At 63.9% G+C, this 54946-nt stretch carries 57 protein-coding genes, 1 tRNA gene and 2 pseudogenes (2 of these 60 running past the window's edge); 21 read left to right on the top strand and 39 right to left on the bottom strand.

What is annotated here, in order from left to right; translation table 11 throughout:
* Positions 1-484, bottom strand: the start of a protein-coding gene (locus AC57B5_RS04295) for a penicillin acylase family protein (protein WP_496398818.1). 1967 nt of this gene lie to the left of the window's left edge; only the first 484 of its 2451 coding nucleotides appear in the window; its start codon is at positions 482-484; its stop codon lies beyond the left edge, outside the window.
* 157 nt (positions 485-641) lie between these two features.
* Positions 642-1121 carry an Lrp/AsnC family transcriptional regulator gene (locus AC57B5_RS04290; RefSeq protein WP_012205315.1) on the bottom strand — a complete coding sequence of 160 codons (480 nt, stop codon included), beginning with the start codon at positions 1119-1121 and terminating at the stop codon, positions 642-644.
* Positions 1122-1782: 661 nt separating this feature from the next.
* On the opposite strand from AC57B5_RS04290, the gene AC57B5_RS04285 reads away from it, so the two are divergent.
* On the top strand, positions 1783-3273 hold the full coding sequence (locus tag AC57B5_RS04285; protein ID WP_496398817.1) for a GGDEF domain-containing protein: 1491 nt from the start codon (positions 1783-1785) through the stop codon (positions 3271-3273).
* Between the two features lie 32 nt (positions 3274-3305).
* Here the strand turns inward: AC57B5_RS04285 and AC57B5_RS04280 are convergent, their stop codons facing one another.
* Entirely contained in the window at positions 3306-5126 is a 1821-nt protein-coding gene (locus AC57B5_RS04280; protein ID WP_013802673.1) for a methyl-accepting chemotaxis protein, read from the bottom strand.
* 799 nt (positions 5127-5925) lie between these two features.
* Here AC57B5_RS04280 and AC57B5_RS04275 point away from each other — a divergent pair.
* Complete coding sequence (locus AC57B5_RS04275) at positions 5926-6219, top strand: H-NS histone family protein (RefSeq protein WP_012205312.1); 294 nt, start codon at positions 5926-5928, stop codon at positions 6217-6219.
* Between the two features lie 486 nt (positions 6220-6705).
* Here AC57B5_RS04275 and AC57B5_RS04270 read toward each other — a convergent pair whose 3' ends face one another.
* Positions 6706-8268: a methyl-accepting chemotaxis protein gene (locus tag AC57B5_RS04270; protein WP_065345697.1), complete on the bottom strand. Its 1563-nt coding sequence runs from the start codon at positions 8266-8268 to the stop codon at positions 6706-6708.
* A 346-nt stretch (positions 8269-8614) separates the two neighbouring features.
* Between AC57B5_RS04270 and AC57B5_RS04265 the strand changes: the two genes are divergently transcribed.
* Positions 8615-9790, top strand: a complete 1176-nt coding sequence (locus tag AC57B5_RS04265; protein WP_232240334.1) for a GGDEF domain-containing protein — start codon at positions 8615-8617, stop codon at positions 9788-9790.
* A gap of 109 nt (positions 9791-9899) precedes the next feature.
* Here the strand turns inward: AC57B5_RS04265 and AC57B5_RS04260 are convergent, their stop codons facing one another.
* Complete coding sequence (locus tag AC57B5_RS04260) at positions 9900-10079, bottom strand: CsbD family protein (protein WP_012205309.1); 180 nt, start codon at positions 10077-10079, stop codon at positions 9900-9902.
* A 131-nt stretch (positions 10080-10210) separates the two neighbouring features.
* A complete protein-coding gene (locus tag AC57B5_RS04255) occupies positions 10211-10612 on the bottom strand; it encodes an Arc family DNA-binding protein (protein ID WP_496398816.1) in 402 nt (133 codons plus the stop codon).
* 311 nt (positions 10613-10923) lie between these two features.
* Here AC57B5_RS04255 and AC57B5_RS04250 point away from each other — a divergent pair, with 311 nt between their 5' ends.
* A complete protein-coding gene (locus tag AC57B5_RS04250) occupies positions 10924-11187 on the top strand; it encodes a hypothetical protein (RefSeq protein ID WP_496398815.1) in 264 nt (87 codons plus the stop codon).
* A gap of 24 nt (positions 11188-11211) precedes the next feature.
* On the opposite strand, the gene AC57B5_RS04245 is transcribed toward AC57B5_RS04250, so the two are convergent.
* Together AC57B5_RS04245 and AC57B5_RS04240 are read right to left on the bottom strand one after the other, a co-directional pair.
* Complete coding sequence (locus AC57B5_RS04245) at positions 11212-12513, bottom strand: UDP-N-acetylglucosamine 1-carboxyvinyltransferase (protein ID WP_013802678.1); 1302 nt, start codon at positions 12511-12513, stop codon at positions 11212-11214.
* Positions 12514-12654: 141 nt separating this feature from the next.
* Positions 12655-13131, bottom strand: a complete 477-nt coding sequence (locus AC57B5_RS04240) for a GNAT family N-acetyltransferase (protein ID WP_012205305.1) — start codon at positions 13129-13131, stop codon at positions 12655-12657.
* 271 nt (positions 13132-13402) lie between these two features.
* Between AC57B5_RS04240 and AC57B5_RS04235 the strand changes: the two genes are divergently transcribed.
* The 4 genes from AC57B5_RS04235 (at position 13403) to AC57B5_RS04220 (ending at position 17437) form a co-directional block, all read left to right on the top strand.
* Positions 13403-13606, top strand: a complete 204-nt coding sequence (locus AC57B5_RS04235; RefSeq protein WP_492803226.1) for a hypothetical protein — start codon at positions 13403-13405, stop codon at positions 13604-13606.
* Positions 13607-13857: 251 nt separating this feature from the next.
* A complete protein-coding gene (locus AC57B5_RS04230; RefSeq protein WP_496398814.1) occupies positions 13858-14931 on the top strand; it encodes a linear amide C-N hydrolase in 1074 nt (357 codons plus the stop codon).
* 541 nt (positions 14932-15472) lie between these two features.
* On the top strand, positions 15473-16372 hold the full coding sequence (locus AC57B5_RS04225; protein ID WP_496398813.1) for an IPTL-CTERM sorting domain-containing protein: 900 nt from the start codon (positions 15473-15475) through the stop codon (positions 16370-16372).
* A gap of 501 nt (positions 16373-16873) precedes the next feature.
* The gene (locus AC57B5_RS04220; protein ID WP_496398812.1) at positions 16874-17437 is read left to right on the top strand and encodes a hypothetical protein; all 564 of its coding nucleotides are present in this window, start codon (positions 16874-16876) and stop codon (positions 17435-17437) included.
* Positions 17438-17643: 206 nt separating this feature from the next.
* Here the strand turns inward: AC57B5_RS04220 and AC57B5_RS04215 are convergent.
* Positions 17644-17786, bottom strand: a pseudogene (locus AC57B5_RS04215) (IS5/IS1182 family transposase); the annotation flags it as partial.
* Positions 17787-18448: 662 nt separating this feature from the next.
* Here AC57B5_RS04215 and AC57B5_RS04210 point away from each other — a divergent pair.
* Together AC57B5_RS04210 and AC57B5_RS04205 are read left to right on the top strand one after the other, a co-directional pair.
* Positions 18449-18859: pseudogene (locus tag AC57B5_RS04210) on the top strand (hypothetical protein); the annotation flags it as partial.
* Between the two features lie 60 nt (positions 18860-18919).
* The gene (locus AC57B5_RS04205) at positions 18920-20386 is read left to right on the top strand and encodes an IPTL-CTERM sorting domain-containing protein (protein WP_496399430.1); all 1467 of its coding nucleotides are present in this window, start codon (positions 18920-18922) and stop codon (positions 20384-20386) included.
* 59 nt (positions 20387-20445) lie between these two features.
* Here AC57B5_RS04205 and AC57B5_RS04200 read toward each other — a convergent pair whose 3' ends face one another.
* The gene (locus AC57B5_RS04200) at positions 20446-20724 is read right to left on the bottom strand and encodes a hypothetical protein (RefSeq protein WP_063326313.1); all 279 of its coding nucleotides are present in this window, start codon (positions 20722-20724) and stop codon (positions 20446-20448) included.
* A gap of 311 nt (positions 20725-21035) precedes the next feature.
* On the opposite strand from AC57B5_RS04200, the gene AC57B5_RS04195 reads away from it, so the two are divergent.
* From AC57B5_RS04195 to AC57B5_RS04185, 3 genes are all read left to right on the top strand, one after another.
* Positions 21036-21455, top strand: coding sequence for a hypothetical protein (locus tag AC57B5_RS04195; RefSeq protein WP_496398811.1), 420 nt, complete (start codon positions 21036-21038; stop codon positions 21453-21455).
* A 46-nt stretch (positions 21456-21501) separates the two neighbouring features.
* Positions 21502-22026, top strand: a complete 525-nt coding sequence (locus AC57B5_RS04190) for a phospholipase D family nuclease (protein ID WP_496398810.1) — start codon at positions 21502-21504, stop codon at positions 22024-22026.
* 262 nt (positions 22027-22288) lie between these two features.
* Positions 22289-22459 carry a hypothetical protein gene (locus AC57B5_RS04185; RefSeq protein ID WP_496399429.1) on the top strand — a complete coding sequence of 57 codons (171 nt, stop codon included), beginning with the start codon at positions 22289-22291 and terminating at the stop codon, positions 22457-22459.
* Between the two features lie 564 nt (positions 22460-23023).
* Here the strand turns inward: AC57B5_RS04185 and AC57B5_RS04180 are convergent.
* Complete coding sequence (locus AC57B5_RS04180; protein ID WP_496398809.1) at positions 23024-23200, bottom strand: hypothetical protein; 177 nt, start codon at positions 23198-23200, stop codon at positions 23024-23026.
* A 321-nt stretch (positions 23201-23521) separates the two neighbouring features.
* Here AC57B5_RS04180 and AC57B5_RS04175 point away from each other — a divergent pair, with 321 nt between their 5' ends.
* Both AC57B5_RS04175 and AC57B5_RS04170 read left to right on the top strand, forming a co-directional pair.
* Entirely contained in the window at positions 23522-23962 is a 441-nt protein-coding gene (locus tag AC57B5_RS04175) for a hypothetical protein (RefSeq protein WP_496398808.1), read from the top strand.
* 1052 nt (positions 23963-25014) lie between these two features.
* Positions 25015-25335, top strand: a complete 321-nt coding sequence (locus AC57B5_RS04170; RefSeq protein WP_496398807.1) for a hypothetical protein — start codon at positions 25015-25017, stop codon at positions 25333-25335.
* Here AC57B5_RS04170 and AC57B5_RS04165 read toward each other — a convergent pair.
* From AC57B5_RS04165 to AC57B5_RS04125, 9 genes are all read right to left on the bottom strand, one after another.
* The gene (locus AC57B5_RS04165) at positions 25332-25838 is read right to left on the bottom strand and encodes a hypothetical protein (protein ID WP_496398806.1); all 507 of its coding nucleotides are present in this window, start codon (positions 25836-25838) and stop codon (positions 25332-25334) included. The genes AC57B5_RS04170 and AC57B5_RS04165 overlap by 4 nt on opposite strands.
* On the bottom strand, positions 25835-26305 hold the full coding sequence (locus tag AC57B5_RS04160; RefSeq protein ID WP_496398805.1) for a lysozyme: 471 nt from the start codon (positions 26303-26305) through the stop codon (positions 25835-25837). The genes AC57B5_RS04165 and AC57B5_RS04160 overlap by 4 nt, the downstream gene beginning before the upstream one ends.
* On the bottom strand, positions 26302-26598 hold the full coding sequence (locus AC57B5_RS04155) for a hypothetical protein (protein WP_496398804.1): 297 nt from the start codon (positions 26596-26598) through the stop codon (positions 26302-26304). Before AC57B5_RS04155 ends, AC57B5_RS04160 begins: the two co-directional genes overlap by 4 nt.
* Before the next feature lie 69 nt (positions 26599-26667).
* On the bottom strand, positions 26668-27180 hold the full coding sequence (locus tag AC57B5_RS04150; RefSeq protein WP_496398803.1) for a hypothetical protein: 513 nt from the start codon (positions 27178-27180) through the stop codon (positions 26668-26670).
* A gap of 8 nt (positions 27181-27188) precedes the next feature.
* Complete coding sequence (locus AC57B5_RS04145) at positions 27189-27875, bottom strand: hypothetical protein (RefSeq protein ID WP_496398802.1); 687 nt, start codon at positions 27873-27875, stop codon at positions 27189-27191.
* A 20-nt stretch (positions 27876-27895) separates the two neighbouring features.
* Entirely contained in the window at positions 27896-29146 is a 1251-nt protein-coding gene (locus tag AC57B5_RS04140; RefSeq protein ID WP_496398801.1) for a hypothetical protein, read from the bottom strand.
* Complete coding sequence (locus AC57B5_RS04135; protein WP_496398800.1) at positions 29143-30054, bottom strand: carbohydrate-binding protein; 912 nt, start codon at positions 30052-30054, stop codon at positions 29143-29145. The genes AC57B5_RS04140 and AC57B5_RS04135 overlap by 4 nt, the downstream gene beginning before the upstream one ends.
* Before the next feature lie 4 nt (positions 30055-30058).
* Positions 30059-30457 carry a hypothetical protein gene (locus AC57B5_RS04130; protein WP_496398799.1) on the bottom strand — a complete coding sequence of 133 codons (399 nt, stop codon included), beginning with the start codon at positions 30455-30457 and terminating at the stop codon, positions 30059-30061.
* Between the two features lie 10 nt (positions 30458-30467).
* A complete protein-coding gene (locus tag AC57B5_RS04125) occupies positions 30468-30764 on the bottom strand; it encodes a hypothetical protein (RefSeq protein WP_047327690.1) in 297 nt (98 codons plus the stop codon).
* A gap of 36 nt (positions 30765-30800) precedes the next feature.
* Between AC57B5_RS04125 and AC57B5_RS04120 the strand changes: the two genes are divergently transcribed.
* Positions 30801-31151, top strand: coding sequence for a hypothetical protein (locus AC57B5_RS04120; protein WP_496398798.1), 351 nt, complete (start codon positions 30801-30803; stop codon positions 31149-31151).
* A 780-nt stretch (positions 31152-31931) separates the two neighbouring features.
* Here AC57B5_RS04120 and AC57B5_RS04115 read toward each other — a convergent pair.
* The 3 genes from AC57B5_RS04115 to AC57B5_RS04105 all read right to left on the bottom strand — a co-directional run bounded on the left by AC57B5_RS04115 (position 31932) and on the right by AC57B5_RS04105 (position 33264).
* Positions 31932-32111, bottom strand: coding sequence for a hypothetical protein (locus AC57B5_RS04115; RefSeq protein WP_496398797.1), 180 nt, complete (start codon positions 32109-32111; stop codon positions 31932-31934).
* A gap of 366 nt (positions 32112-32477) precedes the next feature.
* A complete protein-coding gene (locus tag AC57B5_RS04110) occupies positions 32478-32681 on the bottom strand; it encodes a hypothetical protein (protein WP_496398796.1) in 204 nt (67 codons plus the stop codon).
* A 208-nt stretch (positions 32682-32889) separates the two neighbouring features.
* On the bottom strand, positions 32890-33264 hold the full coding sequence (locus AC57B5_RS04105) for a hypothetical protein (RefSeq protein WP_496398795.1): 375 nt from the start codon (positions 33262-33264) through the stop codon (positions 32890-32892).
* A gap of 1149 nt (positions 33265-34413) precedes the next feature.
* Here AC57B5_RS04105 and AC57B5_RS04100 point away from each other — a divergent pair.
* A complete protein-coding gene (locus AC57B5_RS04100) occupies positions 34414-34821 on the top strand; it encodes a hypothetical protein (protein ID WP_496398794.1) in 408 nt (135 codons plus the stop codon).
* 254 nt (positions 34822-35075) lie between these two features.
* Here AC57B5_RS04100 and AC57B5_RS04095 read toward each other — a convergent pair whose 3' ends face one another.
* A complete protein-coding gene (locus AC57B5_RS04095; protein ID WP_496398793.1) occupies positions 35076-35750 on the bottom strand; it encodes a hypothetical protein in 675 nt (224 codons plus the stop codon).
* Between the two features lie 13 nt (positions 35751-35763).
* Positions 35764-36804: a hypothetical protein gene (locus tag AC57B5_RS04090; RefSeq protein WP_496398792.1), complete on the bottom strand. Its 1041-nt coding sequence runs from the start codon at positions 36802-36804 to the stop codon at positions 35764-35766.
* A gap of 177 nt (positions 36805-36981) precedes the next feature.
* Here AC57B5_RS04090 and AC57B5_RS04085 point away from each other — a divergent pair, with 177 nt between their 5' ends.
* Entirely contained in the window at positions 36982-37476 is a 495-nt protein-coding gene (locus AC57B5_RS04085) for a tyrosine-type recombinase/integrase (protein WP_496398791.1), read from the top strand.
* A gap of 48 nt (positions 37477-37524) precedes the next feature.
* Here AC57B5_RS04085 and AC57B5_RS04080 read toward each other — a convergent pair.
* The 5 genes from AC57B5_RS04080 to tolB all read right to left on the bottom strand — a co-directional run bounded on the left by AC57B5_RS04080 (position 37525) and on the right by tolB (position 41217).
* A tRNA-Lys gene (locus AC57B5_RS04080) sits at positions 37525-37600 on the bottom strand.
* A gap of 68 nt (positions 37601-37668) precedes the next feature.
* Positions 37669-38496: a tRNA threonylcarbamoyladenosine dehydratase gene (locus AC57B5_RS04075; RefSeq protein ID WP_063326315.1), complete on the bottom strand. Its 828-nt coding sequence runs from the start codon at positions 38494-38496 to the stop codon at positions 37669-37671.
* The gene (gene ybgF / locus AC57B5_RS04070; RefSeq protein WP_496398790.1) at positions 38496-39278 is read right to left on the bottom strand and encodes a tol-pal system protein YbgF; all 783 of its coding nucleotides are present in this window, start codon (positions 39276-39278) and stop codon (positions 38496-38498) included. Before ybgF ends, AC57B5_RS04075 begins: the two co-directional genes overlap by 1 nt.
* Complete coding sequence (gene pal, locus AC57B5_RS04065) at positions 39278-39820, bottom strand: peptidoglycan-associated lipoprotein Pal (protein ID WP_013802696.1); 543 nt, start codon at positions 39818-39820, stop codon at positions 39278-39280. The genes ybgF and pal overlap by 1 nt, the downstream gene beginning before the upstream one ends.
* 77 nt (positions 39821-39897) lie before the next feature.
* Complete coding sequence (gene tolB / locus AC57B5_RS04060) at positions 39898-41217, bottom strand: Tol-Pal system beta propeller repeat protein TolB (protein WP_013802697.1); 1320 nt, start codon at positions 41215-41217, stop codon at positions 39898-39900.
* Between the two features lie 189 nt (positions 41218-41406).
* On the opposite strand from tolB, the gene msbA reads away from it, so the two are divergent.
* On the top strand, positions 41407-43224 hold the full coding sequence (msbA, locus tag AC57B5_RS04055) for a lipid A export permease/ATP-binding protein MsbA (RefSeq protein ID WP_034392846.1): 1818 nt from the start codon (positions 41407-41409) through the stop codon (positions 43222-43224).
* Between the two features lie 45 nt (positions 43225-43269).
* On the opposite strand, the gene AC57B5_RS04050 is transcribed toward msbA, so the two are convergent.
* From AC57B5_RS04050 to mltG, 6 genes are all read right to left on the bottom strand, one after another.
* Entirely contained in the window at positions 43270-44013 is a 744-nt protein-coding gene (locus AC57B5_RS04050) for an ankyrin repeat domain-containing protein (RefSeq protein WP_097202529.1), read from the bottom strand.
* Positions 44004-44816: a TatD family hydrolase gene (locus tag AC57B5_RS04045; protein ID WP_496398789.1), complete on the bottom strand. Its 813-nt coding sequence runs from the start codon at positions 44814-44816 to the stop codon at positions 44004-44006. Before AC57B5_RS04045 ends, AC57B5_RS04050 begins: the two co-directional genes overlap by 10 nt.
* Positions 44817-44899: 83 nt before the next feature.
* Complete coding sequence (locus AC57B5_RS04040) at positions 44900-45259, bottom strand: PilZ domain-containing protein (RefSeq protein ID WP_012205228.1); 360 nt, start codon at positions 45257-45259, stop codon at positions 44900-44902.
* A gap of 136 nt (positions 45260-45395) precedes the next feature.
* Entirely contained in the window at positions 45396-46445 is a 1050-nt protein-coding gene (locus tag AC57B5_RS04035; RefSeq protein ID WP_123691283.1) for a DNA polymerase III delta subunit-related protein, read from the bottom strand.
* Positions 46442-47128 (bottom strand): dTMP kinase, encoded by a 687-nt coding sequence (gene tmk / locus AC57B5_RS04030; RefSeq protein WP_012205226.1) that lies wholly within the window; start codon positions 47126-47128, stop codon positions 46442-46444. The genes AC57B5_RS04035 and tmk overlap by 4 nt, the downstream gene beginning before the upstream one ends.
* Before the next feature lie 57 nt (positions 47129-47185).
* Positions 47186-48199, bottom strand: a complete 1014-nt coding sequence (mltG, locus tag AC57B5_RS04025; protein ID WP_080736847.1) for an endolytic transglycosylase MltG — start codon at positions 48197-48199, stop codon at positions 47186-47188.
* A gap of 46 nt (positions 48200-48245) precedes the next feature.
* Between mltG and ygfZ the strand changes: the two genes are divergently transcribed.
* Positions 48246-49193, top strand: a complete 948-nt coding sequence (gene ygfZ, locus AC57B5_RS04020; RefSeq protein ID WP_496398788.1) for a CAF17-like 4Fe-4S cluster assembly/insertion protein YgfZ — start codon at positions 48246-48248, stop codon at positions 49191-49193.
* Between the two features lie 35 nt (positions 49194-49228).
* Here ygfZ and AC57B5_RS04015 read toward each other — a convergent pair whose 3' ends face one another.
* A complete protein-coding gene (locus AC57B5_RS04015; protein ID WP_034392830.1) occupies positions 49229-50092 on the bottom strand; it encodes a YbgC/FadM family acyl-CoA thioesterase in 864 nt (287 codons plus the stop codon).
* A gap of 60 nt (positions 50093-50152) precedes the next feature.
* Complete coding sequence (locus tag AC57B5_RS04010) at positions 50153-51157, bottom strand: alpha/beta hydrolase (protein WP_496399428.1); 1005 nt, start codon at positions 51155-51157, stop codon at positions 50153-50155.
* Positions 51158-51459: 302 nt separating this feature from the next.
* Between AC57B5_RS04010 and gbd the strand changes: the two genes are divergently transcribed.
* On the top strand, positions 51460-52596 hold the full coding sequence (gbd, locus tag AC57B5_RS04005) for a 4-hydroxybutyrate dehydrogenase (protein WP_486639879.1): 1137 nt from the start codon (positions 51460-51462) through the stop codon (positions 52594-52596).
* A gap of 7 nt (positions 52597-52603) precedes the next feature.
* On the opposite strand, the gene AC57B5_RS04000 is transcribed toward gbd, so the two are convergent.
* On the bottom strand, positions 52604-54946 hold the 3' portion of the coding sequence (locus AC57B5_RS04000; RefSeq protein ID WP_496398787.1) for an AI-2E family transporter. Its footprint extends 273 nt past the window's final position; the window shows 2343 of its 2616 coding nt (coding positions 274-2616); its start codon lies beyond the right edge, outside the window; the stop codon is at positions 52604-52606.

The following is a 54946-nucleotide window of genomic DNA, read 5'->3' as shown; positions in this document are numbered from 1 at the left end:
GGCCCGCGCAGGCCGCATTGGTCTTGGCCCCGGCCGGGGTCTCGCGCACCACGCGGTTGTAGCCGGCCACGAAGCCATCGACCAGTTGCTTGAGCTTGTCCGGCTGGGCCTGGATCATGGCGGCCACGGCGTCATCGGAGACGACATGGCGGAAGAAGAAGTCCGAGTCGAGATTGCGCGGCCGGTCGATGGTGCTGTCGTAGACGGCCTGGGCATCGCCGCCCAGGTAGCGCGAGCGCTCCCCGCGGTACGTCAGGAAGGAGTCGGCCATGGTGCACAGGTTGTCCTGCGCCTGGGCATAGCCGGCGCCATAGCCCAGGCCCGTCCAGTCCTTGGCCTTGATGTGCGGAATGCCCATTTCCGTGCGGCGGATCTCCGCGCTGTACTTGCTGCTGGAGCCGTCGCCCGAACCGCCGCAGGCCGCCAAGGCGGCCAGGCAAATCAATGACAGGGGCTTCCATCCACTGCGAACCGCTGGGTACATGCTTTGTCTCCTGGTGTTATGCGTACACAAAGAAAGGCCCCCTTTTTGTACGGGGGCCCACAACAGCATAGGAGGGCCGCAAGGGACTGCCTACCCGGCAGTTTCACTAGCAGATGTCAGAGACCCGACAGTGGTTGCAAGGGCTGCAGCGCGCCCCTCAGGCAGCGGATTCGCCCGGCTGGCTCAGGGCCGCCGTCGTGCGCCGGTCGATCTTGCGGCTGAGCACCACCGAGGTATAGGTCTGCTGAATGCCGTCGATCAGGCCGATGCGGTCCAGCAGCGCATCGAGCTTTTCATTGCTCTCGCAGCGCACGAACACCATGTAGTCGTACTGGCCGCTGACGGCAGAGACCTCCTCGACCTCGGTGAAGCGGTTGAGCGCCTGCATGACCAACGTGGCCGTCTTGGGCTGCACGCGGATGCCGCAATACGCCCGCACGGCAGACTGCTCCACGCGTGCGCCCAGGCGCACGCCGTAGCCGGCGATCACGCCCTCTTGCTCCAGCCTGGCAATGCGCGCCACCACCGTGGTGCGCGCCAGATTCATCTGCCGAGCCAGATGAGCGGTGGAAGCCCGTGCATTGGTCTGCAGCAGACGCAGCAGCTGGCGGTCGGTTTCATCAAGACGGTATTCCATGCGGTTCCCTGGATTTCAACGGCAAGCACCCATGGAGGCTGCCCGGATGTGGTTCAGCATTTCGGCAGAGATCTCTCCCAATCCGGCGATTTTATGCGTTGCGCATCGTCGTTCTATCGACAGGAGCTGCAATTTTCCTGGTACCGCGGCGGCAGGAACGCCTCTCCAGCCTTCGCCGACCAGCAGCCGCCCCGACTGGCACCACCAGCTCTTGGGATATTCATCAGAAACAAAAGTAACTAATTACAAACTCTTGGTGCGGCAGGAAGCAGGGACCACGCAGGGACCTGACTACGGAATCGTATAAATCATTAGCATGCACCCCATCTTTCCTTCACAAAAGCTGCTCCAGGCGCACCGCTGCCACTTGAGGCAGCGCTGATCGGGCGTACCGGCGCCTGCGAAACGCTTTCATAGCGTGCGTATGCAAGATGGATCAGTACTTGCAAATACATGCATTTCCGCTAGATTGATCCCGTAGGCGTAAATTTTGTGTACTCAAGTTACCCCGCACCTCTTGTCTGATCTGCCCCGAGGAGGATTTCCTGTTCCCGCTGCCCGCCGGGCCGCTCGTTCACCCCCATGACAAGGGCATGGCCGCCATGCCCGACGAACGCGCGCACAGTCCGGTGCCTCCATTCGGTCTCCACAGGGGAGACATATGTCACATCGCGCCGCATCCGGAGATCCGTGGAGCCTTCCACAAGCTGCAACGCCCTGGCGGGACAGCTTTGTGCTGGGCGGGGTGCTGTTCCTGTGCTCGGCCGTGGCGCTGGGCCTGCGCTCTCCGGGGCATCTGTCGTCCCTGTGGCTGTCCAACGCCCTGCTCCTGGGCTGGATGCTTCGCAGCCCGGCCTACAGCCATAGACACGGCTGGACGGCTGCCGCCATTGCCATGGCGCTTGCCGAATGGCTTTCTGGCAGTCCGCTGGACCAGACCCTGTGGCTGACCTTTGCCGACCTGGCCGCCGTGGCCTGCGGCTGGGTGATGATGCGGCGCCTGCCGCAGCGGGTGCAGCAGATGCGCTCCCCTTCCTCGGTGCTGCATCTGGTGATGTGCAGCCTGCTGGTGAGCGTGGTCGGAGCCGTGCTGGGCTCGGCAGGCATGCACCATCTCATGCATTGGCCCTGGCAGCCCATGATGGCCATGTGGTTCAGCAGCGAGTTGATGCACATGACCCTGTTGCTGCCTGTGCTGCTGAGCCTTCCGGCAAAGCTGGAGCCGCTGTCCTGGCGCAGCCAGCCATTCAAACAAACGGCGCAGGCCTTGCTGCCGCTGCTTGCCCTGGCGATTTCCGAATCCATTGCCATCTACCTGGGCGGACCAGGCGCACTGTCGCTCACCATGCCGGCCATGCTGCTGTGCGCCATGCGCTATCGGCTGTTCGTGGTCGCCCTGCTCAACCTGGTCAGCTGCGCCATCAAGCTGGCCACGTTTTCCCATGTGTTGTTCAGCTCGCCCGGCACCGAGCTGGAGACGACGTTCTCCTTCCGCCTGGGTCTGGCCATGCTGTCGATCGGCCCGCTGGCCGTGGCCTGCACGCTCATGGCTTTCAAGGACATGCTCAGCAAGCTGCGCCATGCAGTGAACCACGATGCGCTGACCGGACTGCTGGCACGCACCAGCTTTCTGGAGCGCGCACAGCGCACGCTGGAGCGCCTGCAGCGCGAGCGCCAGTCAGGCGCCATGCTGATGCTCGACCTGGACCACTTCAAGCACATCAACGACCGCCATGGCCATGCCGCCGGCGACCGGGTGCTGCAGGAAGTCTCGGCCCGCCTGTCGCAGGCGCTGCGTCCGCATGAACTCATAGGCCGCCTGGGCGGCGAGGAGTTTGCGGTGCTGCTGCCCGGTGCCGACTGCGTCACGGCCAGAGCCGTGGCTCAGCGGCTGTGCGAGGCCACGCGCGAAATTCGCATCGACATGAACGATGGCGCAGCCATCTGCCCCACGCTGAGCATTGGCATAGGCTGCACGAACATGGCCTACCCACCGCTGGGTTTGAGTGCCTTGCTGCGCATGGCCGATACGGCGCTGTACCAGGCCAAGGCCAGCGGCCGCGACCGCTACTTCGTGGCCGGCGAGCGGCCGGGCGAGGCGGACTCACCGGCCTTTGCCTGCGAGCATTCCGGGGGCGCCAAAGCGGCCTGACACCAGGCACCGCCTCGGCGTTTTGCCAGCGCTCAGCGCAGGCGGCGGGCGCCGTTTCCTTCGTCGAGCTTGAAGCCCGCCACGGCCTGCGCCAGCTGCACCGCCTGCTGCTGCAGCGACTGCGCTGCGGCCGTGACCTCCTCCACCAGGGCAGCGTTCTGCTGCGTGACCTGGTCCATCTGGCCGATGGCGCTGCCCACCTCGGCAATGCCACGGCTTTGCTCCTGGCTGGCGTTGCTGATCTCGGCCACCAGCGTGCTGAGCTTGCGCACGCCGTCCACGGCCTGGTCGATGGTGGTGCCCGCATTGCGCACCAGGCGGCTGCCCGTGTCGATCTGGCCCACGGAATCATCGATCAGCGCCTTGATCTCCCTGGCCGCCGTGGCGCTGCGTTGCGCCAGCGTGCGCACCTCGCTGGCGACCACGGCAAAGCCCCGACCCTGCTCGCCGGCGCGCGCCGCTTCCACCGCCGCGTTCAGCGCGAGGATGTTGGTCTGGAAGGCAATGGAGTCGATCACGCCGATGATGCTTTCGATCTTGCGGGCCGAGGCCTCGATGCCGCCCATGGTCTGCACCACCTGGCCGACGGCCTCTCCGCCCTGGGTGGCGATCTGCGAGGCGCTGGTGGCCAGCTCGCTGGCCTGGCGGGCATTGGCCGCGTTCTGCTGCACGGTTGCCGTGATCTGCTCCATGGCGGCTGCCGTCTGCTCCAGCGAGCTGGCCTGCTGCTCGGTGCGTGACGACAGGTCCTGGTTGCCACCCGCAATTTCTGCCGACGCCATGCGCACCGATTCCGACGACTCGCGAATGCGCAGCAGCACCGTGGCGATCTTGTCCACGAACTGGTTGAAGGACTGGCCGATCTGCGCCAGCTCATCGCGGCCGGCAGAGGTGAGGCGGCGGGTCAAATCGCCTTCGCCCGAGGCGATGTCCTGCAGCGCATCGCGTGCCACGGCCAGGCGGTTGAGCATGCGGCGCAGCGCCACGGTCAGCAGCACCGCCGCGCCCAGCACGGACAGCACGGTGATGAGGGCGGCCACCTGCAGCAGCGCCCGCACCGAATCCGTGGCCTGTGCGCGGTCGATCACCACGGCCAGCGTCCAGGGCGTGCCCTCGACCTTGGCGGCGTAGAGCATCTGCGGCTCGCCATCGAGCACCAGATCGGCGCGGCCGCCCTGCTCGGCCAGGCGCTTGATCAGCGCGGCATCGAGTTCAGGGGCAATCGCGGAAGCGGGCTTGAGCGCCAGCTCGGGCTTGGCGTAGGCCAGCAGGCGGCCTTCGCCATCAATCAGAAAGGCAAAGCTTTTTTCCTGGGGACGGATGGCGGCCACTTTCCTGGACATGGCGGCCAACCGCACATCAGTGCCGACAACGGCCGTGATGGCGCCCGAGCTGCCGACCGGATCGACAAAGCTGATGGTCAGCTCGCCGGTGCTGGCATCGACATAGGCTGGCGTCACGCCCGGCCGGCCTTCGCGCACGGCCTGCTTGAACCAGTCGCGCTGGGTGCCGTCGTAGTTCTCCGGCATGGGATGGGTGAACACGGCGCGCTTGTCGGCATGGACGAAATAGGCGTCATCGAAGCCGCCAGCCTGCTGGCCGGCCAGCAGGAAGGGGATGGGGTCCGGCTGGTCCACCGCCTTCTTCAATGAGCCGGTGATGCGCTGCTTGTCCTGAACCCAGTCGGTCAGTGTGGATGCATGGGCCCGCGTGAGCTGGCCGATGTTTTCGTCGATATCGGACAGCGTACTGCTGCGCGCCGTCCAGAAGGTGGCCATGGACAGCGCGAACAGTGCGGCCACGGTGATTGCTACGCAGATGAGGATCAGGCGGGCACGAAGTGTTTGAAACATGATGCGTAGTGAAGGCAAAACGAGGGCTGTGAATGCCCACCGAGCCTATCCGAGACGCATCGGCCGCCAGAGCTCGAAGAGTGCGTACTTGCCCTTGTAATTGCCTGCTTCTTGCTTGCGAAGAAGCCCCCTGGCTAGCCCCTTCGTGCAGGCACTGCATTGCTGGCAGCGCCGCCCGGGCTGCAGTCGTCAGCCTTTTGCAAGAACCAGTCACAAGCTTGAAGGATGCGTGCTATAGTGTCAATTTGTAACACAGACACTTGCCGCCCTGGCTGCGGGATTTTTCTGTCGCAAACGCCAGCGCCTTGATTCCAGGACCCTGCCGTTTGCGCCGCGCACCCTGTGTTTTTCCCTCCCTCATATTTTTGGGGTGCACCACGCGGCCTTTTCTTCCCTTGCATGGACTGCCATTGATCAAGAGTGGCTTCCCATCGGGGCCGGCAGGGAGCCGGGCAAGAAAGTGTTTCACCTTGATACAAAAATGCCGATAAGAAGGCAGATCTGTCATTCAAGGGAAGAGAAACATGAAGCGATGCATCATCAAAGTGGCCGGCGCCTGCTACACAGCCCTGTTCCCCAGCACCTGCGCCGCTGTGGCAGACGCGATGGCCCGGTTTCCATACGCTACAAAAATCAGCGTCCGACTCGCCTAGACTCGGGCAAGATGGGAATCCGTTCTCAGACGGGTTCCAGGCAATACGCCTGTCGTCGTCCGGGTGTTGCGCGGCAGTGTAGGCTCACTTTGCCAAAAGTCTCCTAAGATTCCTTTATATTGTCAGATCAACATCCATTGATATACATGACTACCGACTACAAGACACTGCTGCAGCAGAAAGCCCATCTCGAAGCCCAGATCGCCGAAGTGCTCAAGACCGAGAAGTCCGGAGCCATTGCCCAGGTGCGCACCATCATCGACCAATACGGATTGACCGAGGCCGACGTCTTCCCTTCGTCCAAAGCCAAGGCTGGCGGCGGTTTCCGCGTGGTCGGCGTCCCCAAGTACCGCGACCCGGCCACGGGCGCGACCTGGACCGGCCGTGGCAAGCAGCCCCGCTGGATCGAAGGCAAGGACCGCACTCCCTTCGCCATATGAGGTCCGGCGCAGCCCGCCCCCTGGCAGCCACCAGGCTGCGACAGAGCCCGCCAAGTGCGGGCTTTTTGCTGCCAAAAGCAACGGGTTAACCCTATTGCTCAGAAGTTACAAATTCTTCAATGTAGTGCAGATGCGTGAACCGATGGGTGCCGGCATGTTTCGGTACCCAAGCAATCACAACAAGGGAAACAGCAGGTATCACACAGGGAACTGTCCTACAGCCCTGCTCTCCAAAATCATGTTGGCCACGCCTTTGCAGCAAGCGCAAGCCATGTGGATGCAGCCACGCAGCGGCAAAGTCCAGGCGGCCACTGGAGCGATCCGCAGCCACCACGAACCATTTTCCAGCCGGGCCAGGGAGACTATCTCCTCCCTCCCCTCTCACTGACTTACCCTGGCAGGCCCGCAAGGGCACCGGCTTTTCTCTTCAAGGACCGCCCTCGGGCGGTCCTTTTTTCTGCGTGTGTTATTGCGCCTTGGTGCTGGTCAACGCAAGGCTGGCACGGCATGGCCCACCTTGAACACGGCCACCATGCCCGACAGGCGCTGCGCCTGGTCGCTGAGGGCGGCGGCGGCCGCTGCGGACTCCTCCACGAGAGCCGCATTTTGCTGCGTCATCTGGTCCAGCTGGCTGACTGCCTGGTTGACCTGGCCAATGCCGTCGCGCTGCTCGGTGGAAGATGCCGTGATCTCGCCGATCATGTCCGAGACCTTACGCACGCTGCCCACGATGTCATCCATGACCTGGCCAGCCTGGGCCACCTGGGCCGAGCCTTCCTGCGCGGCATCGACCGAGGTGCTGATCAGCACCTTGATCTCCTTGGCGGCCTCGGCGCTGCGATGGGCCAGGGCCCGCACTTCACCGGCCACCACGGCAAAGCCGCGGCCCTGCTCGCCTGCGCGGGCCGCTTCCACGGCAGCGTTCAGCGCCAGGATGTTGGTCTGGAAGGCAATGGAGTCGATGACACCGATGATGTCGGAGATGCGGCGTGCGCTGTCGCCGATACGATCCATGCTGGCCACCACATGGCCCACCACGGCGCCGCCGCGCTCGGCGGCCTGGGCGGCGCTGCCGGCCAGATGATTGGCCTGGCGCGCGGTGTCGGCAGCCTGGCCCACGGTGGCGGTCAGTTGCTCCATGCTGGCGGCCGTTTCCTCCAGATTGGACGCCGTCTGCTCAGTGCGCGAAGACAGGTTGTGGTTGCCCGCGGCAATCTCGGTGGATGCGGTGGAGATGGAGTGCACGCTGTCACGCACCTCCGTCACCAGCCCGCGCAGCCGCGCCGCCATGCCCGAGACCGAGCGCAGCAGGTGGCCGAACTCGTCCTTGCGACTGTCATCGGCCGACACCGTGAGGTCGCCCTGGGCGATGGCGTCCGTCAGCTGCACGGCACGTTCCAGCGGGCGGGTGATGGCCCGCGTCAACACCAAGGCCAGCGCCAGGCCCGCCAGAAGGACCACGCCCTGGACGATCCAGGCCAGCACGCTGGCCTGCTGCCGGGCGGCCTGGGCCTGCTCGCGGGCTGCATCGCGCTGACTGCGCTGCAGCTGCACGAAGACTTCCAGCGAGTCCACGTAGCGGCCAATGGCGCCCAGGTACTGCTGCTGGACGAACTCGCGGAATGCCGCTGCATCGCCGGTCAACTTGATCTCGCGCGCCCGCTTGTTCAGTGCCAGCACCTCCGTGCGGATGGCGGCAATGCGCTCCAGCGCCGCCTTGTCGGCATCGCTGGCGCCTTTGACGATCTCGGCCTGCAGCTTGGTGATCAGTGCCGAGCCTTCCTTGACCCGGCCGTCGAGCAGGCGGGTCAGTTCCTCATCGGTGGAGGCATTGCTGGCCAGAACCCGCTCGCCCGTGGTCTCCGTTGCGCCCTTCCATTGAATGGCCAGGCTGATGCGACTCTCGTACTCGGACAGCGTCTGCATGCCGTGGTCCATGGCGCGAGCCGCCGCAAACTGTGCCCAAAGCGATACCGCAAGCATCATCGCCAGCAAGCCGCCCAGCGTGCCCCAAAGCTTGGCGGACACGCTCCATTGATCAAATTTCATTCGTAGCACTCTCGTCGGAAAAACCGAATACAGGAAAGGTGAAACAACAGGCCCCGCACATCAGCGGCGACCGTTTTCCGGCGCAACGCCTTGCCATATCGGCATAGGCCACCAATCCGGAAAAGATGACCTGCTTTTTCGTCACAAATGCCCGGGACTTGAGGCCGCTGCACGGGTAGGCCCGATATCGCCAGCCGTGCACAACGCGGAACATGCGCCCATGCGGCCGCAAGCGCCGTGGCAACGGATGCAAAATGGACCGGCGCTTCGGAATGCAGCACCATTCAATGCCGCAATCGCGAGGCTGTCGCCACCCGCACCTGCAAGTGCATAACACGCTGTGGATGTGTCACTCGATACCGATCGCCTCTATGTATTGATTGCGCCGCTGAGCATTCTGCTGCTCAGTTGCACGCTGGCCGTGTGCTGGCTGGTGCAGCGGCGCCAGCGCTACCTGCTGTGGATTGCGGGCGGATACGCCCTGGTTTCTCTGGCGCTGGCCTGGCAAAGCCTTGCACCCCGGGAAGAACTGCACCACTGGGCCGTGTTCACGGGCGCCATGTATCTGTTCGGCACCTGGTGCTTCGCGCGCTGCATGGCGGGGCGCTATGGCGTCTCGGCCCATCCCTTGCTGGGGCTGCTCATAGGCGCCGTCGTCCTGGCCGCGCTGTACTACTACAGCCGGGTCCAGGTCGATCTGTGGGTGCGCGTGCACTGGCTCAACACCGGCCTGGGCCTGCTGCAGATGCTGCCGGCGCCCGCCATGCTGCGGCGCCGGCCGCCGCAGGACTGGCTGGAGAGAATGCTCTACTGGTCCTACGTGGTGTTTGCCGGCTACACCGCTGCCCGGCCGCTGCTGGTGCTGGCCCTGGGCAGCACCGATCTCAATGAGATTGCACGCTCCACCTACTGGCTGGTGACCCTGGTCAGCACGCTGTCGTTTGCGCTGCTGTTCACCCTCATGCTGCTGGCGTGCACGGTGCGCGATGTCTTCACCGCGCTGCGCGAGGAGCGCAACCACGACTCGCTGACCAACCTGCTCAACCGCCGCGCCTTCCAGGAGGCTGCCGAACTGCGCCTGGCCGATCCGCACATGGCCCCGATCTCCGTGCTGATAGGCGACATAGACCACTTCAAGCGCATCAATGACAGCTGGGGGCATGACTGCGGAGACCGTGTATTGCAGGCCGTGGCCCAGACCCTGCAGCAACACGTGCGCAACGACGATCTGGTGTCACGTTTTGGCGGCGAGGAATTCGTGCTGCTGCTGATGCGCACCACGCCCCAGGAGGCCGAGCGCGTGGCCCAGCGCATACGCGCCCAGCTCAGCGCGGACGGCTATGTGCTGGCGGCCGGCCAGCGGGTGACCATCAGCTTCGGCATCGCACCCGTGGCCGCCAACACCGCCTTGACGGATGCGCTGACGCGCGCCGACGGCCTGCTGTATGCCGCCAAGCAGGCGGGCCGCGACCGCGTGCATGTGGCCACGGACCCTGGCCGCAGGGTGCCGCAGGCCGTCTGAAACAGGAAGCGCGCAGCGCCTTCTTCGCACGCCCATTCGTCGAAATCCGTGGAAAAGAAAAAGCCCGCCAGGGTGTGGCGGGCTTGTTCGCAAAGGCAGGGTGAATGCCTTATTTTTTCGCGTCCTTCAAGACTTCCTTCACATCACCCAGCTTCTTCTGGGCCGTGCCTTCGACCTGCTTGGCAATGCCCTTGGCCTGTTGCTCGGGGCTGTCGATCAACTCGCCAGCCTTTTGCTGCACCTTGCCTGCGGCATCCTTGAGCGTGCCCTTGATCTGATCCGTGTTCATAGTTGCGTCCTTTGCTGCAAGAGCCTTCAAAAAGGGATAGGTTGTTTAACACCCAACGCAACGATACGCGTGGCAAACCGGGGCGCGCGACAGCGCGCTGCAACGATACGCGTGGTCTGAGGCCTACAGCCTCAGGTCTTCTTGCTGGTGCGGCGGGCCTGCGCGCTGTCCCCCGTGGCCTTGGGCAAAGACGCGGCCTCACCCGCTTCGGCGCGCAGGCGCTTGAGGGCTTCGGTCACCACGGCCTCCTTGTGCGCCTCGAACAGGCCTGCAGCGGCGTCCTTGTGCTCTTGCAGCAAGCGGCACAGGCGCGCGATTTCCTTTTTCAACTCCGCCACATCCAGGTCCGGGCCAGCCTGGGCCGTGTCGCCGGCTTCATCCAATTCGAAGCTGCGCCGTATGCGGGCAACGATTTCGGCATTCATGGAACGGTGGCCTGCCTTTGCCACTTCCGATATGCGATCGCGCATTCCATCCGGGAAACGGACGATGAAGCGCTCCTGGGTTTCGCTGGGAAAGGGTTTTCGTTGCATTGGGCGATGGTACCTGCCAGATGCAAATTCAGATTCATGCCTAGTTGACATGATTCCAAGTTGGCATAACATTTGAATCGACCCGACCGAGGACCGGGCAAGCCAGCACCCAGGCCTATGCCCGTGCCGATGCTCGTGCGTACGAGCACTGAACCCCAGACCTATTGCGCAAGAACACAACCATGCCGGACACAGACATGCCCGCCTCCGCGCGCCTTGCGTAGGCCCTCGCCAGAGCGCCCGATCCGGAGAGCCTGGCGACCGATGCGCTATGCCACATCAGCGCGGCGCTGAGCGTGCTGGAAATGCATGTGGAAAGATCCAACCGCGCCATGGTGGTCGGTGTCCACGACCTGCTGCGCAGCTACCACCTCAAGGCAGACCGAGCCGCTGCAGAGCAGCCGGTCGAGGCGCTGGCCAGCAGCGTGCTGCCGCAGATGTCGGCCGACCTTCAAGGCCTGCTGGAAATCATTGACCGCGTGAACGACGACGAGATGGACGACCCCATCCTCTATGCCGTGAGCTACCTGCTCAGGGCGGCCAAGAGATTCTCGGATGCGGCGCCGCAGGCATAGCGGCCTGCGCATCGCCGCCTGATCTCACTCCTCGTTGGTCCACTCCACCCGCGCGCCCAGGCTGCGCAGGTTCTCGACGAAGTGCGGATGCGCACGGCGAATCGGCGTGGCGTTGCGGATCTCCGAGCGACCCTCGATGCTGCTGGCGACCATGAACAGCGCAATCGCCACGCGGATGATGTACGGGCTCTCCACCACGGCCGGCGTCAGCGGATTGCCGCCAAAGGTGACCACGCGGTGCGGGTCCGAAGAAAACACATGGGCACCGAACTTGGACAGCTCGCCCGTCCAGCCCAGCGCGCCATCGTAGATCTTGTTCCAGAACAGCGCATTGCCCTGCGCATGCACACCCAGCGCAATGAAGATGGGCAGCAGATCCACCGGAAAGTACGGCCAGGGAGCAGCTTCCACCTTGGTGAGCACATTGCTGGTGAACGGCGTCTGCACCTTCAGCGGCCCCGAGCGCAGCGCGCGTGACCAGCCGTTCTTGTGCTCCACCTGTACGCCAAACTTGGCGAAGGTGCGGTCGATCAGCGGAAAGTTGTCCGGCGTGCTGTTGCGCACCTCCACATCGCCGCCCGTGATCGCGCCCAGCGCGAGAAAGGTGGTGATCTCGTGGAAGTCTTCCTCGAAGGTGAAATCGCCGCCGCCCAGCGGCGCACCGCCGCGCACCGTCAGCCGAGAGGTGCCGATGCCGTCAATATCGGCACCCATCATCACCATGAAGCGGCAGAACTCCTGCACATGCGGCTCGCAGGCCGCATTGGTCAGCATGGACTCGCCCTGCGCAGCCACGGCGCACAGCACGAAGTTCTCCGTGGCCGTGACCGATGCATAGTCCAGCCAGTGGCGCACGGCCTTGAGCGGTGCGGCACTGTGGATCAGCAGGGAGCCGCTGGCGCGTTCCACCTCTCCGCCAAAGGAGCGAAAGATGTCCACGTGCGGATCGATCTCGCGCACGCCCAGCGTGCAGCCCTTGACGTTGTCCTCCAGCCGCGCCACGCCAAAGCGCGCCAGCAGCGGCGGCACCAGCATGATGGAAGAGCGCATTTCCTCGGGCAGGCGGTGCGAGGACGCGTCAAAGCGCGTGTCGCGGTGGTGCAGCTGCAGCGTGCGCGTGGCCTCGTCCAGTTGCACCTCGCTGCCCAGCGTGCGGAAGATGTCGAGGATCTTGCGCACATCCGTGATGTCCGGCACGCCATGCAGCCGCAGCGGCTGATCGGTCAGCAGCGTGGCGCACAGAATCGGCAGCACGGCATTCTTGTTGGCGGAGGGAACGACGCGGCCGCGCAAAGGCGTGCCGCCGTGGACGATGAGATTGGACATGGGGTGCAGCGCTAGCAGCGATAGGACAACGCGTGATTCTAGGGTTGCCGGGCTGCCCGCAGGCCTTGCAGCGGCAGCACACGCCCGCTGTTTCAACAGGTTTCGTATCCAGGCCGCCTACCCGACAACAAAGCGTCAGCCTCAGCCCTGCACTTCGTGCCCGTAGACGATGAAGCCCCGGTGCTCGGCCACCTGGTCATACAGCGCGCGGCCCGCCTCGTTGGAGGACTGCGTCTGCCAGTACACGCGGCGCGCCCCTGCCTGCGCAGCCTGCGCATAGACCGCACGGATGAGCGACTTGCCAATGCCCTGCTTGCGCCGCCGCGCATCGGCAAACAGATCCTGCAGATAGCACACCGGCTCCAGCCGCGTGGTGCTGCGATGAAACAGGTAGTGCGCCAGGCCGACCAGCTCACCCTCGCTCTCCGCCACGAGCGCAAACACCGGCTCCAGCGGATTGAGGAAGCGCTCCCAGGTGGCCTGTGTGATGCCTTCGGGCAGCGCCGTCTCGCCAGCGCGCCCATAGAACGCGTTGTAGCCCTGCCAGAGAGGAAGCCATTGGTGGTGGTCCGCCTGTGTGACAGGCCGGATCTGGAGCGGAGGAACAAGAGACGACATGGAACTCCTCGCAAACAAATGAAATGGGGACCAGGAATTCTAGGCATGGCAAGCCGCCGCAAAGAGGCTTGCAGGCCACTCCTCGCACCCCTGCGAGGCCTGAGGACGCAGCGCACAGCGCGTCCGCAAAACACATACACGGCGTACAGGCGCGGCCTACATGCGACCTCAGCCTTGGCCCGCACAGAAACACCGCGCAACCAATTGAAATAGAGCCCATAGGAGAGCACGTACCCAGAAACCTCTCCAAATCATGTGACGGAGATACAAGATGAGTCGAGTCGTTCCGACAGAAAGCTTCAACCCGGACCCGGATGCCCGCTACTACCGCAGCCTGCTGGAAGCCTTTCCCGTGCGCGGCAGCCAGCCTTTGCTGCTGCGCATGGAGTCGCGCTCGCCCCTGGGGCGCCTGTACGCGCGGGGCTTGCGCGCCTTGCGGACCGCATTCGCCACCGAACTGCCGAGAACCTTCTGATGCGACACCTCTTCCTCGTCTTTCTGTGGTCCGCCATCTGCGCCATTTCCTTTGCCGTGGCGATGCTGGCCAGCCCCATGCTCAGCCACGCCATCTGACTGTGCTGCCAGCGCGCGTGCCGTTGCCCGCACCACGCCCATAAAACCATCGGCCATCTCCTTGGCCGTCTCCAATGCGGCTTTATCCGACTCTGGATGCAAATGCCTGCCGCCTACACTGCGCCAGTCCATTTGCTTACAAAGGAATTGCCCGTGAAGAAAAGCACATTGCAGATTCGTCCCGTCGTGGGCGCATTGCTGGTGGGATTTGCCGGGATTGCAGCCCTTTCCGGCGCCTGGGCCTGTACCCGCCTTGTCTATTTGGGTGCGAATGGCCAGGTCGTGACGGCACGCTCCATGGATTGGAAAAGCGACATCGTCAGCAATCTCTGGGTACTGCCGCGCGGCATGGAGCGCAGCGGCAAGGCCGGCCCCAATTCCCTGCGCTGGACTTCCAGGTACGGCAGCGTTGTCACCTCGGGCTATGACGTGTCCACCACCGATGGAGTCAATGAGGCCGGCCTGAATGCCAACCTGCTATGGCTCGTAGAATCCCAATACCCCGCTTTCGGCGCAGGAAGCAAACCCGGCCTGACCATTGCGGCCTGGGCGCAATATGTGCTGGACAACTTCGCCACCGTGAAGGAAGCCGTCGCGGCTTTGGAGAAAGAGCCCTTCACCATCGTCTCGGACAACGTGCCCGGAGAGAGCCGCCTGACGACGCTGCACCTTTCGATGTCCGACGCCAGCGGCGACAGCGCGATCGTCGAATACATCAACGGCCGGCAGGTGATACACCACGGCCGTGAATACCAGGTCATGACCAACTCGCCGACCTTCGATCAGCAACTGGCCCTGAACGCCTATTGGAAGCAAGTGGGTGGCACCACCATGCTGCCAGGCACCAACCGGGCCGCCGACCGCTTTGCCCGAGCATCGTTCTACGTCAACGCCATCCCCAAAAGCCCGGACCCCAACAAGGCGCTTGCCAGCGTCTTCAGCGTGATCCGCAACGCCTCGGTGCCATATGGCCTGAACACTCCCGAAGAGCCCAACATTTCGTCTACCCGCTGGCGGACCGTATTCGACCACCAGCGCAAGCTCTACTTCTTCGAGTCGGCCCTGACACCGAACACCTTCTGGGTGGACCTCAAGGCACTGGACTTCAGCAAGCAAACCGGCAAGGTGCTCAAGCTCGACCTGGGACCGGATCAGGACCACACATTCTCGGGCGATGCCACGCGGAATTTTCAGGAATCGGTACCGTTTGAGTTTCTTGGATTGTGAGAATCAACCCAGGCACAGGCCATGGGCTCGCGCACTGATGCCTCAATATTGATTTTGCGTTGTGCTTTGCATAGGAAAACCAAAAATAGCAGAGCTAATTGCCGTTGATTCATACCATGACGGTTTATTGGCATTCAGCTGGAAAATAAATCCAAACAAATAAAATCCAATAATCTCAAACTCAATGCATTTTAATTTTCTATTGATTGACTTATATCAATATATAAACAACATCAACTTAACTCCACAAGCCGAAATCAAGTAATTCCTCAATAGACAACATTCAGACCATCACATAGCATCGCGCTCGCAAAATATATTCACCAAGGGATGAGGAAAAATGCGAGCAACAACACCGAATCAACAAATATGGATCACGCCTTGGCCTGAACTGCGCAAGGGCATATTGAATGCGCGTCTTCTGGCAGCTTGCGCTGCGTGCCTGGCCCCTGCGGCCTGGGCGGCGCCCTGCGTCAGTGGAACGGTGTACACCGCCGCTGGCGGACCTCAGGTTTGCACCGTACCTGCAGGCATCACGACCATGACCGTCACCGTCATCGGCGGTGGCGGCGGGGGCGTTCTCAGCTCATCCATGGTGACAGGAGGAAACGCCGCCGTTGGCACAGGCAGCTTGGCGGTGACTCCTGCCAACAACCTCCTGATCAGCGTCGGTGGCGGAGGCGCCACAGGAGGGCCTGTCGGCGCAGGGGGCGGTGGAAGCAGCAGCATCATCGACACATCCGCCCTCACCGTTCTGGCCGTGGCGGGCGGCGGAGGCGGCGCCGGCCGCAACGACACCGCTGGAGTTTCCGGTGGCAATGCGGGAGTGGGCGCAGGTGGTGGCAACGGCAGCAACGGAACGATGGGCAACGCGGCACACCCCGGTGGCGCAGGCGGCACGGTGGCTGGCACGGGCGGGGCCGGTGGCATTGGCACCGATGGCACGGGAGGCGCTGGCGGCAGCACCAGCAGCAGCAGGGACGGCAGCACGGCCACAGGTAATGACGGAGGCGGCAGCGGCAGCGGTGTGGGTCCTGCAGGACCAGGAGCCAGTGGCGCCAGCGCCGGCAGCATGGGGCCCGGTTTGGGCGGTGGCGGCGCTGGCGGCGGAGGAGCCGGCGGCTACAACGCCGGTGGCGGCGGCGGCGGCTACGGGGGTGGCGGCGGCGGCGGCGGGAACGCAGGCAACGCTGGCGACATAGGCGGCGCTGGCGGTGGAGGCAGCAGCTACGGCGCCGGAATCACATTCGCAGCAGCCACCAGCGGAGCCGGCATGGGCGGCGCAGGAAATTCGAATGGTGCGGACGGATCCGTTCTGATCACCTTCGCTCCCCCAATCGCGTCAGCCCAGGCCATCCCCACGCTTGGCGAATGGAGCTTGCTGCTGCTGTCGGGCCTGCTGGCCTTGGTCGGCGTAGCCAGAACGCGGCGCCAGCACTGAGCACAGGAGCGGGACGGATTTTTGAGGATCCGCCCCGAAAGGAATGATCACAGCGCGTGCGCGCTGTGATTGCTTCAATGCCTTTCAGCCTGGTAGTAGTTTTTCCCGCCGCCCAAGCACGGCATGGGCGTCAGCATCACGGCTGCACTGCTATGGCAAAAGCCCAGTACCGTTCTGGCCGGTTGGACGAGTTGGCCGGCTGCATCCACCCCGCTCCAATGGATCCGTCCCGTCAGAACGCCGTATTCGTCCACGTGCAGCCTCTCAATCCTGTACATGTTCAAGCCGGATCGAGACGGAGCGCCTTTGCAGCTCAAAAGCCCCTCAGAGTAGATGCCACCTCCCGAATACCTCAGAGGTCCCTCGTAAAAGCAAGTCCCTCCGGCTGCAAATTCCTCCTCCATGCGGAACACATCTCCCTTGGCGTAGATATGAAGCTGCCCCCCCCCTCGAACCACTCATCACCAGTTCCTCACCCGATGAGTAGCTGAAGCTCTTGCCATGCATGCGGGCCAAATTGTCCTCAAAGCCGAATCGCTTCATGGGCTGTGGCGCCTCCCCGGGCAAAGTGACCGTAGCAGAAGTCTCTGTATCAAAAACAATGCGGACAGGTCCTACGACTCGCACGGGCTCTCCATCCTGTGCGGGCCCTCCCAGAACGCGGCCGCCACGGTATTCCGTCAGTTCACCTTCGAAGATTTTTTCATCCTTCAGCTGACCCGCAGCCTGCAGGAAAAGTGCAGAGCCATCCGTTCTGTATCCGAAGTACGTAACGATCACGTTCAGCCCGCCTTGCCTGTCTATCTGAATCCCACGCCCAGGCTTGCCATTCAGTTCACCATCCATTGCCCACATACCGGAATCAGGCAAGGCCGCCATTGTGCAAGCAGACAGGCAAGAGGCAAAGGCAGAAATCACAACACTGCGGATCCATCGATTCATAACGTCTCCATTGACATGAAAATTAAGCGAAGCCGCCTGACTATAGCCTGCAACCCGTTCATCAAGTTAATTCACATCAACCACTTCAATGAATTTAATTTAGCTAATTTATTTGCTTGCTAAGGAAAATCTGTACAAAACACGCGTGAACGAGCGGATGCACTGGCCTCATTGATCCGCTTCTCCACGACCTGCGACACAGCACCGCCAGCGAGAAGGTCAACGCTGACGTGGACCTTCTCGCCATGGGCTAATAGTGGCTAACACCACCTATCCACGAAGCGTGCGCAGATGATCGCTGCCGCCAATTTCAGCAGCGTTTCATGGATAGTCAGGTTAACCCCCGTTTCCTGGCCCGCCGGGGGCTTGGTACCGAGGAGCTATCAATGCTGGCCCAGTTCCAATCAATCTGGTCATGTTCACGCAAGCGAGTCAGCATGGCCTGGTGCAACTGCTCCCAGACACCAGCGGCGTGTTAGCCACTCTTAGAGGATTTGCAAAAAAATCACTTCCCCAGCCGCAAGCAGTCTAATTCAATCTGGCAAAATTAATCATTTAATCCTGCGACACTTTCAGGAATTGACGAGCTTTGGATAAAACCATAAATCACACTCTGACCTAAAAATTTATTAGTTGATTTCCTATAATCAAGCATCTAACCAAGAAATTGAAAGCTATTTAAATCCTTGGATATTACCGGCATGCAGCACCGAATGATTGGACATCGGCTGCGTGTCCTGCAGCCTTTGCTGCCATGTCCCCATACGCTGCGCGGCAGTCTTCATATACGGCATTTACGGCAGTGGTGTAATCAAGGACGAAGCGGGGGCAGCGCTGGCAAGTCTGCGGGCGGCATCTGCAGATTGCTCGCGCAGGCCGTCAGAGACAGCGCGCGTCCAGCTCGATGCACTCACACTGCGGCGCCTGTTTCTGATGCTTGCTCATCCGTCCAAAGCTGGCAGGCTTTGGGGGATCGCCACAGCACCCGGCCACCCACTCCAAATAACTACCAAGTTTCAGTGATATACAAAAAATACACAAATTTCTACAATTTGCGAGGCATTTAGTCATCAGGCAGGAATCCGGTAAACAGCGCTACAGAGAGTGCACCGATCTCCAAAATAAGGGAACAACATGTCTTCTGGAGTTTTCCGCACATGGGTGCTCGGCGGCACCTTTGCTCTTGTCGCCTACGCCGGCTCTGCGAGCGCACAGCTGACCGTGTCTGCGTCCCACACCAATGCCTCGTGTAACGGGGGAAACAACGGCACGGCCACGGCCCACAGCATCCAGAACGGTGTTGCGCCCTTCTCCTACTCATGGGCACCCTCTGGAGGCACCAACGCTACCGCGACAGGGCTCACGGCAGGCATCTATACAGTTACGGTTACTGACGCGAACGACCTACAGGGAACAGCGTCCACGACCGTTGGACAGCCTGCAATGCTGTCAGGTACACAGTCTCAGATCAATCCCGTTGGAGGTAACAGTAACGGTAGCGCAACCGTCGTGCCTACCGGGGGCACCCCTGGCTACACATACAGCTGGTCCCCCACCGGAAGCACAACGGCAACCGTGACAGGACTAGCTCCCGGCCAATATCGGTTGACCATCACAGACTCCAACGCCTGTCACACGATGCTGTACTACACGCTGACGGCCTCTGCCCCCTCGGTGCAGTCAGTCGGCGTCCCTGCCAATGGAACCTATATCCCTGGGCAGAACCTGCAGTTCAATGTGATCTACAGCGCTCCCGTCGCCGTCACAACTGGCGGCCCACCGTCAATTCCTTTGACGATTGGTTCAACTGTCCGGCAAGCGAACTTCGTCGGGGGCAGCAACACCTCCACCCTGACTTTCATATACACCGTGCAGCCAGGTGACTTTGATGCAAATGGAGTAACGTTAGGGAGCGCCATCAATCTCAATGGGAGCACGATGACGAGCGAAGGCACCAACGTTGTACTGAATTTGGCAAACGTAGGCGCCACGACCGGCGTACTGGTGAATGGACAGCAAACCCAGAGCATCACGTTCACAAACCCCGGCGACCAAACTTTCGGCACAACGCCAACACTGACCGCGACGGCCAGTTCCAGCCTGCCCGTGGCCTTCAGTGCAACCGCAACTGCCGTGTGCACGGTCACGTCGGGCGGCATGCTGACTTTTGTGAACACAGGCTCTTGCACCGTCGATGCGAACCAAAGTGGTAACGCAAGCTATCTGCCTGCATCACAGGTGTCTCAAACCTTCATGGTGAATGCAGCAGCACCCGGAGCCCCCACCATCGGCAACGTCACTGCAGACGACGGGCAGGCTACGGTGACCTTCACTGCACCTGCATCTGACGGCGGCACCCCCATCACTGGCTATACCGTGACCGCGACCCCCGTGCCCGTGCCCGGTGCGCCTGGTGTGATCACTCAGCAGGGAATGACATCCCCCATCGTCGTGACTGGCCTGAGCAATGGCTTCACCTACGACTTCACGGTCGTGGCATCCAACGGGACAACCGGTGCAGCCTCTGCAAGCACACAAGCCACGCCGCGCAAGCTGCAGCTGGTGAGCGCGCCCGGCAGTGTGCCTGGCATGACAGGCATACCGTCGGCCACGATGTCTGGCGGCGGCACCACCTGCACGCTGCGACCTGGCGGCGGCTTCGGACCTGTGACCTCCACCCCTCCGAACCTCCAAGCGCCCAGCGGTCAATTCGCTTTCAGCGCTGAAAACTGCACCGGATCTGTGACGATGACTCTCACCTATCCCAGCGCTCTCCCCGAAGGCGTGCAGTTCCGTAAGCCCGATGGAGCCGGCGGATGGTTCGACCCTGCGACCGCGCTGAACGTGATCGTGAACGGTGCGCGCACCACGGTGACCTACACCATCACCGACAACGGCCCGGGTGATATCAACCCTGCCTTGGGCGTGATCGCAGACCCACTCGTGCCCGTGCTGGCAGCAGCTCCAGCCAGCGGCGCTGCAGCCATTCCTACGCTTAGCGAATGGGGTGTCATTCTGATGTCTGCCCTGCTGGCGATGTTCGGCCTGCGTCGCATGCGCCGCCAGCGTTGATGCAGCCCTGCCCCAAAAAACAAGGCCCGCAACTGCGGGCCTTTTCTTAGCCTGCGTGTCTACAGGCGGCGTGCGGCGATCTGCAGGCGCTCGGCCAGGGTGGGCTTTGCAGTCAAGCGCTCTGCCGTTCCCAGCACGCCATCGCGGCCCGTTACCGCCCGCGCTATCAGTGCCGTGCCCAGCGCACCACTCACAACACGGCCCATGCCACTTTCCGCCCGTCGGGCGTGGCGCAGAGCCAATAGGCCAGCACCGAGCACCAGCCAGTGCTCTCCCGTGAATCCCTTGCGAGAGTCATCCCACTTGCGCAGGTCCTGGATCTTTTCTGAAATCGCCATTCATTGCTCCTGTTTCTTCAGAGCTTGCATGGTGCCCCGTCAGCGAGATGCAGGCTGTCGGTCCCTGAGCAAGATTCCGGTGGCGAGAGTCCTACGGGCGCGTTGTGGGGGGCCAGCCCTGTAGTCCAGCTCAATGCGCTCCCACTGGGGGGCTTGCTTCTGTTCCTTGCTCATCCTGCCGAACGTGGCAGGCTTGGGACGGCACCGTCATCTCTGCGAGGCGGCTCGTCGGAGGCTGTCGCACAATGCGCCCGATCGTCTGGTAGCCTGTATGTGAACGGGGCGATATGCGCCTCCTAGAAAGGACCTGCATGCTTTCCAGAATTTGCACAGCTGCACTTGTCGCCTGCCTCACGGTCGTGCAAGTGCCAGCGATAGCTCAGGCGGATGTTCCCTCTACTGCGGTGAACTTCAAGAAAGGCACGTCGAGCGCCACCGTCCAGGGCAAGCTCCAAGGCAACAAGGTGGAGGCGCGCGACTACGTGGTGCGCGCGGGCGCCGGGCAGACGATGACCGTGCAGATGGAGACAAAATCCACCTCGACCTACTTCAACGTGCTCCCACCTGGTAGCGATGAAGCGCTGTTCCGCGGCGAAATGGCAGACGGGTCCAAGTGGACCGGCGTATTGCCCGCCAGCGGTGACTACCGTGTGCGAGTCTTCCTCAATCGTGCGGCCGCCCGGCAGGGCAAGTCATCCGCGTACACGCTCAAAATTTCAGTCGTGAATTGAAGTGGTGCCGCGCCCGCAGACAGCGCGGGCGCAGCACAATCTGCATATGCAAAACCTTCGTCGCATCGCACTGGCGGCTCTGCTCGCTCTGCCGATTGCCTCCTTTGCCCAGTCGAGCGTGCAGGTAGGGTTCTCACCCGAAGGTTCCGCCCGCAAGTTGGTGCTGGACACAATCGCCAGCGCCAAGACAAGCATTCAGGTGCTGGCCTACGCCTTCCAGGCTCCTGACATCGCACAGGCACTTGTGGCTGCTCAACAGCGCGGCGTGGACGTGCGCATCGTCGTGGACAAGAAACGCAATGAAGGCAAGACGAGCAAGGCCGCGATGGACCTGGTCGTGCGCGGCGGCGTACAGTTGCGCACCAACGATCATTTTCACATCCACCATGACAAAGCAATGATTGTGGATGGCGATGCAGTAGAAACCGGCTCCTTCAACTACGCGCCGTCAGCCGAGACTGCCAATTCCGAGAATGTAGTGGTCATTCGCGGCATGCCTCAGGTCTCCCTGCAGTACGTGGCGCACTGGCAGTCTCGATGGGATCTTGGCGTTCCCTACAAACCACGCTGAATGTCAGGTGGCGTGCTGCGGACGTGCTGCGCATGAGCACAGACCACATTGCGGGCGGCATGCTGCATGTGCGCCAGGGCAAGACAGCCGCCAAGCTGCGCATCGAAGTGACAGGGGTGCTACAGGAGCTGCTGGCCGAAATCCAGGCTTACAAGGTCCAACTGAAAGCCGATAACGCTTTGCTGCTGGTGAACGAGGCGGGCCAGCCGCGGACCAAGAACATGCTGCGCGACCGGTTCGACACTGCCGGGATGCAGCCGGAATTCCAAAGGCGCAGTTCCAGTTTCGGGACCTGCGCGCCACGGCAGCTACCACTTTGGATGACGACGGCGGGATACGCCATGCCCAGGCGCTACTGGGACACACAACGGAGGGCATGACAGCCCAGTACATCCGCCACAAGGTGAGCAAGAAGGTGAAGCCTGTTCTGTGAATTGCGGAACACGCCCAGAATTGCGGAACACGGGCCGCAAATCTCTGCTCCGTTTGCTACGTCTTCGATAGCAAAGAAAAAAGGCCCCGTATTGCTACGGGGCCTTGTGTTCTTTGGTGGGTCCTGCGAGATTCGAACTCGCGACCAACGGATTAAAAGTCAGGCACTCAACTCATAAAAATCAACAGGTTACACGACCATTTGGGAATATTCGCTGAAACTAGCGCAAGCACAGATGCGCCCTACAGGGGCTTATTCCCGCCCCCCCAGCCCTTGGGCATGCCAGAAGGGAGCATGACTAATCATCGAACTCCGAATGCAGGTTGACCAGCCGCTGCGCCAAAGTCTCGGCATCGTGGCGCATGGCGTCGATGGAAGTCGTGCCAACGGAAACATGGCCGTACCAGATGTGGAAGCCGTCGAGACCCGGGAGCGTACCCGCCGAGCAGTCTCGTATCGCGCCCGAAATGGTTCCAGTCTGGAACTCCGAAATCTCGGCTCGTCAGTCTAATACTCGCACTGTGTACAGGCCCGGCCCTTCCTTGTCGATGTGGAGCGTGTAGATCATGGCTTGCGGCCCGGAACCAGCAGGATGGACTCCATGCCACGCACGCGCCACGGCGAGATCCAGTAGACCCACAGGCCCCTGGCCCAGGCGCAGGCATAGATGACCGACACGGCGAAGATGCCACACTGCTCGGCCTGCCAGCTGGCATAGAACCAGAGCGGCTGCCCCAGCATGCCGAACACTGGCGCCCACTTGCGCGGCCCTTCCCCCCCCCCGGGCCTGAGATAGCCAGGCCGCCAGCGTGCCCGGCAGGGCAATTGCGATCTGATCGAAGCTAATGGGTACATGGTACGTGAGACCAGCAGCCTGCCCTTCCCGGCTGCGCGGCGCTGGGGCGGCGAACGCTGGGACGATGAGCTCGGCATCATGGCGTTTGACGGGCCGCACGCAGGCGCCGAGGAAGCGCTGGACTGGGCTATGGAGAGGTGCCGGAGGGCTGATTGACAAAGAGAAGCCTGCATACAATGCAGATTCCTTTACACATAGAAACAATTATGACCCTCAAGAAAACGCTCGCGCTTGCAGCCCTGACCCTCGCTGCCGGTACATCGCATGCTTGGAATTTGGTTTACTCCCATGATGCTAGTGGGACCCCTACGGCAGGGTCGCTACAGACGCTGCGAACTGCTCTAAATAATGGCTCCAGCTTGAAGGTTCAACTCACATTTCCGAATGTGCAGACATGGACTCTGTATTGCACTCAGCATGGTGTAAAGGCCGATGCTTCTCAAGCAGTTGTTTGCCTAAGCAATACCAATCTGGGCATGGATGTGCGAGTAGGCTCAAACTTTGGAGTGGTCGGGTTGCCACCAAGCTCCACCAGCTATGCAGTTAATACGACTGGACAGTTTGTCGAAACCAACATCAATCACAGTACCGGGGCAGTGGTCAACAGAGCCGTAAGCAATATTTCAATGCAGTGGTTCGTTGACTAAAAAACGCGCCTACTGCCTGACAAGCCGCGTGCGCACCATCAGCGCAGCCAGCAGCCGCACTTCGTAGCCATCGCTCTTGCCCAATTACTGCAGCAGACAGATATGCAAACCATACCCCTAACGTCAGCCACGTTGTGCGATAGATTTCGTCTTAAAATTAAGATATCCAAATGGGCAGTCCTAGTCATTACATTTTCCGTAGTGCTAGTCTGCGCTCAGCTATGCCGGTTCCCAACAAGCTTTCCATTCCCGTTCAACAGAGCAGGTTATGCCATAAGATCGTTCTGGGGAGCATATGCTCCGTCATACGAACATTTTTCATTTGGATTTGGTTTGCCGCTAGGGTTTGCTTGTGTTGTTTGGTTTGTCCTGTACGTAATCTTTCCTCTGTCGCGCAAAAATATAAAACACAAGTGTAAATTTTGGAAATTCACACGTAACTTTCTTATTAATCCGTCCGCGCGCCGAGACCGAGTCGGAATGTTAGCTCTCCCCGTAGTCTACCCAATCTTTCGCTCTTGGGAATGGGAGCTATGCCAAGCGTATACGAAGCATATCTGCTTAGGCGGCAACGGTGATGGAACAATTCAATATAATCAAATCGCCGTTGATCATGCTGGAATTATTTTCTTCCTGATCGCAATCTGTCAATTTATGCGCTATCACCGACTAACTTTTCTCTCAATCAGGTCTGCTCGAAAATCAGAGTAGTCTGGTTAGCTCAGACGTTTAGCAGTCACTTTCTCTTGTGATCATAGGCTCTCGCTGATAGTAAGCATTCCATTACTTCCGGCTCAGAAGTAACGAACGTCGGTCAGCGCGCTACCTTCGACCACGCATCCCGCATCAGCGCGGCCTCAGCGGCGTGACCATCAGCCGCGCGTGCAATGTCTGCACCGCGCTCTGCCATGCGTCCACCTGAGTCTGCTAGATCCCTGAACTAGCTGCTCAACTTCCTTGGTTTCGGGCCGGTCTGCGGGAGCCGCTCGCAGGCGTCTTTTTGACGCACAAGCACAATGCATAAGTAGTCAAACTCAGGAGCAGGGCACATCATGACAGATCGAGTAAAGCAATTCGACAGCAGGCAAAGCGCCACCAGCGAAGGCGACTACTTGGCCTGGCGTTTGAAGCACCCAACCGGGTTTGTTGTGAACATCGACAAGAGGCACAGCATGAAGCAGTACCCGATGGTCCATAGGGTCAGAGACAGGCAACTCTCCGCAGAGAAGAACAAGAACTTTACGACTGGCGCCTACTACAAGCTGTGCGCCAGCGAACTGAGGGATCTCGAGCAATATTGCCAAGCTGAATTTAATCGACCGCTTGCGTACTGCCGCCGATGCAAGCCGGCCGGAGACGGATTAGAGGCTTAGAACTGACTGCTGGTATTGTTACTCCGACGGCTCGGGATCACGGGCCAGGCGGCACCGAGGGTCTGGACATCAGTTGCGTGCCCTGCAGCCTTTGCTGCCATGTCCCCATACGCTGCGCAGCAGTCTTCAAATACGACTCCGAGGGCAGTGGCGTACTCAATGACGGCTGCGGGGGGAGCGCTGGCAAGTCGGCGGGCGGCATCTGCGGATTCCTCGCGCAGGCCGTCAGAGACAGCGCGCAGCTGGTCAAGATCACGGCGCAGCAGCGCCTCGCGGTCACGGGCGGCATTGAGAGCTCCTTGGTATTTGGTGTTCATGGCCTGCTCGGCGCTGCGCATGCGGGCGTCGGCCTCGCGCTGGGCTGTTCTGATGGTCAGCTGCTGGGTGGTGGTTTCGAGTCGGGCCTCGGACAGCTTGGCGCCCAGGCGCGCGCCCTGGAACTGCCATGCCAGCACGGTGGCCACGATGGCTGCGCCCAGGTGGGTGTAGAACGCGGGGATCACGACAGCCCCCTTTCGCACAACTGGCGCTCGGCCGTACGCCGGTTGACCAGGCCCGGCAGTTGCTTGCTCCCTGCCCAGGTCCAGCGACTCAGCTCCGCACAGGCACCCACCATGTCGCCCGCATTGGCCTTGCGCGCCAGCGTGCTGGAGCAAAACGCTCCGTTGCCCACGTTGAATGCGAAGCTCAGGAGTGCGGCCTTCTGACCGTCCGTCAGCGGTGCCTTGATGCACTCCAGCGCGGCCGAGTGCTTGAACAGATCCTTGTAGAGCATCTCCTCGCACTGCTCGCTCGTGAACGTCTGGCCCATGACCAGCTCGGGGCCTGTGTGACCCGTGCACGCGGTGATGATGCCGATGGGATCACGGTACGTGGTCTGCACCGTTCCCTCGTACTTTGCGACCAAGGGCACGGCCAGAGCCGCCGCAGCGGCACCAATGGCAGCGATCAGTTTGGCCTTGTTGCTCATTTCAGGTGTCCTTTCAGCGCGGCCCAGAAGCCCAGGCAGGCGGCGCAGGCCGAGGCGATGTAGCCCAGCGGCTTCGCAGCCTTGCCGATCCAGTGCAGGACGCGGAATGCTCCCTGCGCGGCACGGAACACCTCCACCAGGTCGGCCGTATTCGCTCGCACCTGCTCGGTAGCCGCCGTGTTCGCTACAAGCTCCCGCTCCATGCAGGTCATCCGCGCGTCCCCCTCGTCCAGTCGTGCATTGATCGCAGCCGCTGTCTGCGTGTTGATGGCATCGCCGTAGTCGTCTTGCATTGGCCCTCCTCGAGGCTGTGTGGGCATGAAAAAACCCGCCGAAGCGGGTTGGTAGTTGGTCGTGGCTGATCAGAGCGTCACAGCGAGCGTGAAGGCCTCATCGAGCGACTGCGGCGTGCCGCCGAGCTGCGCCCACAGCCTCTGCAAAAACGGGTTGGCGCGCTCCCAGGTATCGGCCTCGTACTCGATCTGAGCCTCGCGCTTTTGCACGGGGTCCGTTATCGCGGCGATAGCCGCTTCGGCATCGTCCAGCACCCCATGGGTGAGCAGTGCGAGCTGCCCCTGCCGGCGCGTGCAGGATTTCGGGATCAGCGCGGCGGCAGCTGCTTCACGTTGACGCTGCAGCTCGGCCAACTCCTCTTCGGACAGCGGCACGACAGACCACTGCTGCCGCCACACGCCATCGACCTGCACGGGATCGACCTCGACAGGCTTGTGCGTGTCCGCGTCATGGGGCGGCGTGTCCGGTGGCTCAACGAGCGCATAGCACTCCAGATGCTGAGCCATCATCGTGAGCGGGTGCAATTCCTGGATCTGAGCGACGCTCAGCGGGTATTGCCCGGTTTCCGTGTTGATGTACATGTTGATCCTCAAATAACGCGACCGAGGCGCGTGCCGGTTGCGAGCCAGGTGACGTATGCGCTACCGTCGAGGTAGTAGCCAGCTGCAGCGGGCGGACTCCCAGGGACAGGGCCTGTCGCACCAGTTCCCCCACTTGATGCGTTTTCGCCGCTCGCTCCAGCAACTCCAATAGTCCCACCGGACCCGCCAAAGCCGCCCTGAGCCCATGGGCGAGTGTCGCCAGGAAAAATGGCGCCGGAGTAGCTAACATACGATCCGCTCGTCGGCGCGGGGCTTGTGTCTCTGGCGACCATTGATACCGCTGCAGATGCAGTAAATCCTGCGCCATTACCACCTACTCCGCACTGGGCTGTATCGCTTGTTCCCCCTAGGTATGAATAGCCTGCGGAGCTGCCTCGACCACCCGCGCCCCCGCCGCCGAATATCGTGCCGTTATTTGTGACGAGGATTCGGATGCGGGTGTACAAGCCAGTGCCGCTATTCAGCACCCCGCCGATACGACCGTTGTTTATGATGTGCAGCCGGTCGTCTGGAATGCCCGATATCTGCAGCGTGGCCACATCCACCCCGGCATTGATCACAAGAGTGATGTTTTCAGTGCCGCGCCACCCCTGCGCGGTAGCAAGTGCCGCGATATCTGGGCTACGCACACTCGCGGTGATAGTGACTGTTATCTGCCGTTGCCCGCTGGCCATCATCAAACTCCGCGCGAACATCAGTGCACCCCCGCGTAATAGCATTCCCAACGGTTGACCAAAATGCAACGAAAAAGGAAAGAGACAACTGCCCCTGTCGAATACGTAGGGAATGGCAATTGCGCGCCAGTCCCATCGCGAGGCGGCGCGACATTTGCCGAGAAGCTGATTGGGCGGATCGCTCCCGCACTGACGACATCAAGCGCAACCTGATCACCGTATTGACGGCCTGCGGGCAAATTGAACGTGCAACTGCCATTGATGGTCACGATGTGTGACCCGCCCAGATTTGGGTCGAGGGTGTACGTCGTTGTGCCGGCTGGCACATTGACAGTCACCTGCTGATCCATTGCAGTACGCGAAGTGATCACCCGGTCCCATGCGCCCCAGGTCGTCCCCTCCAGCGAACGCTGCCAGGTGCTTCCTTGGATGCGGCCAGTAGTCGAAGTCATGGGCGTTGTCGTGAGCAGCTGCGTTGCAACCTGCTTGGCCCGCCCTGCTCCACCCGTCGTCTCGACAAGCCAGGCCTGGTTCGGGTCGTCATAGGTTTCCGCTGGCCAGTCCCCGCCGCGCCCAGAGGTCGTCGTGAACAGGGCGTATCCCACATCCAGCTCACCCATGGGTTTGGTTTTGCCAAACGCGTCTGGAGCTTTCTTGAAAACCTCGCTGACACGCGGCGCCTGGTTGCCAGTCGCTCCAGCCGGAACATTGATGTGCCCAGTGAACGTGCCGCCCGTGATCGGCATGTAGACGCCCGTGATGTCGCCCCAGGCGAGCTGCCAGGCCGCGCCATCCCACCACCAGCCTCGCTTGTTGAGCGCAGCATTCGTGCCCGTGTTGGTGTACAGGGCGCCGGCCTGGAGCGGATTGCCCATGTTGTCTGTCGCCGGGTGCGAGTTGACCGCCTTGCTGCCCAGGTACATGACCTGCATCGCGGTCAGGGCTGCTGTGGCCGTGCCCGCAGCAGAGGAGGCAGTACTCGCGCTGCTGGCTGCCGCTGACGCGCTGCCACTGGCTCCACTCGCGCTCCCTGCCGCCGCTGAGGCGCTGCCCGATGCGGCAGACGCTGCAGCCTGGGCAATTGCCGCGCGCTCGAAAGCAGCAGTCGCATTGCTGAAGACGTTGGTCGCCAGCGCATTTGCCTGGGGAACGAATGCAACATCGGCATTGACCTTGGCAAATGCCTTTGCGTCGAACTCCGTGGGCGTGTCCGTCGGCTGTGGCGCAGGCGGGAATGCCGAGATGGTCGGTGGTGCAATGATGTCGGTCATGTCAAGCCCTCGAGCTCCAACTCGCAGTCGGAGTAGTCGTAGTAGGTAATTGCGATCTCGAAGCTCTTGTAGAACCCGTAGACCGTGGTCGATTCGTAGCGGCTGGAGCCAATCCAAAGGCACGCTGTTGCGCGCACTTCGGCCATGAAGTCGTTGAGCGCGTCCACTTCGGATGCCGTGAGCAGCCGTTGCAGCGACGCCCTCTTCGCAAAAGCGCGCTCCACAAGCACCGTGTCGCCGAACTCAGTACGCTCTTTTCGCGAGTAGTCCTGGATGCCCACGCGCGCGCCGGCCTTGACGCCCAGCGCAAAGCGGCGGACGGTGCCGAGCAGGATTACGCCCACAGCCAACTGAGCAGTGCCAGTGATCTCGATGAGGATCTCTCCCGTCGGATAGGAAGGCAGATCGGTGATCAGGGCCTGCGTCGGCGCGCGCTTCTCACCGAAGTTCCAGACCCACCAAGACGGCGACACCGGGTAGCGCGCAAGTCGAATGACGCGCTGCGTGATCTGCACCCCGCCGGCGTCAAAGACGGTGACCTTGATCTCAACGCCGGCCCGGATGTTGAGGACACCCAGGGCCGGAATGGACTGGCCAGGTCGCAACCGGTACGTGATCTTGTTGGCCTGCGCCGTCTGGGTGGAATTCGATGAATCGAACACCTTCCAGCGGTTGGTCGGGCCGACTTCAAGCCACTTCGGCTCTACCGCCGGAATCGTGGGGTTGTTGCCCGTGTTGGCGTCTGCAGTGCTCTGGTAGACCTTGTGCTGCGCGGCCACGATCACGCGGGCACTCTTCGCATAGGCCGTGCCCGAGGCCCACTCCGGATAGTCGGCCTCGGGCACATCCGTACTCACAAGCATCGCAGGCGTGACAACGAGCGGCTTCACGACGCTCAACTGGTTCATGTGGTCACCTCTTCTTTTCGTTGTCCCGGCAGTCCGTCGCCTTCCCAGCGCTGCAGCAGCTTCGCGATCTGGCCCTGCAGCCGCACGATCTGGCCTGCTTGAGCGCGGTTGCCGCCAAGCCGGACTTGAAGTTCTTCTTCGGCAGCATCACGAACCATTCCTTGATGAGCCGGCGGCCACTCTGGGCGTCGTAGGCTCCGAAGATGGTTGCGGCCAGATCAAAGATCCACGGCCCGCAGGCGTCAGCCATGCGCGGGCTGCCCGGGGCGTCCACGATGCGCAGATCACGCATCACGGCCAGGCCCGCCTCGGCCTCCTCAGGGAAGATCGGCGGCGGGATGATTGAGCGCCCCTCCCGGATCCGCTCAGCCCAGTCAACGCATGCGGTAGACCATTCAGGCATTCGGCCCCTCCTACTGCAGGTTCGGCGGCGCGGCCGATGCGTACTTCCCGCTCTTCGCCCGGGTGGCTGCAGCGCCTGCACGGGCGGCCTTCTTGCCGCCGTTCTCGCCGCGACGGACCTCTGCGGACAGCAGCGCTTTCGCAGCGTCAATCCGCAGCTTGGCTTCGGTGCCGCTGTCGTTCATCACCGCCTTGAGGAACTTGGCGGGCTCGTCGTAGGTGACGCTCAGGTTCAGGTATGCGGGCTCTTTCGATGGACGGCCGGCGCCTGGACGCGCGCCGCCGCTGCGCCCTTTGACTCCGCTCATTTAACATTCCTCCCAACTAAATGCGATCAGACCCAAATGCTTCATACAACCATCCGGCGCATGATTCCCCTCCTCCTGCTGTCGGCATCGGCCAGTGGCTACGCAGGGCAGATCGTGATTCCTAGCGAAAAGCACTATCAATGCAGGAACTGGATCGAGTCCCGAAGACAAACAGGTTCACAAGATGAACAGGTGATGAAGCTATGGCTTTGGAGCTACGTCTCTGGCTATGTAACGGCAACGCCACGAGGAGAAGAACTCGATCTGCCCTCGGGAGCCACGGTTGCAGCATGGATGGACAAGTACTGCCGGGACGAACCCTTAAGCACCATCGTCACAGGTGGAGTAGCCCTTGTTAAAGACCTCATGTCCAAGCGGCGGAAATGACCCATTTGAATTATTTGAATAGGGGGAAATTTCTTGCGCGTGCGGAACAGGGCGGTCTAGGCCGGCGAGGTCTGCAGACTTTGACCACCCCCTGCCCCGCGAAGGGTCGGCCGGCGCCCCCAGGGCCGCAGGTGCGGATGGCGCAATGCGACAACCCCATCCAAGCACCCTCAGAGATAAATCGCGTCCTATCACCTGTTCATCAACTCAACAGCTAGAATCACGCCACTCCCGTGCCAGCGTGATGCTGTCACTGGATTAGGGCCCTGAGAAAGCTCGGGGCAGCCACTCGGGCTGCTCAAGGTGAAGAGATCGATTGTGTCGGGGTGTGCCCGAGGCCTTTTTTGCAGTAAGCGTATTGCAAACGATCTTCAGCCGAAAGCTGGAAGTCATCCTAGGCAGACGGAAAGCTAGTGCCCGGCAAGGCACGATAAAAATGCCGACCCTCATGAAGTTGGCGGGCCCGCTGACGATCACACGGAATCAATCCAAATGATCAAGCTCAGTGTGCAGTATGGAAAGCTGAAGATCAGCGTGTCGGTTCCCGGCGCCCTGTTCCTGGCAATCCTGTTCAAGCTGCTTTAGAAGTAAGGGGCGGGGCTTGTCTCCGCCCCCGAAACTAAATCAGCCCAACCTCTGTTCTTCTCTTTGTTTGTCGCGGCTATGGTGGGACGCGCACAACGGCTGCCAGTTGCTGCGTCGCCAGAACAGCGACTGATCCCCGCGATGCGGTGTGACGTGGTCAACGACCGTGGCCGCCTCAACCCTTCCCTGCGCCTGTCACATCACGCACAGAGGGTGCTCGCGCAGGACCTGCTCACGGGCCTTCTGCCACTTGTAGCCGTAGCCGCGTTGGGCCGCCGTCTGATCGCTGGTGCGCCAGCTACCGGCCTGCATCGTCTGCACGCGGCGGGTGTCGAGCACGGGCAGCGTGCTCTTCAAGGTCTGGAGCTTCAGCATGCCTGGCCCTCAAATGAAAAAGCCACCCGAAGGTGGATAAAAAAAGCAGTTACACGCTTAACCTGCAGTGAAAGGAAGCGGTTCATCCGAATCGTCGGATTCGGGCAATGGCTGGATTTGAATCCAAGGGAATGTCTGCGGCGTGTCTGCAGGGTGCGTCATCTTCCGCCACAAGGTCCCGTCCGATGCGAGTGCGAACAACGCAACCGAATTGCGCGGAGACGCTTCTGAACAGGCAATTTGCACAATCTTCCGCTCCATGTTTTCCTCTCATTTCAGCCGACATTGGCAGTGAGGAAATATGGCCTGTTTGCAGTCATTCAAGGCAGTGCAAATATCAATACTCAGCCGCGCATTTGCCCAATGTCAAATACTCGCTTCGTCATCAATGCGCAGCCGGACGGTGGTCACATGGTGAGCGGGCGCGGCCGACTCCAGCCGGTGCTCTTGCACCCAGCCCACATCCACGCTGGCGCGCATGCCCGTGGCGTTGGAGAACTCGGTCATCGCATCGCGGATCTTGGCAGCGGCGGTCTGAGCGTGCTGTTGGATTTGGTCGCGCGGGGTCATGGCGCTCTCCTGTGAATAGGTGCCACCGCTGCGGGCAAGGCGTCCCTGGCGTGTGAGGCGTGGTGGATGCGCCCGAGCGGTGGCGAACTGGAGCGGCCTCCGGGAATCGAACCCGGCTCCTCAGCTTTGAAGGCTGATGCCCGACCGATAGGCCAAGGCCGCGACTAAAAAGCCCGCCGAAGCGGGCTACTCGTTTCCAGGCGAGAAATCAGAGAGGGAGAAGGATCTGGGCCTTATCCGCAGCGGAAGTCACCCTCTTCATCAGAGGCTTGCTCTTGTCGCGCCACCGGCGAAGGCCCTTTCCGCAGAGGCTGGCCACCGCTTTTTCGCTGGTGTACTCCATCCAGGCCTTGTTGAATTCCTGCTGCCATCCCTTGCCCTCGTTCAGCTGAGAATACAGCACGTCCAGCGCCCAGGAGCGGAACTGTTTGGCAACCGTGGTGCGCGCGAACATGCCCAACAGGTGGCAGCCGCGCAGGCTGAACACGCGCACTTCCTGCATGCCGCCGCCGGTCTGCATGCGGATCAGTGCTGTCATGTCCTTGCGGAACTCATCGGCGTGGCGCTGGTAGAGCTTGCGCACTCGTGACTCGACCGAGGGGGTGTCAGTTTGGGCACCCCCTTCTTTCTCGTACAGCCCTGCTGGTTGTGGGACTCTTACCTCTTGTGACGGCGCACGCAACATCCAAGGCGCGTGACGCGATTGATTGTCTGGGGCGCCTCTCGGCGTCGCGTCGAACCAGTGTGGCGGATTAGGCTCCGCATTCACCATCACGGAGACCGGCTGGCCCCTGCAGATACTATCTGCAGCGCACTCTCGGGGCGGGCCACCCCATGGCGCGTGCCCACCAACCGGCCTGCGTGATGACGCCAACTTTTCGAGTCGCTGGGCAAGGATGGTCACACTTGCTGCTTAGAATGAGTAGTTACTTATAGAAACAAAGACCCATGAAAATTCTCGACAGCTTGTGCGCCATCGCGACAGTTTCTTTTTTTACATCCATCGCTAACGCTCAACCAGTTACCTACACGGCTGTTGAGACATCTATTTTCGGAACGTTCGACTACACGTCGTGCCCAGCTGGGCCTTGCCAGAACTATTCGAGATCCTCCAAGGTGTCAGGCTACTTTGTCACTTCGGAAAGGATCCCGCCGAACACTTGGAGCGTTGATGTGTCAGACAAGGTGACACACTACCACTTCACAGATGGAATAAACACCTACTCCAGCAGCAACCCAAATAGCCGGATTAGTGGATTCTTCGTCAATACCTCATCCACAGGAGATCTCCAAGCCAGCCTCATTTCTATTCAGAGTTGGCTGACTGGTACAGCTCCCCACACGCTTGGAGATCGAGTCTCCTACATGTCCTTGAATCCCGTCACAGAACTCATGCATAACGGCGGGTGTCTGCAAACTGGCCAAAGCCCAGTTGGCACCACGGATTTCTGCACGAACGCGGGCGGCGGCGGGGGCGGAACCTCAAGAGCATACGGTCCACGCACGGCTTTCACAGCCTCCCCCGCCTCCGCGATTGCAGCTGCATCCGTGCCATCCAACTCAGTCCTTGGGTTGCTCACTCTGTCCGCTCTGCTCGGTGCGGCTGGGTTGGTGATCTCAAGACGTAACCGACGCGCTTGATCTGCGTGACCTGAATGGAAAAGTCCGCTGGCGAACCTGACGGGCTTTCTCATTTCGGTTAGCCGTTGGTTCAGCCGGCTGGCGTAGTCACTTGGCGATCTTGCTTCTGACGGTGAATAGCTTTGCTGGCCCTGTTCTGCTCGCGGTGCAGTTGGCGGCGCTCGGCTCCGGTCACCTTGCCATCGGCCTTGGCGGCTACCTCATTGGACTGGATGCGAGTTTCACGCTTTTGAAGATGCGTCGCTTCACGCGCGGTCAGTTGGCCCGATGCCACGCCTTGGCCTATACGCGTTTCCTGATTGGCTTCACGCTGGTCAACGCGTGGGGTCGCAGCGCTCTGTGCGAAGGCAGCGGCGCCAAAGCTCAGCGTGAGAGCAACCAACACGGCCTGGGTTGTGGATTTCAGGGGATTTCCCTGCATCAACATGTCAAGTTCGCCATGAGCTTCCAACGCCTTCTCACAACAAAGGGCTTACGCCTTGAAGACAAAAAGATGTAAGCAAGGATTACCGCGCTCGATCACTTGTCTTTGGGTGACTGACTAAACACGTTCCACCAACCCGCTCAGGCACTGCCCGGCTGGATCAGCGGCCAATGAAAAAGCCCGCAAGCGTGAACCTTGCGGGCTTGTGATCTGCAGGGGCGTGCTTCCCCATCTCTCATCTGTCTTGCCAGACTCACCGCCCGGGTACATTTAACGGGTTGAGTGCGTGCGGAATCTTTGGCGCCTGCGCTCTAGGTACGCAGTATACATCACCCTTTCCCGGCTGCAACCACCTTCAGCCCTTTCATCCGCTTGAGGGCTGCGATGGTGCCCGAGCGTGCGCGGTCCACATGGTTGGCGATGTGCTCGGAGATCAGCTGGCCCTCGGCTTCGTGCGGCACCTCGCGCTCGCCGAAGCCTTTGCAGGTCTCGCAGATCGCCATCTCGCCAAGCTTGACGCCTCCGCAGCCAGGGCACTTGCTGTCGCACCACCAGAGCAGCACGTCGGTCAGCTTCGCGCGGGCGTCCTTGATGCCCTGCGCCAGCACCCAGGGCAGGAACCCGGCGTGCGCGTCCACCAGGCGGGCGTACTGCGGCAGGCTGGTCAGGATCTGCATGCGGCGCTCCATGTGCCACCGGCCCTCGGCCACGCGGGCGCCCACCATATCGAGACGCCCCCTGCTCTTTCGCGGAAGCTGTTCGGCCACGCGCTGCAGCTGCTCCTCGGTCAGCGGGCGCGGCTTCTCGCGGCGGTCCCATTCGCAGATCAGCTGCTGGACCAGCCGGCCCAGGCCTGCGCGCTGGATGCCAGCGGCGATCAGGTAGTCCGCATCGCCACGTTTCTCCAGGTCCACGGACAGGTCGCTGCTGGTGCTCGCGCTCGTCAGGCGCTCGATGACGTTGGGCCGCTCAGCAGCGAGTGTGGTTGGTGCTTCTGTTGTCATACGGTCTTCTGGATCAATGGGATGGGGTGCCGCTGCGGCGTTCGTTGAGGACTGGCCAGAGCCGGCTTGCCGCCGCGTCGCATTCCTCGCGCGTGCCGATGGTCAGAGGCACGTAGTCCATGGAATGGTCAGCTGCGCACGCCCTGCGGTTTTTGGTCAGCATGTCCAAGAGGGGCTCGATATGCAGCGCGCACTGGCTCTGGCTCCACAGCAGGACATGGCCAGCCGCAAGGTTCGGGACAGCGCCATCAGGGTTGGTCAGCGAATTCATCTTTTGGCTCCTGGGTTGAGAAAGGGACGTAGTTGATGGCGCAACGCCGGCTGTTCGTGGCGAACTGCTGAGCGGCCTTGTTGAACCAGAGGTACTGGCTGTAGTGCTGCACATCGCCGTTGCGCTGCTTCTGCAGCTCCAGCTTGGCGTCGGGCTTGTCGGGGTCGTGGCCGGCGTCGTTCTCGTCCTTGCGCGCGCTCCAGACCGTGAACACGTTGTCGGCGCCGTCGGTGATCTTGGAAGACCCGGCAACGTCCAGCTTTCCAGGCCCTTTGGACTCGTCCGCACCCTTGCGCGGATGACCAGCTCGCCGTTGCGCAGGTACGGAAACACGGCGTAGGTCTTGCCGCCGCGGATCTGCTCGGCCACCCGGAAGGCAGCAATGGTCTCGTCGGTGATTCCCCGGCCGTTGAGCCACTCCTTGACGCCGGCCTTGGCGGCCTGGCACTGCGGCTTTGCCGGGCGCTTGAAGGTCTTCTTCTCGCGCTCGGGCATCACGTCGCGGATGCCCAGGTACTGCTTCGCCTCGCGGATGGCTTCGCCGATGGACTGGCTGCGGCAGGCGGCCCACAGGTCCAGCAGATCGCCGGCCTCACCCGATGCGAAGTCCTTCCACACGCCGGCCTTGGTGCCCGTCAGGCGAACGGAAAGCGACTGGCCCTCCTCGCCGTTGATGCTGCCGGCCACCCACTCACCGGCCTTGCGCTTGCCGTTGGGCAGCAGGTACTGCGCAATCGCCGCGGCGTCAGAGGCCATGCGCTGGCTGAGTTCGGCGGCGTTCAAGCGGTCACCTCCGCGCGGTGGCCATCGCGGAATTGGTGCGCATTGTGCTCACGACAACCCGCGTTTTCCGCCTCCCAGCGGTTCTCGAAGCCGGCCTGCAGAGCCCAGCGGGGCCGGCTCTCGCTGTCGCCCTGCCCCGCTTGTCCCACGCCCTCTTCGTCGTCCCAACGACCCGCGTTGAGCCAGGTCGAGGGGTTCGCCGCCCTGGCTGGCTCACGCCGTGTGGAGTTCCTGGCCCTGCAGGTGCCGCAGATCGACATGCAGGCCGGCGAGATCCGGCTGATGCGCGCAAAGCAACACGGCGGCACCAAGCGGGCGGAAAACATCGCCATGGGTCCGGCCATGCTGGACCTGGCCAAGAGGCTGCTGCAGCTGCCGCGTCCCGAGACATCGCTGCACGTCTTCATCAACCAGCACGGTAGCCCGCTCCCCGAATCGGGCTTCACCACGGGCTGGCAGCGGGCCATGGTCGAGGCCCTGGAGACCAAGGTGATCAGCCGGCGCTTCACCTTCCACGACTTGCGGGCGTACTACACCATGCAGCACAAGGCACGGTATGGAGCCTTGCCCGAGCTTCACGCCAGCTCGGCCACCACGGCCCGGGTCTACGACCGCTCGAAGGTCTCCAAACGGCAGTCCCTGAGCCGACCTCTATTCCCAAAGTGGGAATAAAACAAAAGCCGCGCTACCTTTACGATAGCGCGGCTTCCGCGTGTTTGTTGGTGGGTCCTGCGAGATTCGAACTCGCGACCAACGGATTAAAAGTCCGCTGCTCTACCGACTGAGCTAAAGACCCGAACCACGCTTTGCATGCATCAGATGCTGCTTAGCGAAGACATAGATTCTAGCACCAAAATTTACGCTTCAATTCTTGATGCGGCTCAGTTGATCGATGACCCAGCCTGCGGCGCACTGGCCGAAGGTGGCCGTGACGGCCACTACCGAGCCGTAGCCGTGGCAGTTGAGCGTGCCGTCGCCTTCGATGGCGCAAGAGGCATCGGGCGGGGCGACGGCCTCGCGGCTGAAGACGCAGGCGATGCCGATGCGCTTGCCTTCCTTGGGTGCGCCGTGCTCGCGGCGCAGGCGGTAGCGCAGTTGGGCCAGCAGCGGGTCGTGCGTGGTGGCGCTGAGGTCGTCGATATCGACCTTGTGAGCCAGGCGCTTGCCGCCCGCTGCACCCACGGAGATGAAGCATTGCCGCGTGGCACGCGCATGGGCTGCCATGGCGGTCTTGGCCTTGACCTGGTCGCAGGCGTCGATGACGGCGTCGGCGCCCGGGGGCAGCAGGCGCAGCCAGTTGTCCGGGTCAACGAAGTCGTCGATGCAGTGCACGCGGCAGGCGGGGTTGATCTGGGCGATGCGCTCGCGCATGGCTTCGATCTTGGCCTGGCCCACGGTGGTGGAGAGCGCGTGGATCTGGCGGTTGATGTTGGACTCGGCGACATGGTCCATGTCGATGAGGGTGAGCTCGCCCACACCGCTGCGCGCCAGCGCCTCGGCGGTCCAGGAGCCCACGCCGCCGATGCCCACCACGACGACGTGCGCGGCGCGGATGCGCGCGGCACCCGGCACGCCATACAGGCGCTCCAGGCCGCCGAAGCGGCGCTGCAGGTCGGCATCAGAAAAAACAGCGCCTGCTTCAGGCGCTGTCTTGTCTTCTTCCGGGAGGGATGAAGAGACCGTGTCGTTCATCACTTGAGGCTGGCGAGACGGTTCTTGGCCGCAGCCGTGGCTTCGGCATTGGGATAGGCCTTGATCAGGTCTTCCAGCGTCTTGCGCGCGCCCTTGGTGTCCTTCATCTCGATCTGGCAGTTGGCGATGGACAGTGCCGCCTCCGGCGCCCGGCCGTGCATGGGGGCTGCTGCCAGCAGCGCGCGGAAGTTGGTGATCGCGTCCTTGTAGTTGCGATTGGCGTACTGCGCGTTGCCCAGCCAAAAGCGTGCCGAGGGCACGTAGCCGCTCTTGGGCCACTGATTCAGGAAGGACGAGAACGCCGCGCCGGCTTCGGCAAAGCTGCCTGCGCGGAACTGCGCCAGCGCGGCTTCGAAGTCGCGCTTCTCTGCCGGGTCGGCTGCGAATTCCTGGCCGTCCACCGTCACCGTGACGGGCTCGAACTGGCGCAGGCGCTCGTCCACGCCCTTGGCGATGTCGCGCTGGCCGCGCTGCAGCTCGGCCACATCGCGCAGCAGCTGCTCGTTCTGGCCGCGCAGCTTGGCTTGCTCGGACTTGAGCTGCTCTATCTGCGACTGCAGTTCGAGCAGGCCACGGCGCGTTTGCGAGCTTTCCTCGGTCATGCGCTGCTGCGACTGCTGCATGCTGTCGACGCGCTGGCGCATTTCCAGGATGGCGCGGCGCGCCTCGTCATCGCCAAACAGTGCAGCATGGCCGCTGGCGGCGAAGCCGGCCATCAGGCCGGCCGCCAGCAGCGTGCGCAGCGCGGTGCGATGCAGGATCGGGGAGCGCTGCATGTTCATCAACGGTAGGACAGTTCAGCGCGGCGGTTTTGCGCGTAGGCGTCTTCGGAATGGCCTTCGGAGGCAGGCTTTTCCTTGCCGTAGCTCACGGCTTCCATTTGCGCATCGCTGACGCCCAGCAGGCCCAGCGAGCGGCGCACGGCTTCGGCGCGCTTTTGGCCCAGGGCCAGGTTGTATTCGCGGCCGCCGCGCTCGTCGGTGTGGCCTTCGATTTGCACCTTGCGTGCAGACGATGCCTTCAGGAAACGTGCATGGGCTTCGATCTGAGGCTGGGCGTCGGCCTTGACGACGTAGCTGTCGAAGTCGAAGTAGACGACGCGGCTGACGCCCTGGGGACCTGCCTTGTCGGCGGCCGAGCCGGTCAGGTCCACGCCCGAGATGCCGCTTTGCGAGGTGCTGCCGGTGCCAGCGCCGCTGCCCTGGCCCGTGCTGGTGGCGCCCGCGTCGGTGACCGGGGTTTCGTCAAGCTTGACGCCCGAGCTGCAACCTGCCATGAGTGCGGTGACTGCAAGTGCCAGGGAAAGTCGTTTGATGGTGATCATGAAAAATCTCCGTATGTCCGGGTGGACTTCGTGCTGAGTTGACTGGTTGACTGAAAAGAAATCGGGGAAGCCGGCTGTCACTGGCGCTGGAACGGACCCCAGTCGGGCTCGCGGATGTCACCGCCCTGCCCTGCCAGCCGCGCCTTGATCTTGCCGTCGAGCGTGGTGGTCATCAGGGATTCGCGGCCCTGCTGCAGGGTGGCGTAGACGATCAGGCGGCTGTTGGGGGCGAAGCTGGGGCTTTCGTCGGCCGTGGTGTCGGTGATGGCATTCACTGTGCCGGTCCCCAGGTCCATGACGTGGAGCTTGAAGCCGCCGCCCACGCGCGAGACGTAGGCAAGCCACTTTCCATCGGGGCTGACGCTGGGCGAGATGTTGTAGTTGCCGGTGAAGGTGACGCGTTCCGCACTGCCGCCCGAGGCCGGCACCTTGTAGATCTGCGGGGCGCCGCCACGGTCGCTGACGAAGTAGATGGAGCGGCCATCGCTGGAGAAGTTCGGCTCGGTGTCGATGCCGCTGCTTTGCATCAGTCGCCGCGGCTCGCCGCCCTGGGCGCTGATCAGGTACAGCTGCGAGCCGCCATCGCGGCTGAGCGTGACGGCCAGGGAGTTGCCGTCAGGCGACCAGGCCGGTGCGCTGTTGGAGCCCCGGAAGTTGGCAACCAGGCGGCGGCGGCCACTGGCCACATCGTGCACATAGACCACGGGCTTGCGCGACTCGAAGGACACGTAGGCCAGCTGCGTGCCGGTGGGCGACCAGGCGGGCGAGATGATGGGTTCGGGGCTGGACAGGGCCGACTGGGCGTTCTCGCCATCGGCATCGGCAACCCACAGGCGGTAGTTGCTGCCTGCCTTGGTCACATAGGCGATGCGCGTGGAGAACACGCCCTTCTCGCCCGTGAGTTTCTCGTAGATGTAGTCGGAGATGCGGTGGGCCACCAGGCGCAGGTCGCCGGTGGTGACGGCAAAGCCCTGGCCGCCCAGGTCCTGGCCCTTGACCACGTCCCAGAGGCGAAAGCGCACGTCGTAGCGGCCATCGGCCAGGCGCGTGATGCTGCCCACGGCCAGCGAGTCAGCGCTCTTTTGGCGCCACATGGCGACGTCGGGGCGCGAGGTTTCGTCCAGTTGGACGCCGGCCGTGTCCACGGCGCGGAATTGACCGCTGCGCTCCAGGTCAGCCTGGATGATGGCCGAGATTTTCTGGGGCGCCTGCCCTTCTCCCTTGAATGCTGCAATGGCGATGGGCAACTGGGTCAGGCCCACGCCCGTCACTTCGACGCGGAACTGGGCCAGCGCGGGAATTGCGGGGGTTGAGGCGAGAGCGGCCAGCAGGGTTCGGCGCGAAGTGCGCGGCACGGCCGCCAGGGAGGAGGGAGAAAGGAGTCGGTCAATAGTCATTGGCATTCATCAATATCTACGGGAAGACCCCGGTACTTGCACAGGTGCGAATGTTACACACACTGGATGCGTCACGATGTAAGAACGTGCACTGTAGGGTCTGTCGGCCCAGGCTTTCTCGATCCCCGGCAGCCGCATCAGTTCCCCATGAGGCAGCCCCAGGCAAGCCCGCCGTAAAATCCGCGCGTCATGCAAGCACCATCCTCACCGCCGCCGGCCCCTGCGCCGTCCGCCGCACCGGCGGCCCTTGATCTCGCCAGCACCCTGACCCTGTCGCAGCGCCTCAAGCGCCTGTCACCCTACTTTGGTGGCCAGCGCCTGGCCTGGACGCTGGCCGTGGCTGCCACGCTGGTGGGCGCGGTCACCGAGCCATTGATCCCTGCCCTGCTGCAGCCGCTGCTGGACAGCGGCTTCACCGACGGCACGCTGCCGCTGTGGTCGGTGCCGCTGGCCATCATCGGCGTGTTCCTGGTGCGGGGCCTGTCGCAGTTCGTGGGCCAGTACGCGCTGGCGCGCATTGCCAACGAGGGCATGCTGGCGCTGCGCAAGCGCCTGTTCGAGCGGCTGCTGGCGGCCGATATGGCGCTGTTCTCGCGCCAGTCGGCCTCATCGCTGTCCAATACCGTGGTCTATGAGGTGCAGACCGGCTCCACGCTGCTGGTGCAGGCCATGCTGGGCATCTCGCGCGACGGTTTCACGCTGGTGGCGCTGCTGGGCTACCTGCTGTATCTGAACTGGCAGCTGACGCTGGTGGTGGCGGCCGTGGTGCCGGGCGTGGCCTGGATCATGAAGACGCTGTCGCGCCGCCTGTACCGCATCACCAAGATCAGCCAGGAGGCCACCGATTCCCTGGCCTATGTGGTGGAAGAGAACGTTCTGGCCCACCGCATGGTGCGCCTGCATGGCGCGCAACAGGGCCAGCAAAAGCGCTTTGGCGGCCTGAGCGGGCAGCTGCGCAAGCTGGCCATCAAGGCCACCATCGCCTCGGCGGCCATGACGCCGCTGACCCAGTTGCTGGCCGCCGCCGCACTGTCGGCCGTGATCTGCATTGCGCTGTGGCAAAGCCGGGGCACGGGCGCTGCTGCGGCCAATGTGCAGGATGTGACGGTGGGCAGCTTTGCGGCCTTCATCACGGCCATGCTGATGCTGATTGCCCCTATCCGCCGCCTGGCCGATGTGGCCAACCCCATCACGCGTGGCGTGGCGGCGCTGGAGCGGGGCCTGCATCTGCTGGAGGGCTCGGGCGACGAGACCGGCGGCACGCAGGTGCCCGGCAAGGCGCGCGGCGAGATCGAGTTGCGCGACGTGTCCGTGCAGTTTGGCGAGGACAAGGCACCCGCCCTGAGCCATGTGGACCTGCGCGTGCGCCCGGGCGAGGTGGTGGCCCTGGTCGGCCCCTCCGGCGCGGGCAAGACCACGCTGGTGAACCTGCTGCCACGATTTTTGCAGCCCACGGGCGGCCAGTTGCTGCTGGACGGAACGCCCTTGCCCGAATGGGATCTGGCCGCGCTGCGCCAGCAGTTCGCCATGGTCAGCCAGGACGTGGTGATGTTCAACGACACCATTGCCGCCAACGTGGCGCTGGGCGGGGTGGAAGACGAGGCCCAGCTGTGGGCCGCGCTGGATGCCGCCAATCTGGGCACCCACGTGCGCGGCCTGTCCAACGGCCTGCAGACGGTGGTGGGCCACAACGCCAGCCAGCTGTCGGGGGGCCAGCGCCAGCGGCTGGCGATTGCACGGGCGCTGTACAAGGATGCGCCCATCCTGATCCTGGACGAGGCCACCTCGGCCCTGGACAACGAATCCGAGCGCCTGGTGCAGGAGGCGCTGACGCGGCTGATGCAGGGCCGCACGACCCTGGTCATCGCCCACCGGCTCTCGACCATCGAGCATGCCGACCGCGTGGTGGTGATGGAGCGCGGCCGCATTGCCGAGCAGGGTACGCATGCCGAGCTGCTGGCGCGGGACGGCCTGTACGCCCGATTGAGCAGGAATCACACAACCTGATGTGGACAGCGGCAGCACCGGCAGTGCCACTCGCCTGGCCTGCGGCTACCAGCTCCCGCGCGAAGGCTGGGTCTTGCGCTCAGCCTTGATGGCCTTGGTGAGTTTGTCGACCATGTATTGGCGGTCCACCTGCCGGGCAAAGTCGGCGGCGGTGAAGCCACGCTGGTTGCGCAGAACAACGTCGGCGCCCTCCTTGATCAGCAGGTCCACCACGGCTTCGCTGCTGTATTGGGCGGCCAGCATCAGCGGGGTGGTGCCGTTGGGCGAGTCGGCGTCGATGTAGGCGCTGTTGTCCAGCAGCAGCTTGACGATGTCCAGCGTCTTGGGCAGGTCGGCCGAGGTGGCGTAGTGCAGCGGTGTCCAGCCAGGGCGGTTGACATCGGCGCCCCGGCGTATGAGTTCCTTGGCCAGGTCCAGGTGGCCTTTGATGCAGGCCATCATCAGCGGCGTTTCGCCCTGCTGGGAGGCCTCGTTGACCTTGATGCCCGGGGATTTGAGCAGCACGTCGAACACGCCCAGTGAGCCCTGGTGCAGGGCCGCTACCAGGCCCGGGCGGCCGCGCGTGTCGCGGGTGTTGGGGTCGAAGCCGCGAAAGATCAGGTTGACCATGGCGCGCTCGTTGTCGCTGATGATGGCGCGCACATAGTCGTCGTACTGGCTGGCATGCGCCAGCCCGCCGCTGGCTGCGGCCAGGGCCACCACGGCCTGGCCGGCCTGGGCCAGCCAGTGGCGCCGGTGCACGTCCACGCCCATGCCCACGCGGCCACTGGCCGCAGCATTCAGTCGCATGCGACACCCCCCTTGAACAGCTGGTCGAAGTTGGCGCTGGTCAGGGCCGCCACGTCCTCCACGGCCATGCCGCGCACCTGCGCAATCTGCTGTGCCACGTAAGGCACGTAGGACGGATTGTTGGTCTTGCCGCGATAGGGAACGGGCGCCAGGTAGGGGCTGTCGGTCTCGATCAGCAGGCGGTCGGCCGGCACGAAGGCGGCCACGTCGCGCAGGTGCTGGGCGTTCTTGAAGGTGACGATGCCTGACATGGAGATGTAGTAGCCCAGGTCCAGCGCCGCACGCGCGACCTCCATGGTCTCGGTGAAGCAGTGGAACACGCCGCCGGCCTGGCCTGCCGAGCCGTCCTCGCCTTCTTCGCGCAGGATGGCCAGCGTGTCATCAGAGGCGCTGCGCGTGTGGATGACCAGGGGCTTTTGCGTCTGGCGCGCCGCGCGGATGTGCACGCGAAAGCGCTCGCGCTGCCATTCCAGGTCGGCAATGGTGCGCCCGCCCTTGCGGTCTTCCATGCCGTAGTAGTCCAGTCCCGTTTCGCCGATGGCCACCACGCGCGCCAGGGCGGCGCGCTCGACCAGGTCGGCCACGCTGGGCTCGGTCATGTGTTCCGTATCGGGGTGCACGCCCACCGTGGCCCAGAAATTGTCGTGGTCCAGCGCCAGCTGGTGCACATCGCCGAATTCCTCCATCGTGGTGCAGATGCACAGCGCACGCGTGACGCGCGCGGCCGCCATGGCCTCGCGGATCTCGGGCAGGCGGCTTTGCAGCTCGGGGAAATTCAGATGGCAGTGGGAATCGGTAAACATGGAATCTCGTGGTTCAGAAACAGGCATGCCGACCGGAGAGCATTTCCTCCGTGTCGGCATGCGGGCAGAGGCAGGCGCAGGACTCAGACCGTCTGCGTGGCCTTGTCCGAGGCCAGGGCCGAGCCAAGGATGTTCTCGATCTTGGCCTTGAGCTCGGCGGACTTCTCGTCCTTGGGGAACTGTATGCCTATGCCCTGCGTGCGGTTGCCCGAGGCGCGCGCGGGCGTGATCCACGCCACGCGGCCGGCCACGGGATAGCGCTGCGGCTCGTCGGGCAGGGTCAGCAGCACGTAGACATCATCGCCAAGACGGTACTCACGCTGCGTGGGCACGAAAACGCCCCCTTCGGCGAACATGGGAATGTAGGCGGCGTACAGCGCGGCCTTTTCCTTGATCGCCAGTTGCATCACGCTGGGACGGGGTGTGGTGGGTGCGGTGCTCATGGATGGTTTGCAGACATTGGTTCGGTGAGCGGCCGGCGCGATCGGCACCGGGCCCAGGGCCGTAGGTTAACAGGACGGGCTTTCATGTGGCGAAAAGCACCCAGCTGCGCTGCCGCCACGCCCCGCTCCCCGCGCCTCATCCCCGGCGCTGGCGGGCAGGCTGGCCGGACATGAGCACGCGCCGGGCCTCGGCGGCCAGGGCTTCGGTCATGAGCCCGGCGTTGAAGGGGTGGTCCGCCGTGCGCGCAGCCTGGGCCAGGGCACGTGACCATTCGGCCAGCAGGCCCATGTCCAGCGGCCGCGAAGGCAGGTCGGCCGGCGTGAAGTAGCGCGGCGCGGCGCCTGCGGCCAGGGCCATCAGGTCGTGGCAGATCTTCTGCAAGGCCTCCACGGCATGGGGCGGAGCATAGGCGGCCAGGGCCGCCACATCGCCCTTGGCCAGCGCGCGCGGCAACTGTGACCATGCGGCCATGTCCTTGCCGCCACCGCTGTGCGCCAATGCCAGCGCGTCGCCAGGCCGCCCGCCTGCGGCGCGCAGCGCCACGGCGGCAGCTTCCGGGGCCACGCCCTGCCCCTGCAGCCAATCCAGGGCCTCTTGCTGATCGGGCCAGGCCATGGTGTGGGTCAGGCAACGGCTGCGGATGGTGGGCAGCAGCTGGTGGGCCGCCTCGCTGGCCAGCACGAAGCGGGCATCGCCCGGCGGCTCCTCCAGCGTCTTGAGCAGCGCATTGGCCGTGATGGCGTTCATCTGCTCGGCCGGGTAGACCAGCACGGCCTTGCCGCGCCCGCGCGCGCTGGTGCGCTGGCAGAACTCCACGGCGTCGCGCATGGCCTCGACACGGATTTCCTTGCTGGGCTTGCGCTTCTTGTCGTCGATATCGGCCTGGGCCTTCTCGGGCAGCGGCCAGCCCAGCGCCATCATCTGCACCTCGGGCATGAGCACGCACAGATCGGCATGGGCGCGCACGTCGATGGCGTGGCAGCTGCCGCAGTGGCCACAGGCCCCCTGGGGCGACGGCGATTCGCACAGCCAGGCGCGCACCAGCGACAGCGACAGCGCGTACTGGCCCAGGCCGGAAGGCCCCTGCAGCAGCCAGGCGTGGCCGCGCTGGGCCAGCAGGCGCGTGCGTTGCCCGGCGATCCAGGCGGTGTCGGTCTCGGCCGGTTGTGGCAGGGCCTCGCTCATGCCGCACCTGCCTGTCCGCCGACCATGATGGCCAGCCAGCCCCGGCGCACCATGACCTGGGTGATCTGCTGCCAGACCGCATGCCGGCTGGCGTTGGAGTCGATGCGCGCAAAGCGCTGGGGCGCGGCGGCAGCGCGCGCCGCATAGCCCTGGGCCACGCGTGCGAAAAAGCTGCCGGGCTCGGACTCGAAGCGGTCCGGGACACGGGCCGAGGCCAGGCGCTCGGCGGCCACCTCGGCGGGCAGGTCGAACCAGAGCGTCAGGTGGGGCTCGCGCAGCAGATCGGGCTGGGGGGCGGTGCCCGTCTGCACCATGCGCTCCAGCGTGGCCAGCGGCTGCAGGTCGAAGCCCCGGCCCGCACCCTGGTAGGCAAAGGTGGCGTCGGTGAAGCGGTCGCAGAGCACGACTTCGCCGCGCGCCAGCGCGGGCTCGATCACCTGCACCAGGTGGTCGCGTCGCGCGGCAAAGGCGATCAGGGCCTCGGTCAGCGGGTCCATGGCGTCGTGCAGCATCAGCGCGCGCAGCTTTTCGGCCAGCGGCGTGCCGCCGGGCTCGCGGGTGAGCGTCACCGTGCGGCCCTGGTCACGGAAAGCCTGGGCCAGCGACGCGATGTGCGAGGACTTGCCGGCGCCATCGATGCCTTCGAAGCTGATGAACAGGCCGGCGGGAGTTGCAGTGGTCATATGGAAAGAGAGGATACGCAAGCGCTGCGCAGAGCGCAGCAGCCCTGGGGGAATATCTCAGGGCTTTTGCCCAGGGCTTTGCTGGCCGCGCTGGTAGCGGTTCACGGCGCGGTTGTGCTCGTCCAGCGATGCGCTGAAATGGCTGGTGCCGTCGCCACGCGCCACAAAGTACAGCGCCTTGGTCTGTCCGGGCTGCACGGCGGCCATGAGGGCGGCCTTGCCGGGCATGGCGATGGGCGTGGGCGGCAGGCCCGCGCGGGTATAGGTGTTCCAGGGAGTATCGGTCTGCAGGTCGCGGCGGCGCAGGTTGCCGTCGAATTTCTCGCCCAGGCCGTAGATCACGGTGGGATCGGTCTGCAGCAGCATGCCGATGCGCAGGCGGTTGCTGAAGACACCGGCAATCTGTGCGCGATCGGCCGCGCGGCCGGTCTCCTTCTCGACGATGCTGGCCAGGATCAGCGCTTCGTCGGGCGTCTTGAGCGGCGTGTCGGCCGAGCGCAGCGCCCAGACATCGGCCAGGCGCCGGTCCATGGCGTGCAGGGCGCGGCGCAGCACGGCCAGGTCGGAGCTGCCCTTGGCATAGGTATAGGTATCTGGGAAGAAGCGGCCCTCGGGCGCCACGCCCGCGCGGCCCAGGGCCTGCATGAGGGCAGCGTCGTCCATGCCTGCGCTTTCCTGGCGCAGGAATTCCTCGCGGGCCAGGGCCGCGCGCACCTGGCGCCAGTTCCAGCCTTCCACCAGGGTCAGGGCCTTGAGCGACTCCTCGCCGCGCGCGAGTTTTTGCAACAGCACATAGGGCGTCAGGCCCGTGGTCAGCTCATAGTTGCCGGCCTTGATCTGCCGGTCCTGCCCCGAGACGCGGAACCAGGCGTACAGCAGCCGCGCATCGGTCTGCACGCCGGCCTTGACCACTTCGCGGGCCACGCCACGCGGCGTGGTGCCGGGCTCGACCTCCAGCTCCAGCGTGGGCTGGGCCAGCGGCAGCGGCTGGTTCAGCCACCACCAGCCGGCACCGGCCAGCACGGCGGCCAGCACCAGCAACATCATCAAAGCGCGAAAGATAAAGCGCACAACCTCGGTCCAAGCAAGCAATAGAGCGGCTGATCATAATTCAGCCATGACCCAGCCTTTACTGAACGGCATTGCTTCCGTTTCCCATCTCGGCGTGATACGCGCCCTCGGCGAAGACGCCGCCCAGTTCCTGCATGGACAGCTGACCAACGACTTCGCGCTGCTGGATCTGCAGCATGCGCGTCTGTCGGCGTTCTGCACGGCCAAGGGCCGCATGCTGGCCAGCTTCATCGGCTTCAAGCGCAGCAAGGACGAGATCCTGCTGCTGTGCGACCGCAGCCTGCTGGCGCCCACGCTCAAGCGCCTGTCCATGTTCGTGCTGCGCGCCAAGTGCAAGCTCCGCGACGCCACGGCCGAATTCACGCTGCACGGGCTGGCTGGCGATGCCGCCGCGCAGGCCCTGGGCCCGGCAGCCGTGCCCTGGACCAAGACCGATGACGGCGACGCCAGCCTGATCGCCCTGTACCCGGCCGCCGGCCAGCCGCGCGCCCTGCGCGTGGCGCCCGTGGGCGCGCCCCTGCCCGAAGGCCCTGCACTCAGCGAGGCCGACTGGCTGTGGAGCGAAGTCGCCAGCGGCATCGCCACGCTGTCGGCGCCTGTGGTGGATGCCTTTGTGCCGCAGATGCTCAACTACGAATCGGTGGAAGGCGTGAATTTCAAGAAGGGCTGCTACCCAGGCCAGGAGGTGGTGGCCCGCAGCCAGTTCCGGGGCACGCTCAAGCGCCGCGCCTACCTTGCCCATGCACAGCAGCCGCTGGCCACCGGCATGGAGGTCTTCACGCCCGAGGACCTGGAGCAGGCCACCGGCACCGTGGTCCAGGCCGCCCCGGCGCCCGGTGGCGGCTGGGACGCCATCGTCTCCATGCAGACCAGCTCGGCCGACCAGCCCCTGCTGGCACACGCCGCACTGGGAGAAGGCCAGCGCGCCGATGCCGCCCAGGCCGTGGCGCTGCAGCTCAAGCCCCTGCCCTACGCGTTGCGCGAGGACATCTGAGATTTGAGCCTTGCACCGCCTGAGCTGCCTGCAGCTCAGGCGGTGAGCGCTTTCCTCATGGTGATGTGGGGAATGCCGGCCTCTTCATAGGGCTCGCCCTCGGGCGTGAAGCCCGCGCGCAGGTAGAACGACTCGGCATGGCGCTGCGCATGCAGCACGACTTCGCGGTCGCCGCGCTGGCGCGAGGCTTCGACCAGGCTGTCCAGCACGATGCGGCCCCAGCGGCCGCCGCGCACGCTGCGGTCCACGGCCATGCGGCCGATCCTGCCCGCGCCGGGGCTGTCGCTGACCAGGCGGCCGGTGGCGATCGGCTGGCCCAGGCCGTTGTAGACCACGGCGTGGCGGGCCACGGGGTCGAACTCGTCGATCTCGATCTCGCGCGGCACGCCCTGCTCGTGCACGAACACGGCCAGGCGCAGGCGCTCGGCGTCGCGGCCCAGGTCGTTCCAGCTGCCCGATGCCACGCGCACCACGCTCTGCCCGGCCTCATAGGCCGTGAGCACGTCGCGCAGCTGCTGCGGCACGGGCAGCGGCTGGCGCGTGGTGGCATCGGCGAACACATAGACCAGTTCCACGGTATTGAGCAGTTCCATGCCCCGGAAGATGCCGGCCTCGAACAGCAGCGAGGTATTGCCCTGCCTGGCACAGCGTATGCCCACATGCAGCACGTCGCCCAGCGTGGCCGATGCGTGGTAGGTGGTGGTGGCCTTCTTGACGAACAGCTCGCCGCCCAGAGCCGCGAAGGAGGACTCATAGGGCATGCCCAGCTGGCGCCAGTAGTCGGTGACGGCCACGTCGGCGTACATCAGGTAGTGGGCGTTGAAGACGATCTTCTGGGCGTCCACTTCGGACCAGCGCACTTCAATGCGTTGCAGCGTGCGGAAATCTTGGCGTTGCATGGGGGTGTTTCTCTCCTGTTGTCTGGGGGTGTCTTGGTGTGTTTTGGTGCGCCTTGCCCTTCAGGCCGCGAAGGCGTCGGCCAAGGCGCGCGCCATGTCGGCATGTGCACGGCGCGCTTCGGCAATGGCGCGGCCCATCTTGACGAATTCATGGGTCACGCCCCGGTAGATCTCCAGGTCCACGGGCACGCCGGACATGCGCAGCTTGTCGGCGTATTCCACGCCCTCGTCCACCAGCGGGTCGCATTCGGCCAAGCCTATCCAGGCCGGGGCCACGCCGTCCACATCGGGGGCCAGCAGCGGGGCAAAGCGCCAGTCCTCGCGGTCGGCGGGGCTGTTGAGGTACTGGGCGAAGAACCAGGTGATGGCCGGCTCGTCGATCACCAGCCCGTGGGCGAAGCGGCGGTGCGAGTCGGTGTCCTGGTTCGCCGTAGTGCCCGGGTAGATCAGCAGTTGCAGGGCCAGCTTGAGGCCGGTGTCGCGCGCATGGATGGCGCAGGCTGCGGCCAGCGTGCCGCCCGCGCTGTCGCCGCCCACGGCCAGGCGCGCAGGGTCGGCGCCCAGCGAGGCCGCCTGCGCGGCCAGCCACTGCAGCGCGTCCCAGGCGTCGTTGTGGGCGGTGGGAAACTTGTGCTCTGGCGCGCGCCGATAGTCCAGCGAGACCACCATGGCGCCCGACAGATGGGCCAGTTGGCGGCACAGCACATCGTGCGTGGCCACGCTGCCCACGGTGAAGCCGCCACCGTGCAGGTACAGCAGCACGGGCAGGCCCGTGGCCGGCACCTGGCTGCGCTCCACGGGCGCATAGAGACGCGCAGGCAGCAAGGCGCCATCGCGTGCAGGAATCTGCAGATCCTCGACACGCGGCAGAACCGGCTTGGGAATTTCGAGCACGCCGGCCCCCGCCTCGTAGGCGGCACGTGCGCCCTCGGCGCCCAGCTGGTGCAGGGGCGTGCGCGCGGCGCGCTCCATGCGGCGCAGCACATCGCGCATCTGGTGGGTCAGGGACGCCGGCAGCGGCGTGGCATGGGAGGAGGATTCAGTCTGGGGCACGTTCAGGGACAGGTTCGGTAGCGACTATCTGGCAAGGCAATTCGGTGTGGCCGGCAAGGTGCAGCCGGCGAGGTGCGGCCGGCAAGGTGCGGCCGACCAGGCACGGCAGGCACGGCGCAGCAGGCATTGTGCCGCGAGCACAAGGCCCTGGCAGCCATGCGATGGCAGTGCATGCCCGTGCTGTCGCCCCCGTGACCGCGCAGGTGCCCTCTCAGGGTTTGTTTTGTTTGCAGTGCAGCACGCGCGGTCTAGATTCGGCGCACTCCCCCTGATCACCACCATGGGCCGCAACGGCCCGCAACGAGTCACCGACCATGGCCTTCATCAACTACGTCACCCAGATCCAGTTTGACTTCGGCGCCGTGCGCCTGTTGCGCCAGGAGTGCGAGCGCGTGGGCATCACACGGCCGCTGATCGTCACCGACCAGGGCGTCAAGGCCGCTGGCGTGCTGCAAAGGGCGCTGGATGCGCTGGGCGGCATGCCGCATGCAGTGTTCGACCAGACGCCCTCCAACCCCACCGAGGCCGCCGTGCGCGCGGCCGCTGCCATCTACCAGGAACAGCGCTGCGACGGCCTGATCGCCGTGGGCGGCGGCAGCGCCATCGACTGCGCCAAGGGCGTGGCGATTGCAGCCACGCACGAAGGGCCGCTGTCGCACTACGCCACCATCGAGGGCGGCTCGCCGCGCATCAGCGAGCGCGTGGCCCCGCTGATCGCCGTGCCCACCACCAGCGGCACGGGCAGCGAGGTGGCGCGCGGCGCCATCATCATCGTGGACGACCACCGCAAGCTGGGCTTTCACAGCTGGCACCTGGTGCCCCGTGCCGCCATCTGCGACCCGGAACTGACCTACGGCCTGCCCGCCATGCTGACGGCCGCCACGGGCATGGACGCCATCGCCCATTGCATGGAGACCTTCATGGCGGCGGCCTTCAACCCGCCTGCCGACGGCATTGCGCTCGATGGCCTCACGCGCGGCTGGGCCCACATCGAACGCGCCACGCGCAACGGCCAGGATGCCGAGGCGCGCCGCCAGCTGATGAGCGCCAGCATGCAGGGCGCCATGGCCTTCCAGAAAGGCCTGGGCTGCGTGCACAGCCTCAGCCACAGCCTGGGCGGCGTGAACCCGCGCCTGCACCACGGCACGCTGAACGCCATGTTCCTGCCCGCCGTGGTGCGCTTCAATGCCGAGGCCGAGAGCGTGCGCGCCGAACAGCGCCTGCAGCGAATGGCCCACGCCATGGGCCTGGACTCGGGCAGCGACATTCCCGAAGCCATACGCGACATGAACGCCCGCCTGGGCCTGCCAACGGGCCTGGCCGCCATGGGCGTGGAGCGCGCCCAGTTCGCAGCCGTGATCGGCGGCGCGCTCAAGGACCATTGCCACGGCACGAACCCGCGCCTGGCCAGCGCCGACGACTACGAGCAGATGCTGGCCACCTCGCTGTAAGCGGGACTCAGCCGCCAGCACTCGGCTGGGGTGTTGTCGATGGTGACGACGATGGTGGCTGGGATGCCACTTGCGCCGGAGTTTGTGCCGAAGTCTGCACCGGAGCCGGCGCAGCGCCAGCTTCCATCATTCGGCGCACCTCCACGTTCTGCATCAACTGCTCGGCCATGACGCCCAACAGCTCCAGATCGGCCGCCGAGACCTCGCGCGGCGCGTCGTCCATGATGCAAAAGCTGCCCAGCACCGTGCCGTGGCGGTTCTTGAGCGGCACGCCCGCGTAAAAGCGCAGCCGCATCGCCTGCAACGCGGGGTTGCCGGCAAATCGGGGGTCGCGCGCGGCGTCATGCACCACCAGGGCGTCACCGCCATGGACCACGTAGGAGCAGATGGACTGCGCACGCGGCATGCCGGCGGAAGCCGGGTCGCCCTGGTCCGCCACCAGCAGGCTGCCCGGCGTGTGCACGCGGTCGGCATCGACCCATGAGACCTGGGCCCATTTCACATCGAAGGCATTGGCGGCCTGCTGGGCTGCCTCGTGGTACAGCGGCGGCAGGCCGGGCCCGAGCACGCCGCTGTCGTGCAGCTGGCGCACGCGCTGCTCATCGTCATCGGGAATGGGCGCGGCCAGGCCCTGGCCTGCCGCGTCAGGCAGGCGCAAGGCGTCCACCCACAACTGCAGCTCGCGCAGGCCGGACACGCAGGCGGCGGCGCCGCAGCGGCGCGCGAACTCGGGGTCGGACACCACGGCCGGCGCATTCCACAGCGCCAGCACCACGCGCAGGTGCGGCCAATGGCGGCGCACGCGGCGCATCAGTTGGCGCACCACGGTCTGGGGCTGGGTGCTGAAGACGGACAGCACCAGCAACTGCGCCTCGGCCAGGGCCTGCGCCCCTGCGTGGCCTTGCGGCAGGCCGCCCTGCCCCGGTCCCAGCTGGCGCCATTGCGGGTCGGCGGCCAGGGCCCAGTCCGAGCAGCTGACCACGTGGCCGCGCAGCGCCTCGCTGTGCGCCACCATGGCGGCGGCCAGGGCATCGACCTCCCAGCGCGCGCCCACGCAATGGATGCGCAGGGCGCGTGTGGCCAGGGCCGCAGCGGGCGGCGGATGGCTTTCGCGCAGTTCCTCGATCAGGGCATCCATGCCGCTGGACAGGCGCAGCCGGTGTTCGGCCGTGGCCGACTCCAGGTGCTGCTGCGTGGCCAGGCGCAGTGCGGGGATGGCCACCTCGTCATAGAAACCGGCCACTGCGGCCGAGCGTTCGTCCGCCGAGGCGCGCGCCGGCAGCCTTGCGTCCACCAGTTCATGCGCCAGCGTGACCGCGTCTTCCACGTCGTCGGCCAGCAGGCGCTGGTACAGGCGCTGGGCCGGCCCCAGCACGGGCGAGCTGCCCAGCAGCACTTCCATGAATTGCAGCGCCGGGATGTAGCGCCCCAGCACCAGCAGGCAGACCGTCAGCGGCGTGGACAGGATCAGCCCTATCGGCCCCCACAGCGCTGTCCAGAAGGTGGCCGACACGATGATGGACAGCGTGGACAGGCCCGTGCTGCTGCCATACAGCCAGGGCTCGATGAGGTTGTTGCTGATCAGCTCCAGCGCCATGATCAGGCCCAGTGTCATCAGCAGCATCTGCCAGCCCGGGTCCACGGCAAAGGCCAGCGCCAGCGGGAAGGCGGCCGAGATCATGGCCCCCACATAGGGCACGAAACGCATGATGGCCGCCAGCACGCCCCAGAGAATGGCGCCCGGCACGCCAATGAACCACAGCCCCGCCGCCATGGGCAGTCCGTAGGTGATGTTGACGACGAACTGCATGCGCAGGTACTTGCCTATGCGCTGCGAGGCCTCGTCCAGCGCGTCGGTGGCCACGTGCAGGTTGCCGCCCATCAGGCGCAGCAACCGGTCGCGCAGGTCATCGCGGTCCAGCAGGATGAGGATCACGAACAGCAGCACGATGCCGGCCATGGTCACGGGCTCGGCCACGCGGCCCAGCCACTGCAGCATGCGCGCCGTGGGCTTTTGCTCGGGCGACTGGATCTCCACCTTCTGCACGCGGGGCGTGGTGGCGCCGCGCGATATCTCGCGTTCCACGGTGTCATAGGTGCGCAGCGCGCCGTCCCAGGCGCTGGGCATGTTGGCGTTCCTGCGCAGGCTGCGCAGCTTGTCGCGGATGGTGTTCTGGTAGGTGGGCAGATCGGCGCTGAGCTGCTGCACCTGGCTGCCCAGATAGGTACCCATTCCCGCCAGCGTCGCCAGCGCCATGACCACCACCAGCAGCGTGGCCGCCATGCGCGGCATGCCCCAGCGCTTGAGCCGGGAGACGGCCGGATCCAGCAAAAAACCGAACAACAGCGC

Source organism: Delftia sp. BGA-UO-ETr-SB1, from assembly GCF_059567865.1.
Note: the sequence above shows the minus strand (reverse complement) of the source record. Positions and strands in the feature narration are given on the sequence as shown.

Bases quoted from the DNA above. Each gene is read 5' to 3' on its own strand.
- AC57B5_RS04290 (WP_012205315.1), bottom strand. From the start codon at position 1,121: ATGGAATACCGTCTTGATGAAACCGACCGCCAGCTGCTGCGTCTGCTG.
- AC57B5_RS04285 (WP_496398817.1), top strand. From the start codon at position 1,783: ATGTCACATCGCGCCGCATCCGGAGATCCGTGGAGCCTTCCACAAGCT.
- AC57B5_RS04280 (WP_013802673.1), bottom strand. From the start codon at position 5,126: ATGTTTCAAACACTTCGTGCCCGCCTGATCCTCATCTGCGTAGCAATC.
- AC57B5_RS04275 (WP_012205312.1), top strand. From the start codon at position 5,926: ATGACTACCGACTACAAGACACTGCTGCAGCAGAAAGCCCATCTCGAA.
- AC57B5_RS04270 (WP_065345697.1), bottom strand. From the start codon at position 8,268: ATGAAATTTGATCAATGGAGCGTGTCCGCCAAGCTTTGGGGCACGCTG.
- AC57B5_RS04260 (WP_012205309.1), bottom strand. From the start codon at position 10,079: ATGAACACGGATCAGATCAAGGGCACGCTCAAGGATGCCGCAGGCAAG.
- AC57B5_RS04255 (WP_496398816.1), bottom strand. From the start codon at position 10,612: ATGCAACGAAAACCCTTTCCCAGCGAAACCCAGGAGCGCTTCATCGTC.
- AC57B5_RS04245 (WP_013802678.1), bottom strand. From the start codon at position 12,513: ATGTCCAATCTCATCGTCCACGGCGGCACGCCTTTGCGCGGCCGCGTC.
- AC57B5_RS04240 (WP_012205305.1), bottom strand. From the start codon at position 13,131: ATGTCGTCTCTTGTTCCTCCGCTCCAGATCCGGCCTGTCACACAGGCG.
- AC57B5_RS04235 (WP_492803226.1), top strand. From the start codon at position 13,403: ATGAGTCGAGTCGTTCCGACAGAAAGCTTCAACCCGGACCCGGATGCC.
- AC57B5_RS04225 (WP_496398813.1), top strand. From the start codon at position 15,473: ATGACCGTCACCGTCATCGGCGGTGGCGGCGGGGGCGTTCTCAGCTCA.
- AC57B5_RS04220 (WP_496398812.1), top strand. From the start codon at position 16,874: ATGCATGCGGGCCAAATTGTCCTCAAAGCCGAATCGCTTCATGGGCTG.
- AC57B5_RS04200 (WP_063326313.1), bottom strand. From the start codon at position 20,724: ATGGCGATTTCAGAAAAGATCCAGGACCTGCGCAAGTGGGATGACTCT.
- AC57B5_RS04195 (WP_496398811.1), top strand. From the start codon at position 21,036: ATGCTTTCCAGAATTTGCACAGCTGCACTTGTCGCCTGCCTCACGGTC.
- AC57B5_RS04190 (WP_496398810.1), top strand. From the start codon at position 21,502: ATGCAAAACCTTCGTCGCATCGCACTGGCGGCTCTGCTCGCTCTGCCG.
- AC57B5_RS04180 (WP_496398809.1), bottom strand. From the start codon at position 23,200: ATGCTGGGGCAGCCGCTCTGGTTCTATGCCAGCTGGCAGGCCGAGCAG.
- AC57B5_RS04175 (WP_496398808.1), top strand. From the start codon at position 23,522: ATGACCCTCAAGAAAACGCTCGCGCTTGCAGCCCTGACCCTCGCTGCC.
- AC57B5_RS04170 (WP_496398807.1), top strand. From the start codon at position 25,015: ATGACAGATCGAGTAAAGCAATTCGACAGCAGGCAAAGCGCCACCAGC.
- AC57B5_RS04160 (WP_496398805.1), bottom strand. From the start codon at position 26,305: ATGAGCAACAAGGCCAAACTGATCGCTGCCATTGGTGCCGCTGCGGCG.
- AC57B5_RS04155 (WP_496398804.1), bottom strand. From the start codon at position 26,598: ATGCAAGACGACTACGGCGATGCCATCAACACGCAGACAGCGGCTGCG.
- AC57B5_RS04150 (WP_496398803.1), bottom strand. From the start codon at position 27,180: ATGTACATCAACACGGAAACCGGGCAATACCCGCTGAGCGTCGCTCAG.
- AC57B5_RS04145 (WP_496398802.1), bottom strand. From the start codon at position 27,875: ATGGCCAGCGGGCAACGGCAGATAACAGTCACTATCACCGCGAGTGTG.
- AC57B5_RS04140 (WP_496398801.1), bottom strand. From the start codon at position 29,146: ATGACCGACATCATTGCACCACCGACCATCTCGGCATTCCCGCCTGCG.
- AC57B5_RS04135 (WP_496398800.1), bottom strand. From the start codon at position 30,054: ATGAACCAGTTGAGCGTCGTGAAGCCGCTCGTTGTCACGCCTGCGATG.
- AC57B5_RS04130 (WP_496398799.1), bottom strand. From the start codon at position 30,457: ATGCCTGAATGGTCTACCGCATGCGTTGACTGGGCTGAGCGGATCCGG.
- AC57B5_RS04125 (WP_047327690.1), bottom strand. From the start codon at position 30,764: ATGAGCGGAGTCAAAGGGCGCAGCGGCGGCGCGCGTCCAGGCGCCGGC.
- AC57B5_RS04120 (WP_496398798.1), top strand. From the start codon at position 30,801: ATGCTTCATACAACCATCCGGCGCATGATTCCCCTCCTCCTGCTGTCG.
- AC57B5_RS04115 (WP_496398797.1), bottom strand. From the start codon at position 32,111: ATGCTGAAGCTCCAGACCTTGAAGAGCACGCTGCCCGTGCTCGACACC.
- AC57B5_RS04110 (WP_496398796.1), bottom strand. From the start codon at position 32,681: ATGACCCCGCGCGACCAAATCCAACAGCACGCTCAGACCGCCGCTGCC.
- AC57B5_RS04095 (WP_496398793.1), bottom strand. From the start codon at position 35,750: ATGACAACAGAAGCACCAACCACACTCGCTGCTGAGCGGCCCAACGTC.
- AC57B5_RS04075 (WP_063326315.1), bottom strand. From the start codon at position 38,496: ATGAACGACACGGTCTCTTCATCCCTCCCGGAAGAAGACAAGACAGCG.
- ybgF (WP_496398790.1), bottom strand. From the start codon at position 39,278: ATGAACATGCAGCGCTCCCCGATCCTGCATCGCACCGCGCTGCGCACG.
- pal (WP_013802696.1), bottom strand. From the start codon at position 39,820: ATGATCACCATCAAACGACTTTCCCTGGCACTTGCAGTCACCGCACTC.
- tolB (WP_013802697.1), bottom strand. From the start codon at position 41,217: ATGACTATTGACCGACTCCTTTCTCCCTCCTCCCTGGCGGCCGTGCCG.
- msbA (WP_034392846.1), top strand. From the start codon at position 41,407: ATGCAAGCACCATCCTCACCGCCGCCGGCCCCTGCGCCGTCCGCCGCA.
- AC57B5_RS04050 (WP_097202529.1), bottom strand. From the start codon at position 44,013: ATGCGACTGAATGCTGCGGCCAGTGGCCGCGTGGGCATGGGCGTGGAC.
- AC57B5_RS04045 (WP_496398789.1), bottom strand. From the start codon at position 44,816: ATGTTTACCGATTCCCACTGCCATCTGAATTTCCCCGAGCTGCAAAGC.
- AC57B5_RS04040 (WP_012205228.1), bottom strand. From the start codon at position 45,259: ATGAGCACCGCACCCACCACACCCCGTCCCAGCGTGATGCAACTGGCG.
- AC57B5_RS04035 (WP_123691283.1), bottom strand. From the start codon at position 46,445: ATGAGCGAGGCCCTGCCACAACCGGCCGAGACCGACACCGCCTGGATC.
- tmk (WP_012205226.1), bottom strand. From the start codon at position 47,128: ATGACCACTGCAACTCCCGCCGGCCTGTTCATCAGCTTCGAAGGCATC.
- ygfZ (WP_496398788.1), top strand. From the start codon at position 48,246: ATGACCCAGCCTTTACTGAACGGCATTGCTTCCGTTTCCCATCTCGGC.
- AC57B5_RS04015 (WP_034392830.1), bottom strand. From the start codon at position 50,092: ATGCAACGCCAAGATTTCCGCACGCTGCAACGCATTGAAGTGCGCTGG.
- gbd (WP_486639879.1), top strand. From the start codon at position 51,460: ATGGCCTTCATCAACTACGTCACCCAGATCCAGTTTGACTTCGGCGCC.